The organism is Nonomuraea sp. NPDC003727, assembly GCF_053586935.1.
Map to the genome: position 1 here is coordinate 570,371 of NZ_JBSFNE010000003.1, position 50,550 is coordinate 620,920.

Genomic DNA, 50,550 nt, shown 5'->3' on the forward strand with positions numbered 1-50,550 from the left:
TGAGCGTTGGGCGCCGCATGGCCGACATCGCCGTGTGGACGGTGAGGGTGGTCTCGCGGACGGCCGCCCTCATTTGCGTTCTCGCGATCGTTTTCGCGATCTTTCCCGCCAATCCCGCCAACGCGCTCGTCCGGTTCGTCGAGTCCTTCGCCACGTCGCTGTCGCTCGGCCTGCACGACCTGTTCAGGCTGCCGGACGCGCACTGGCAGGTCCTGGTCAACTACGGCCTGGCCGCTCTGGTCTGGCTGGTCATCGGGTCGGCCGCGGCGAGCCTGATCCGGCGCGTCACGCCGTAGCGACGCCGATCGGACCACCACAGGGTCCCTAGACTGGCACGAAGGTGGTGCGACGGTCTGATGAGGACGTTTCTCATTGGGTGGAGGTACTAGGAACGACATGACCAGATCGACGCGCGAGCGGATCGTCGACGAGGCCCTGCGGCTGTTCGCCGAGCGGGGCTACTCCGCCACCTCGGTGGCCGAGATCGAGGCCGCCGCCGGGCTCTCCCCTGGCGCGGGAGGCCTCTACCGCCACTTCAAGTCCAAGTACGAGGTGCTCGCCGCCGCGATGCACGAGCACGCCGCGCGCACGCGCACCCAGGTGGCCGACAGCCTGGCCACGCTCAACAGCATGGAGTCCTCGGCCGACCTGGAGCAGCGCCTGTCCCACCTGTGCCGGGCGGGCCTGGCGAAGGTGCGCGAGGAGAGCGAGCTGACCAGGGTGTTCTTCCGCGACCTGAGCCAGTTCCCCGAGCTGGTCGCGGTCGTGCGCGAGGGGCTGCTGCAGCCGATGTTCGACGCGATCACCTCGTGGTTCCGCGCGCAGCCGGAGTACGCGGAGGTCGAGGTCGACTGGACCGGCATCGGCGCGGTGCTCGGCGGCGCGGTCGTCCACTACCGGCTCTTCCAGGAGACGGTGGGCGAGTCGCCGGGTCACGCGGAGAAGGACCAGTTCGTCGCCGCCTGGGTACGGCTGGCCGTGGGCCTGCTGCCCGCGCCCGCACCGGTCAGCTGACGCCCCACAGCCGGACGGCGAGCCACACCACGCCCAGCCCCGCGAAGACCATGAACATGGTCCCGCTGACCGCGAAGAACTGCTCGAGGAAGGCGTTGAAGCCGCCGGCGCCGTCGGCCCGCAGGGCGCCGATCACCACCCCGCCCACCGCGTAACCGAAGATCGGCGCGCCGAGCCCGATCATCCGGTCCTTGAAGGAGAGGTTGTCGCTCGCCAGCACGGCCACCGCGCCCGCCGCCCACACGATCGCGGGCACCTGGAAGATCGCGATCGCGGGCAGGCCGAACGGCACGAGCAGCGCGGCGAGCACGAGCAGTCCCATGCCGAGCAGCTCGCGCGGGTGTTCCTTGACGAGGGTCCCGGCGTCCCCGCCGCCGGCCCCGGTCGCCCTCGGCGACCCGGCGAACGGCAGGCCGCGTCCGGCCTTCCGGGCCGGCCGTCGCCGCGCCTGCCGCCGGAAGCGCGCGACGCCAGGCGGCACGTCGTCCAGGATCCGGGGGAAGACGGCCGTGTCCTTCCCGGCGGGCCGTACCTCTGGTCCGGCCTGGCCCGCAGCGCGCTCCCAAGATCCGGCCTGGCCCTGGAGCCCGGCCGGCCGTACCTGGGGTGCGGCCTGGATCCGGGGGGCGTCGGCCGCGCCGCTGAGGCGGCGCGCCTCCCGCTCGACGAGCGCGACCGGGTCACCGAACCTGGCCAGCACCCTGGCCACCGCCTTCGGGTCGGCGCTGCCGCCGCGCTCGGCCTCGATACGGGCCCTGAGCCGCTTGACGAAGTCGAGCCGCTGATCCTGGCGCAACACGCCGTGAGCGGCGTCGGCCGCCTTGCTGACGTAGTCCAGGACGAGCTGGTCGGCCCGTTCGATCACGCAAGCCATGCTGCCCCAAACCGCCGGAACATACCATTGCCATGATGGAGTTCACCCAGTGGATCAGGGAGCGCACCGACGAGCAGCTGGGTGCGCTCGTCGCGGCGCGCCCTGAGCTGATCACCCCGGTCCCCGCCCACCTGGAGGGGCTCGCCACGCGCGCGGGCAGCCCCTCGGCGATCGGGCGCGCGCTCGACCGGCTCGACAGGTTCGCGCTGGCGGTCGTCGAGACGCTGGCCGTGACCGACTCCGCGGACCGGGCGGCGCTGCGCCGCCTGCTGGAGCGGGCCGCGGGCGGCGAGGTCCCGTTCGACGACGCGCTCGAGCGGCTGCGCACGCTCGCCCTGGTCTACGGGCCGGACGAGGCGCCGCGGCTGGCCCCCGGCGTCCGCAAGGTGCTGGACGACCCCGCGGGTCTCGGCCCGCCCGTCGTCGAGGTGTTCCGGCATCACCCGCCCGAGCAGCTGGAGGAGATCGCCGACGACATCGCCCCCGGCACCGAGGGCACGGGCAAGGAACGTCTGGCCGCGGCGCTGGCCGAGCCGGGCAAGCTGGTCGAGGAGGTCTCTCCGCCGGCCAGGCAGGCGCTCGACGAGCTGGCGTGGGGCCCGCCCAGCGGCCGGGTGCCCAACGCCCGCCGCGCCGTCCGCGTCGCCACTGCCCGCTCCCCGATCGAGGAGCTGCTGGCCCGCGGCCTGCTGGCGGCCACCGGCGAGGAGAGCGTGTCCCTGCCCCGCGAGGTCGGCCTGTACCTGCGCGAGGGACGGGTGCACCGCGACCTGTCCCCCGTGCCGCCGCCGCTGGAGGGCGCCGAGCGCTCCCGGCAGCTCGCCGACAGGACCGCCGCCGGCCAGGCGTTCACGTTCGTCAGGGCGGTGGAGGAGCTGTGCGAGCGCTGGAGCCTCGACGCTCCCGGCGTGCTGCGCACCGGCGGCCTCGGCGTACGCGACCTCAAGCGCGCCGCGACCCAGCTCGACCTGCCCGAGTGGGCCGCCGCGCTGGTGATCGAGGTCGCCCACGCCGCCGGGCTGCTGGGCGCGGGCGGCAGCGTCGACGGCGAGTGGCTGCCCACCCCCTCCTACGACACCTGGCGCGTCAAGTCCACCGAGGACCGCTGGGCGTCGCTGGCGGCCACCTGGCTGCACACCGACCGCGTGCCCGGCATCGTGGGCGAGCGCGACGAGCGCGACCGGCTGCTCAACGCCCTCCACCCCGACCTGCGCCGCTCCTCGGCTCCCGAGGTACGGCAGGCCACGCTGCGCGTGCTCGGCGCCGCCCCCGGCCTCGCGCCGTCCCGCGAGTCCGTGCTGCGGCGCCTGGCATGGGAGCAGCCAAGGCGCCGGGGGCCGCTGCGGGAGCAGCTGACCGACTTCACGCTGCGCGAGGCCGAGCAGATCGGCTTCACCGGTCTCGGCGCCCTGTCCACGCACGGCCGGGCCGTGCTCACGGGCTCGCCGGAGGCGGCCGCCCTCCTCGCCCCGCTGCTGCCCGAACCGGTCGACCACGTCCTGCTCCAGGCCGACCTGACGGCCGTCGCCCCCGGCCCGCTCACCAGCGAGCTGGCGCGCTGGCTGACGCTCGCCGCCGACGTGGAGTCGACGGGCGGGGCGACCGTCTACCGGTTCGGCGAGTCGTCCATCAGGCGCGCGCTCGACGCGGGGCAGGGGGCCGACGAGCTGCTGTCCATGCTGACCCGCCACTCGGCCACGCCCGTGCCGCAGCCGCTGACCTACCTGGTGACCGACGTGGCGCGGCGGCACGGCCGGATGCGCGTCGGCACGGCCAGCGCCTACATCCGCAGCGACGACCCGTCCATGCTCGACCAGCTCATCGCCGACCGGCGGTCGGCGCCGCTGCGGCTGCGGCGGCTGGCGCCCACGGTCATCGCCTCGCGCACCTCCAGGGCCGCGCTGGTCGACTCGCTGCGGGCGATGGGGTTCGCGCCCGTCGCCGAGTCCCTGGAGGGCGACGTCATCGTCACCCAGCTCGAGGCCAGGCGCACAGAGGGGCTGCCGGTCGCCAGGGCGCACTCGTCGTTCAACGGGCTCGACCCCGACGTGGTGGCGGCCGCCGTCCGCGCCATGCGGGCCGGTGACGCCCGCCGCGCCCCGCTCGACGCGCCCGACGGGGCGATCCCCCGCGGGCCGGCCACCGCCACCATCTCGACGCTGCAGGACGCCATCCGCCAGGGCGTGCGGGTGTGGATCGGCTACCTCGACTCCCAGGGCAACGCGACCAGCCGCATCCTGGAGCCGGCGCGGATGGAGGGCGGGTACCTGACGGCCTACGACGAGACGCGGGCGGCGGTGCACCGCTTCGCCCTGCACCGCATCACCGGCGTCGCCCCCGTCACCTGAGGCCCGCCAGGCGCCACCGGCCGCTTGACTCCGTCTGGAGGGCGGATCACCGTGTTAGGCGTGACCAACCACACGCTGGGCCGCCTGGCGGAGGACTCGTGGGCCCGCTTCGACGACCACGACGCCGTCTTCTACGAGGGGTTCTGGCATCGCAGTCACACGCTCGCCGCGCGCGCCAGGCGCGTCACCGGCGGCCTGGTCGAGGCGGGCGTCCGTCCCGGTGACCGCGTGGTCGTGATGATGGCGACCAGCCCCGACGTCCCTGTCGTCTACCAGGCCGTGTGGGCGGCGGGCGCGGTGGTGACCCCCGTGGTGTTCCTGGTCGGCGCGCAGGAGCTGCGGCACATCGTCACCGACAGCGGCGCCGTGGCGATCGTGACCTCGCCCGAGCTGCTGGACACGGTGGAGGCGGCCGAGCCGGCGGTGCCGGTGTTCGTGGACGCCGAGAGGCTGGCCGGCGGCGCCGAGCACGGGCCGCTCGCCAGGGATCCGGGCGACCTGGCCGCCGTGATGTACACGGGCGGCACCACCGGCAGGGCCAAGGGCGTGATGCTCAGCCACGGCGGCCTGTGGCAGGTCGCGAAGGACGCCTTCGACCTGGCCTACCAGCCGGGCCTCACCCGGGCGATCGTGCCGGTCCCGCTGTCCCACGCCTACGGCCTGATCGTCTCGATCGCGGGCATGCACGCCAGGGAGCCGCAGCAGACGGTTCTCATGCGATGGTTCGACCCCAAGGTGTTCCTGCGGCTGGCGGCCGAGCAGCGCGTGCAGTACGGCACCGTCGTCCCCTCGATGCTGCAGATGCTGCTCGCCGAGCCGCTCGAGGACACCGCGCTGCCCGATCTGCGCCATCTCACCTGTGGCGCGGCCCCGCTGAGCCGCGCGGTGCTGGAGGAGTTCGAGCGCCGGGTGCCCCGCGTGCGGATCCTGGAGGGGTACGGCCTGACGGAGACGAGCGCCGTCACCACCTTCAACCCGCCGGGCAGGCGCAAGCCGGGCAGCGTCGGCCTGCCTCTCCCCGGCTACACGATCAGGATCAGGGACGACGACGGGGAGGAGGTGGAGGCGGGCGACATCGGCGAGATCTGCGTCGCCGGCGAGTCGCTGATGCTCGGCTACTGGGGCGGCCTCGACTCCCCGGTCGTCGACGGCGAGCTGCGCACGGGCGACGTCGGCTGCCTCGACGACGACGGCTACCTGTACGTCGTGGACCGGAAGAAGGACCTCGTCATCAGGGGCGGCTTCAACGTCTTCCCCCGCGACGTGGAGGACGCGCTGAACGCCCATCCGTCGGTCGCCATATCGGGTGTGGTGGGCCGTCCCGACCCCGTGCACGGCGAGGAGGTCGTGGCCTTCGTCCAGCTGGTGCCGGGCGCCACGGCCACCGCGGAGGAGCTGATCGCGTGGGCGAGGGAGCGCGTCGGCAGGGTGAAGTACCCCCGCGAGATCCATTTCACCGACCACGTTCCCATGACCAGTGTGCTGAAACTTGACCGGAAAGCCTTGCGTGCCCGTCTACCCTGAATGTCACTACATTTCGTGATATCTGTTGACCTTGCCGGTGAGCGAGAAGGTGACACAGTGAGCAGCGGTTACGACAGTTCGGGCGAGCAGGGTCCCTACGGCCAGGAGCAGCCCTACGGCCAGCAGCAGCCGTACGGCTCGCCCTACAACAGCCAGCAGAACCCCTACGGCCCGCCGTACGGCCAGCAGCCCGGCTACGGTTACGGCTACCCGCCGCCCCAGCAGGGCCCGCGCACGCACGCGATCGTGGCGCTCGTCATCAGCATCGTGCTCGCGCTCAGCTGCTACATCACCCCCGGCGGCATCGCCGGCGCGATCATGTCGGGCATCGCGCTCGGACAGGTCGACACCATGCCCGACAAGGCACGCAACCTGCTCAAATGGACATGGATCAGCATCGGCATCAACGTCGCGCTGGTCGTCGTGGGATTCGGCGTGATCATCGCGCTGGGAGTATCCGGGAACCTGGACTAACCGCCGGTCTCCGGGTGTTGGATATGCGGTAGCCGTACCGACCCCGGAGAGATGCCTGTGAACGACGGCCCACTGATCGTGCAATCCGACAAGACCCTGCTGCTCGAGGTCGACCACGAGCGGGCCGACGAGTGTCGCAAGGCCATCGCGCCGTTCGCCGAGTTGGAGCGCGCGCCCGAGCACGTCCACACCTACCGCGTCACCCCGCTGGCCCTGTGGAACGCGCGGGCCGCCGGCCACGACGCCGAGCAGGTCGTCGACGCCCTCATCGGGTTCAGCCGCTATCCGGTGCCCCACGCGCTGCTGGTCGACGTGGCCGAGACGATGGCCCGCTACGGCAGGCTGCGCCTGGAGAAGGACCCCGCCCACGGCCTGGTGCTGGCCTCGACCGACCGCGCGGTCCTCGAGGAGGTGCTGCGCTCGAAGAAGATCCAGCCGATGCTGGGCGAGCGCATCGGCCAGGACTCGGTCGCCGTCCACCCGAGCGAGCGCGGCAACATCAAGCAGGCGCTGCTCAAGCTCGGCTGGCCGGCCGAGGACCTGGCCGGCTACGTCGACGGCGAGAGCCACCCGATCAAGCTGCGGCAGGACGGCTGGGCGCTGCGCCCCTACCAGCAGGAGGCCGCCGACGCGTTCTGGCACGGCGGCTCGGGCGTGGTCGTGCTGCCCTGCGGCGCCGGCAAGACGATCGTCGGCGCGGCCGCGATGGCCCACGCCGAGGCCACGACGCTGATCCTGGTCACCAACACCGTCTCGGCCCACCAGTGGAAGCAGGAGCTGCTGCGGCGCACCTCGCTGACCGAGGACGAGATCGGCGAGTACTCCGGCAGCAAGAAGGAGATCCGCCCGGTCACCATCGCCACCTACCAGGTGATGACGACCAGGCGGAAGGGCGTCTACGCCCACCTGGAGCTGTTCGACGCGCGCGACTGGGGCCTGATCGTCTACGACGAGGTGCACCTGCTGCCGGCGCCGATCTTCAGGATGACCGCCGACCTTCAGGCCCGGCGCCGCGTCGGGCTCACCGCGACGCTGGTGCGCGAGGACGGCAGGGAGGGCGACGTGTTCTCCCTCATCGGCCCCAAGCGCTACGACGCGCCGTGGAAGGAGATGGAGAACCAGGGCTGGATCGCGCCCGCCGACTGCGTCGAGGTCCGGGTCACACTGTCGGACGAGGAACGCCTGGCCTACGCGATGGCGGAGGCCGAGGAGCGTTACCGGTTCGCCGCGACCACGCCGTCCAAGACGCGGGTGACCGAGGCGCTGGTCCGCCGCCACCTCGGCGAGCAGGTGCTGGTCATCGGCCAGTACATCGACCAGCTCGACGAGCTCGCCGAGCACCTCGGCGCGCCGGTCATCAAGGGCGAGACGCCGATCAAGGAGCGGGAGCGGCTGTTCCAGGCCTTCCGCGACAAGGAGCTCCAGGTGCTGGTGGTCTCCAAGGTGGCCAACTTCTCCATCGACCTGCCGGAGGCGGCCGTCGCCATCCAGGTGTCGGGCACCTTCGGGTCACGGCAGGAGGAGGCGCAGCGGCTCGGCAGGGTGCTGCGGCCGAAGGCCGACGGCGGCGGCGCGCGCTTCTACACGGTGGTCAGCCGCGACACGGTCGACCAGGAGTTCGCCGCGCATCGCCAGCGCTTCCTGGCCGAGCAGGGCTACGCCTACCAGATCATCGACGCCGACGACGTCCACCAGTAAAGGTCTCCACCAGTGAAAAGGCTCGCGCGATGACCGTCGCGCGAGCCGTCCACACCTGGAGCTAGGTCCACGAAACCCCGCGGGCCTTCAACATCGGGCCACCCCCTCACCGGCGACTGCTATCGCGATGCGACATACCCCCATGATCCGTCGAATCCACCGCAGATGCCCGGATTTTTCGGTTTTTGGGGAGGGATTACCGGGCCAGCATCCCGCCGACGAAGAGCACACCCTCGGCGACCACCCAGGCGAGCAGCGCGCCGCCGATCAGTACGGCGAAACGCGCGGGGAACAGCCACGCGCCGACGGTCATGACCGCCGCGACCACCGCGAACAGCCCCGACAGCATCGAGGCGCTGTCGAGACGGTCGGCACACGCCGCGGAGGTCTCACCGTCGGTGCAGAACGCCTCCAGCCCCCACCCGGCATACACCGACAATCCCCACAACGCCGCCAGCAGGAGGCTGGCGACCGTCGGAATGACTGGGGAGATCCTCACGCTGCCTCCTGATTAATCGATTGGAAGCTCCCGAGCCCGGGGGTAAGCTCAACGGTTCGCTGCCTTGTCTACCACCTCCGTTATCGAATGGGGAGGCGCTTTCGCATGCCCGGAAACCAGTTGGCTCCCGACATACCCACCGACGTGCTCGCCGCCGAGCGCGCCCATCTGGCCGAGTCCCGCGCGGCGCTGCGAGCGATGCGCGAGCACGCCCAGTCGCTGTCCGCCGACGCGGCGGGCGACTGGGTCTCGCAGCAGATCCTGCAGTCCCTGCTCGACCAGCGCGTCGCGGCGCTCGCCGACCATCCGGACACCCCCCTGTTCTTCGGCAGGCTCGACCGGGAGGACCACGACGACCTCCCCGGCGTCATCTACGTCGGCCGCCGCCACGTCCACGACGGCACCAGCCGCCCCCTGGTGATCGACTGGCGCGCCCCCGTCTCGGGCGCCTTCTACCAGGCCAGCCCCGCCGACCCGATGGGCGTCGTACGGCGCCGCCGCTTCGGCTACCACGGCGGCGACCTGACCGCCTTCGAGGACGAGCACCTCGAAGACGGCGCCGAGCTCGGCACCTCGAAGATCCTCACCGAGGAGATCGAGCGCCCGCGCACCGGCCCCATGCGCGACATCGTGGCCACCATCCAGCCCGACCAGGACGAGATCGTCCGCGCCGCGCTGACCCAGACCGTCTGCGTCCAGGGTGCCCCCGGCACCGGCAAGACCGCCGTCGGCCTGCACCGGGCCGCCTACCTGCTGTTCACCCACCGCGAGAAGCTCGGCAGGGCCGGCGTCATGATCGTCGGCCCGAACAAGGCCTTCCTGTCCTACATCTCCTCGGTGCTGCCCGCCCTCGGCGAGGTCAAGGTCGACCAGACCACGGTCGCCGAGCTCCTCGGCGACCACGACACCCCCGAAGACCCGCTCGTGGCCGCCGTCAAGGGCGACGCCCGCATGGCCAAGGTGCTCGAGCGCGCGCTCTGGCTGCACATCGTCAAGCCCACCGAGGGCCTCGTCTACACCAGGGGCGCCTACCGCTTCCGCGTCGCCGACCACGAGGTGCGCGAGATGGTGGCCTCGCTGCGCGGCACCACCAGGTACGGCCCCGGCCGCGCCGCCCTCGCCCAGCGGCTGGCACACCAGGTGCTGGTGCGCATGGAGCAGCGCGGCGACTCCCCCGACGACAGGGTCCAGGACGCGGTGGCCCGCTCCAAGCCGGTCAAGCAGCTGGTCGAGGCGGTATGGCCCAAGGTGACGCCCGCCCAGGTGCTCTTCCGCCTGCTCTCGGACGCCGACTTCCTGGCCGCCGCCGCGCGCTCCGACCTGACGGCCGAGGAGCAGCGGACACTGCTGTGGGGCAAGCCGTACCGGTCGTGGAAGTCGGCCAGGTGGTCGGCCGCCGACGCCGCGCTGCTCGACGAGCTCGCCGACCTCGTCGAACGCACCCCCTCCCTCGGCCATCTGGTCGTCGACGAGGCGCAGGACCTGTCGGAGATGCAGCTGCGGGCGCTCGGGCGGCGCTGCCGTACGGGATCGGCCACGGTCCTCGGCGACCTCGCCCAGGGCACCACGCCGTGGTCGACCCGTTCGTGGAGCACCGTGCTGCGACACCTCGGCCAGGACTCCGGCGAGGTCACCGAGCTCACCCTCGGCTTCCGCGTGCCCCGCGAGGTGCTCGACTACGCCGCCCGGTTGCTGCCCTCCATCGCCCCCGACCTGGCCGCCCCCCGCTCCCTCCGCCCCGGCCAGGGCTCGCTGACGGTACGGCAGAGCGGCGAGGTGGTCGAAGCCGTCCGTGACGCGCTCGCCAAGGAGGGCTCGATCGGCGTCATCGTCCCGGACGCCATGGCCGAGGCGGTGTCGCGCTCCCTCGACGGCGTCCCGCACGCCCTGCTCGGGCCCGACTCGACCGAGGAGCACCGGCTCCTGGTCATCCCCGCCACGCTGGCCAAGGGCCTGGAGTACGACCACGTCATCGTCGTGGAGCCGGCGGACATCGTCGAGGCCGAGCCACGCGGTCTGGCCCGGCTGTACGTGGTGCTCACCCGCGCGGTCACCTCGCTGACGGTGCTGCACGCCAAGCCGCTCCCGGCGCAGCTCGCCACCGCCTGACGCGCCACCCGACCAGCCCCGGCCGCCCTCACGCCCTCTCCGCCACGTCCCGGAGAGGGCACCCTGAGGACTCGCGGAACGCCTCAGCAGGCGATGAGCCGCACCCGGTCACCACACAGGCGTCGACATGATCGGGCATCTGGCGGGCCACCGCTTCGGCCACATAGCCGGAGACGTTGTCGGTGAGCTTCTTCAGTTCGGCCATCTGCTCCGACGGCAGGGTGACGGTGATACGAGTCATGTCGTCCACGTAGTCAGCATGCTGAAAAGCATGCACCTACGCATGCGAAAAGGGGCGCCACCCGCGAACGGGTGCCGCCCCTTTCAGCTTGGGCAGGACTTAGAAGTCCATGTCCCCGCCGCCGGGCATGCCCGCCGGAGCAGCCGGGGTCTTCTCCGGCTTCTCGGCGATGACCGCCTCGGTGGTCAGGAACAGCGCCGCGATGGAAGCGGCGTTCTGCAGCGCCGACCGCGTCACCTTGGCCGGGTCGAGGATGCCCGCCTCGAACATGTTGACGTACTCGCCGGACGCGGCGTTGAGGCCCTCACCCGGGGTGAGGTTGCGCACGCGCTCGACCACGACGCCGCCCTCGAGGCCGGCGTTGACCGCGATCTGCTTCAGCGGCTCCTCCAGCGCCTTGCGGACGATCGCCGCACCGGTGGCCTCGTCACCCTGGAGCTCGAGCTTGTCGAACGCCTTGGTGCCGGCCTGCAGCAGGGCCACGCCACCGCCGGGGACGATGCCCTCCTCGACGGCCGCCTTCGCGTTGCGGACGGCGTCCTCGATGCGGTGCTTGCGCTCCTTGAGCTCGACCTCGGTCGCGGCACCGGCCTTGATGACGGCGACACCACCGGCGAGCTTGGCCAGGCGCTCCTGGAGCTTCTCGCGGTCGTAGTCGGAGTCGGTGCGCTCGATCTCGGCGCGGATCTCGTTGACCCGGCCGGCGATCTGCTCGGGGTCACCGGCGCCGTCGACGATGGTGGTCTCGTCCTTGGTGACGACGACCTTGCGGGCGCGGCCGAGCAGGTCGAGGGTGGCGGACTCGAGCTTGAGGCCGACCTCCTCGGAGACGACCTGGCCACCGGTCAGGGTGGCGATGTCGCCCAGCATGGCCTTGCGGCGGTCACCGAAGCCGGGAGCCTTGACGGCGACCGACTTGAACAGGCCGCGGATCTTGTTGACGACCAGGGTGGCCAGGGCCTCGCCCTCGATGTCCTCAGCGATGATCAGCAGCGGCTTGCCGGCCTGCACGACCTTGTCGAGCAGCGGCAGCAGGTCCTTGTTGGCCGAGACCTTGGAGTTGACGATGAGGATGTAGGGGTCCTCGAGGACCGCCTCCATGCGCTCGGGGTCGGTCACGAAGTAACCGGAGACGTAGCCCTTGTCGAAGCGCATACCCTCGGTGAGCTCGAGCTCGAGGCCGAAGGTGTTGCTCTCCTCGACGGTGATGACGCCTTCCTTGCCGACCTTGTCCATCGCCTCGGCGATGAGGTTGCCGATCTCGGCGTCGCCGGCGGAGATGGAGGCGGTGGAGGCGATCTGCTCCTTGGTCTCCACGTCCTTGGCCAGCTTGGAGAGCTCCTCGCTGACGCGCTCGACGGCGGCCTCGATGCCCTTCTTCAGGGACATCGGGTTGGCGCCGGCGGCGACGTTGCGCAGGCCCTCGCGTACCAGCGCCTGGGCGAGCACGGTGGCGGTGGTGGTGCCGTCACCCGCGACGTCGTCCGTCTTCTTGGCGACTTCCTTGACCAGCTCGGCGCCGATCTTCTCCCACGGGTCCTCGAGCTCGATCTCCTTGGCGATGGAGACACCATCGTTGGTGATCGTGGGAGCGCCCCACTTCTTCTCCAGCACGACGTTGCGGCCCTTGGGGCCGAGGGTCACCTTGACGGCGTCGGCGAGCTGGTTCATACCGCGCTCGAGACCGCGCCGGGCGTCCTCGTCAAACGCGATCATCTTGGCTGCCATAAGGCTAGACCTCCCAGATGCAGGGTGGCTTGCAGCGGACCGAGCCGACGCCCGCGACGGCATGGGCCCGACTCCATTCGGCGGACCCCATCGTCTCGATCCCAGTGTCTGGCACTCTCATAACCAGAGTGCCAACGAACTGTTTAGCACTCTACCCTGCCGAGTGCAAGCGAGGCGCGCTTTCGCCCAGGTCAACCCCGCACGCGGGTCGTCGCGGAGAACGCTTCGCGATCATCGCCGCTTTCGTCACGCGGCCACGCGGAGCCGTCCGCCCCCTGCCCCATGGCTCCAGAGTACGACGGGCAGGCCCGATCGGCTGACGCGGACCGGACCTGCCCGGATCGACGAAAAGGACATGACAGATCCGCACGGACTGCGCCGCCGTGTGAGCTGCCGGTGCCTTGATGGTTCTGGTTCAGACAGTCCTGACGGATTCCGCCTGGGGACCCTTCTGGCCCTGGGTTATCTCGAACTCGACCCGCTGGCCCTGCTCGAGTGCCCGATAGCCGTCCATCAAGATCGCTGAGTAATGGACGAATACATCCTTACCACCGTCTACCGCGATGAAGCCGTAGCCCTTGTCCGCGTTGAACCACTTGACGGTGCCCTGCGCCACTTCCGACTCCTCTTACTGGGCTCCGGACCCCGCCCATTCACTCGCGGGATCCGCGATCGCCACGACTTATGGGGAAATCAGCCGGACGATCGCCCTCGACCATACCTGTGGCATGCCGTAGAACAACAGAGTCAATCGCCAAACTCGTTCTCGGTGTTCGTGACGGGCATTCTTGTAGTGGCCTAAAGGTTAGTCAAATATTCCATCTTCCGATGAAGAAACCCTCTCACCTGGCATGGACAACCTGCGACTTTCGGCCAGGACACCGCCACGGAAGGGTGTCCGCGCCGCCACACCGGGCCACTCCCGAGTCAGGGCCCGCGATTGCCGCCACACCACTCAGAAAACGGTCAAAAGTCACGAAAACGCCCGCGAGGCAATCCTCGCGGGCGTCCGTGAAGCCGGAATACGGTCAGCCGCCGGCCACGGCCGGGATGATGGAGATCTGCACTCCCTCGGGAGTGGCGCTCTCGAGGCCGTCGACAAAACGGACGTCCTCTTCGCCGACATAAACGTTGACAAAACGGCGAATCTTGCCCGATTCATCCAAAATGCGCGCGCCGATACCCGGGTAGTCGGCGTCGAGCTTCTGCAGCACCTCGCGAAGGGTGGCACCCTCGCCGCTCACCTCGGAGCTGCCGCCGGTGTACGTGCGCAGAATGGTGGGGATCCGCACCGAAACGCTCATGACTAGTACCTTTCCTTTCAGACAGCCCAGACAGCCCAGACAGCCCAGACAGACAGCTCAGACAGCCGCGCGGAACGCGTCGAGGGACGGCCTGATCACGGCCGTGGGCGTGGCGTCGTCCGCGATCGCGTCGAGCGTCTTGAGCCCGTCACCGGTGTTGAGCACCACGGTGGTCAGCGCGGGGTCGAGCTGACCCGTCTCGACGAGCTTCTTCAGCACGCCCACCGTCACGCCGCCCGCGGTCTCGGCGAAGACGCCCTCCGTGGAGGCCAGCAGCTTGATGGCCGACACCACCTCGGCGTCGGTGACGTCCTCGACGGCCCCGCCGGTACGGCGCGCGATGTCGAGCACGTACGGCCCGTCGGCCGGGTTGCCGATGGCCAGCGACTTGGCGATGGTGTCCGGCTTGACCGGCTGGACCACGTCGTGGCCCGCCTTGAAGGCCGTGGACACCGGCGAGCAGCCGAGCGCCTGGGCCCCGAAGATCTTGTAAGGGGTGTCCTCGACCAGGCCGAGGGCGATCAGCTCCTTGAAGCCCTTGTCGATCTTGGTGAGCTGCGACCCGGAGGCCACCGGGATGACGATCTGGTCGGGCAGCCGCCACCCGAGCTGCTCGGCGATCTCGTAGGCCAGGGTCTTGGAGCCCTCGGCGTAGTAGGGCCGCAGGTTGACGTTGACGAAGCCCCACTTGTCGCCGAGCGGGTCGCCGATGAGCTCGGAGCAGAAGCGGTTGACCTCGTCGTAGGTGCCCTGGATGCCGACCAGCTTGCCGCCGAAGACCCGGGCCATGGCGATCTTCGCCTGCTCCAGGTCCGCGGGGATGAAGACGCACGCCTCGAACCCGGCCCTGGCGGCGGCCGCGGTCACCGCGCCCGCCAGGTTGCCGGTGGAGGAGCACGACAGCGTGTGGAAGCCGAAGTTGCGCGCCGCCTCGACGGCGATGGCGACCACCCGGTCCTTGAAGGAGTGGGTGGGGTTGCCCGAGTCGTCCTTCACGTACAGGTCGCGCAGGCCCAGGACCTTGCCGAGGTTGGTGGCCTGGACGAGCTTCGTCCAGCCGGGGTTCATGTTCTGCTTGCCGGCCACGTCGACGGGGACCGGCAGCAGCGAGCGGTAGCGCCAGATGTTCGCGGGTCCTGCCTCGATGTCGGCGCGGGAGACCGACCCGAAGGAGTAGGCCACCTCGAGCGGGCCGAAACACTCCAGACACGCGAAGCTGGGGCCGAGGTCGTAGCGTGCGCCGCACTCGCGGCAGGACAGAGCGACAGCAGGACCGAAGTCAAGCGACATGAAGCGAGGCCTTCCCTCATCTTCGTCTGCGACCACCCTGGCCACAGACCGGAATTGGCACCTGTCCCGGCCGGCCTCGTCACTTCACGAGCTCAGTCCGGGAGGGTTGCCGGGGCTTCGCAGGGCCGGTCCCTCCACCCCTCTGGATGAGCAATATGGAGTTATGCGAATCACCATACCCGGCCATGCTCACGACATGACCGACCGTCTCACTAACTGAGACGATACGTATCACCCAGGGCGGCCTGGACGTACTTGCGCGCCTGGTGGATCCGCGACTTGGCGGTGCCGAGCGGGATGCCGAGCTGCTCGGCCACCTCGTTGTAGTCGAGCTGGACGATGTCGCGCAGCACCAGCGCCTGCGCCAGGTCGGGCTTGTCGGCCTCCAGCGCCTCCATGGCGTCGAGCAGGTCGAGCCGCGAACCCGCGATGACGCTCACCCGGCGCACGTCGGGCTTCTGGACGGGCAGTTCGTCCGAGGTCTGCTCGGCGGCCCTGCGCTTCAGCGACCGGTAGGTGGTGCGCGCGCAGTTGGCCGTCACGATGTGCAGCCAGGTGCTGAACCTGGCCCTGCCCTCGAAACGCCCGATGTTGCGGGCCACCGCGAGCAGGGTGTCCTGGCACGCCTCCTCGGCGTCCTGGTGGTAGGGCAGGATGCGGGCGCAGTGGCGCAGCACGTCGGGCTCGATCCGCTTCAGGAGCTCGCCAAGCGCGCGATGGTCGCCGCCCGCGGCGGAACGGGCCAGTTCCTCGGTTAGCTCATCTAGGGCCATAGCGAGATCCTATGTTCGGGGTCATGGTGGATGTTGTGAACAGCGTTCTTGTGGCTTCCAACCGTGGGCCTGTCTCCTTCACCCTCTCCGACGACGGCGAGCTGACCATGAAGCGTGGCGGCGGCGGCCTGGTGTCGGGGCTTTCCGGAGCCGTCAGGGACGAGGGCGTGCTCTGGGTGTGCGCCGCGCTGTCCGACGGCGACCGCAGCGCCGTACGGCTGGCTCCCGGCGGCCGACTCGACCATGCCGGCTATGACACCGGCAAGCTGCGCATGCTGGACATCCCGCCCGCCACCTTCCACCGCGCGTACAACGCGGTGGCCAACTCGACCCTCTGGTTCGTCAACCACCTGCTGTACGACACCCCCAACGCCCCCCACTTCGGCACGAGGTTCACCCGGGAGTGGGACTCCTACCGCGACTACAACGGCGCGTTCGCGATGGCGCTGGCCGAGGAGGCGAGTCACGGGGCCAAGGTGATGGTGCAGGACTACCACCTGACGCTCACCCCCGCGATGCTCCGCGCCGAGCGGCCCGACCTGCGCATCGCCCATTTCAGCCACACGCCGTGGGCGCCGCCGGAGTACTTCTCGCTGCTGCCCGACGACGTCGGGCGCGAGGTGCTCGAGGGCATCCTCGGCGCCGACCACGCCGGATTCCTGACCGAGCGATGGGCCGAGGCGTTCATGGACTGCTGCAGGAGCCTGCTGGGCGCCAAGGTCACCGACCGGTCGGTCACCCACGACGGCCGCACCACCCGCATCGGCGTGCACGGTCTCGGCGTCGACGGCGAGTCGCTGTGGAGGCGGGCCTGCGAGCCCGACGTCGAGTCGCACATGGCCGCGCTGCGCGAGCAGGTCGGCGACCGGCGGCTGATCGTCCGCATCGACCGCACGGAGCTGTCGAAGAACATCGTCCGCGGCCTGCTGGCCTACAGGGAGTTCCTGGACGCCCACCCCGAGTGGCACGGACGGGTGGTGCATCTCGCCTTCGCCTACCCATCCCGCCACGACCTGCCTGAATACCGCGAATACACTGCCGCTGTGCAACGCTGCGCCAAGGAGATCGAGGACGAGTACGCCACCGAGGACTGGGACCCCCTGATCCTCAACGTCAACGACGACTACCCCCGCTCGCTGGCCGCCTACCGGCTCGCCGACGTGCTGCTGGTCAACCCCATCCGCGACGGCATGAACCTGGTCGCCAAGGAGGGCCCCATCCTGTCCCCGCGCTGCGCGCTGGTGCTCTCACGCGAGGCGGGCGCCGCCGCCGAGCTCGGCGCGCACGCGCTCGTGATCAACCCCTACGACGTCTGCGAGACCGCCGAGGCACTGCGCGCGGGCCTGGAGATGCCGGAGGAGGAGCGGGTACGGCGCGGCGCGCGGCTCAAGGCCGCCGCCACCGCGCTGCCACCGCGACGATGGCTCGGCGAACAACTTGCCTGCCTCTGACCGCTTGACCAGAGACCGGATCACCTGGCTCGTCTACCTCCAGCTCGCCGTCTTCGCGACGTTCATGTACGGCCTCAGCGCCGCCCTGCCCCTGCTGCGCGCCGACCTCGGTGTCTACGCCACGGTCGGCGCCCTGCACGGCACCGCCATGGCCGCCGCCACCATCGCGGCGGGGGCGGCGATCCCCCTCCTCACCCGCAGGTACGGCAGGCGCACCACGGTCTGGATCGGCCTGGCGGGCATGAACGCGGGCGTCGTCACCGTCGTGGCGGTCCCCGCGCTACCCGGCACCCTCACGGGCTTCGCGCTGGCGGGCGGCTTCGGCTCGGTCATGCTCTACACCGCGATGGCCGTCCTCAGCGACCATCAGGGGCCGACCGGCCCGGCGGCCATCAGCGAGGCCAACGCGATCGCCGTCGTCGTCGGCATGGCGGCCACCCTGCTGGTCAGCCTGGCGGCGCAGTCGGTCCTCGGCTGGCGGGCGGCCCTGCTGCTCACCCCGCTCCTGTCCGGGCTGCTGGCGCTCACCATGGGCGGGACCAGGCTGGGGGCGGCGCAGGAGCGCACGGCCAGGGTCACCGGCCGGCCCAACTGGCGCTTCCACGTGGCCTGCGCGGTGCTGTTCTGCTGCGTGGCCATCGAGTTCTCCTTCAACCTGTTCGGCGCCGAGCTGCTGGCCGGCCGTACGGGGCTGAGCGCGGCGACCGCGGCCACGGGGCTGACCGCCTTCATCGGCGGCCTCGCGGCCGGCAGGTTCGCGGGCGCGCGGCTGGCGCTGCTGCTGCCGTCCGCGACCCTGCTGGTGTGCGCGCTGGCCGTGACCGGAGCCGGCTGGCTGCTGTTCTGGCTCGGCACCAGGCCGCTCGTGGCCTACACCGGCCTGGTGATCAGCGGTCTGGGCGCCGCCATGCACTTCCCGCTGGCGATGGCCGGGGTGATCGCCGCCTCCGGCGACCGCCCCGGTCTGGCCGCGGCGGCCGCCCCCGTCTGGGCGGGGCTGGCCATGGGCGCCGGGCCCTTCGCGCTCGGCGCCCTCGCCGACGGGTACGGCACGCACACCGCGTTCCTCATGGTGCCCGTACTGGCCGCTCTGGCCGCGGCCGGCGTGCTCAGCGCCAGACGGCCCGCGTGAGAGCGGCGTTCAGCCCCGGCGTCGACCACTGGTCCACGACGAGGATCTTCGACGCGGGCAGGTACCAGATCCGCTGCGGGTAGGTCACGCTGGTCGGCTTGCCGCTCGGGGTGTGGCAGGTGATCTTCCACTGCCGGTAGTACGCCTTGTGCCCGGCACCGACCGGCCTGAGCTCCGACACCTGCGGCTTGACCGGCATGGGCGAGGAGTAGTAGCGCCTGTCGCGCACGCACTCCATCACGCCGCTGCTCGGGTGGTACGGCTCGTCGACCCGGAACGGGTTTCCCTCGGTGGCGTACCGGATGTACTGCGGGCCCATCAGCCAGAACCCCTGGCACTCGGTGGCGCGCCTGGAGCAGGACCCGGTGATCACGTGGACGGCGCCGGAGTCGGCCTTCTCGACCTTCCACGAGGCGGGCAGCGTGATCGTGGCGCCCCGGTAGGTCACCGACTGCGTGGCGCCGGCGGGGGCTCCGGCGAGGGCGCCGGCAGGGGCTCCGGCAGAGGCTCCGGCGGGGGCTCCGGACAGGGCGAGGGAGGCCGTCACGGCCAGTGTCATCAGCATGATCGCGAAGCTAGTCCGCCCCGGTTGCAGCGGAATGGCGGATGGCTTTCACCAGGTCGGCCAGCAGCGCGACGACGCCGTCGGGCCCGTCGACGACCAGGTCGGCGCGCTCGGCGAGCTCGGTCACCTCGGCCGAGCCGCTGCACACCGTCACCCCCGGCAGGCCGGAGGCCCGCACCGCGCCGAACGCCGCCAGGTCGCCCAGGTCGTCGCCGGCGAACAGCACCGCACGCGCCACCCGCTCGGCCAGGAACAGGTCGAGCGCGTGGCCCTTGTCCATGCCGGGTGGCCGCAGCTCGAGCACCATCCGGCCGGGCTCGACCACGAGGGAGTGCGCCGCCGCCAGCTTCGCGAGCGGGTCGCGCAGCAGCTCCAGCGCCTTGGCCGGATCGGGGGCGCGCCTGGTGTGCACGGCCACCGCCCGCTGCTTGTCCTCGATCGTGACGCCCTCGACGCGGTCGACGATGCGGGGCAGCTCCGCCTTCGCCCGCATGACACCGGGCGGTGGCGGCGGGGCGCTCACCCTGCCGCCCTCCCACCGCTCGAACCCGTAGTGACCGAGCACGACCAGCCCTGGGACCTTCTCCAGCCCCGGGCCGTACTCGAGGACGGTGGCGGCGGGCCGGCCGGTCACGATGACCACCGCCCCCACCAGACCGCCCAGCTCGACCAGGACGGCCGGAGCGTCGGGATGGATCCTGGCGTCACGGGGGTCGGGCACGATCGGCGCGAGGGTGCCGTCGAAGTCGAGCCCGATCACCGCGCCGTCCGGATCACGCACAATGGCTTGGATTCCTGGATTGCTCATCACGCGGCTCGCCGTACCCAGGCAGTCAGGGGCGCATTCCAAGCCGGCGGGCCGCGCGCTCCCTCTGGCGGGCGGCGCGCAGCCGCCTCAGGCGCTTGACCAGCATCGGGTCGTGCTCCATGGCCTCCGGCCTGTCGATGAGATCGCCCAGCAATTGGTAGTAGCGGGTGGCGGAGAAGCCGAAGGAGTCGCGGATCGCGTGCTCCTTGGCACCCGCGTGGCGCCACCACTGGCGCTCGAAGGCCAGGATCTGCAGGTCGCGCTCGGACAGGGGGCGTGGCGGTTTCCTGGCAGCACCGTCGCCGGCGACCGGTGCAGTGTCCATGGTCTCCTCCTCGGTCGGCGCGGCCCGTGGCCCATCGTAATGTGCGGAGTGCGGCTGTTCACGGCGGTTGGGGAGACGTACAGTCGCGAAGTGTGAGCCCAGTCATCACGCTTCTCACCGACTACGGACTCGAGGACGGATACGTGGCCGCCTGTCACGGGGTGATAGCGGGGATCGCTCCGCAGGCCCGCGTGATCGACGTGTGCCACCTCGTGCCTTCGGGGGACGTCCGCAGAGGTGCCGCGATCCTCGCCCAGACCATCCCGTACCTGCCCACTGGCATCCACGTCGGGACCGTCGATCCCGGCACGGGCGGCGCGCGCCGCGCCGTGGCCGTCGAGGCGGGCGCGCGCGTCTTCGTCGGCCCTGACAACGGGCTGCTGTCCTGGGCGATCACCGCCAGCGGAGGTGCCACGGCCGCCTACGAGGTCGCCAACGCCGAGCTGTTCCTCAGCCCCGTCTCGCCGACCTTCCACGGGCGCGACGTGTACTCGCCCGTGTCGGCGCACCTGTGCGCGGGACGCAAGCTGCCGGAGGTCGGCCCCGAGCTCCCGCTGGACCGGCTGGTGTCGCTGCCGTCGCCCGTCACGTACGTCCGCGAGGGCGCGGTGGAGGGCGAGGTCGTCTCCGTGGACAGGTTCGGCAACACCCAGCTGTCGATCGCGGCCGACGACCTGGCGGCGGTCGGGGTGCTGGTGGGCGACACGCTGTCGGTGTGGCTGGGGCGGCGGCAGGTGTCGCTGCCCTACCGGGAGTCGTTCGCGGCGGTGCCGCCGGGAGAGCTGGTGGCGTTCACGGACTCGGCGGGGTTGATCGCGCTCGCCGTCAACTCGGGTGACGCGGCGCAGCGGCTCGGACTCCCGCCGGGGGCCCATGTCCGGCTGTGCGCGCTCCACTGACTCCTGCGACAAAACCGGTCTCATGTGGTTGAAGAGTAAGAAGAGGTAGTTACACCGCGTATCGGGCTGTTTACCGAACCGTCGGATTGCACCATCGTGCGCGTGCCAGAATGCACGGCACCGAAGCGTCCCCCTCCTCCCGGTTCGAGGCCGACGTGATCCGACTGTCCATCGCCCTCATCCCCATCATCGCCATGACCTGGGCGCCGGCGGAGCCGCCGGTGGCCGAGCGATGGCGGGCATGGCCGGCCTCCGAGGTCTTCCCCGCGAGGCTGCCCGGCACCACCCCCTCAGGCGCCCGCACCGCCTACGTCCTGGCCGGCATCGCGCCCGAAGCCCCGTGCGCCCGCGCCTTCCATCCCGGCGCCCGACCGCGCGGCTGCCTCACCGCCCTTCGCGCCACCTACGTCGACACCACCCAGACCTTCGTCGCCACCGCCGGCGTCGCCGTGCTCACCGGCGCTCCCGCGCCGCCCGCCGAGCGGGGAGATCCCCGGCCCGCGACCGTCATGCCGTACACGGTGCCCGGCGGGCCCGCCGAACTGTTCGGGACCCGCCAGTACATCACCGGCGCCCGGATCGTCTCAGGCCCGCGCTACGTGGTCATGACCGCCGCCGGATACACCGACGGCCGGCCGTACACGAAGGGCCAGGGCGCGCCGCCGCGGCTGCGCGGCATGGCGCGGGAACTGGCGACGGCGCTCCACCGGCGGCTCACCGGATGAGGCGGGCCTTCGCCGCCGCCCTGCTGGCGGCCCTGCTCACCATCGGCACGCCCACGGTCGCCGACGAGGTCGGCGCCACGGCGCGCGAACGGCAGTGGCAGCTCGCGCCGCTGCGCATGGCGGAGGCCTGGCGTGTCACCAGGGGTGGCGGCGTCACGGTGGCCGTGCTGGACACCGGCGTCGACGCCCGCCATCCCGACCTCGCGGGCGCGGTGATCAAGGGCCCGGACCTCACCGGACAGGCCGCGAGCGGGGCCCGCTGGGGCCACCACGGGACCGCGATGGCCAGCCTCATCGCCGGCCGCGGCCACGGCGAGGGCCGGGACGCCGGGGTGATCGGCATCGCGCCCGAGGCGACCGTGCTGTCGGTGCGGGTCACGCTGGAGAACGACGATCCGCGCCGCGAGTTCCAGCGCACCAGGGCCCGCGGCCAGGACGCGCTGGCCAGAGGCATCCGCTACGCGGCCGACCAGGGCGCGCAGGTGATCAGCATGTCGCTCGGCGGGGGCAGCGGCACGTGGGAGGGTTCGGCCGCCGAGGAGGAGGCCGTGCAGTACGCGCTGGCGCGTGGCGCGGTGCTCGTCGCGTCGGCCGGCAACGACGGCGACGGCCCCAACAGGAAGAACTTCCCCGCCGCCTACCCCGGGGTGATCGCGGTCGGCGCGGTCGACAGGAAGCTGCGGGTGACGCCCTTCTCCAACCGCCGGCCCTACCTGTCGGTGGTCGCGCCCGGCAAGCAGATCGTCAGCGCCGACGGCCCCCGCTCCTACGTGATCGGCGACGGCACCAGCTCGGCCGCCGCGATGGTGGCGGGCATCGCGGCGCTGATCAGATCCGCCTACCCGCGGCTCACGCCGCTGCAGGTACGGCGGGCCATCGAGAGCGGCGCGGGCGGGCGGGGGCACAGCAGCGCCTACGGCCACGGCGTGGTCGACGCGGCACGGGCGCTGGCCGAGGCGCGCCGCCTGAGCGATCGGGAGCCGCCGGCCGCACCCAGGGCGCTGCCCTACTTCGGCGGCGGCCCCCCGGCTCCCGTCCCCGACTCCAGGCCGCTGGTGATCGCCGCGCTCGTGCTGGCGGCCGCCGCGATGGCGGTCAGGACAGTGGCGCGCAGCAGGCGGCGGCACCGCTAGTACCGAGCAAGCGCTTGTGTGATACTGCTCCACATGACGTGGTTCGACGGCACCGCCCTGCTCGGCACCCGGTGCACGACCTGCCAGGCCGTCTTCTTCCCCCCGCACCACGGCTTCTGCCGCGATCCGTGGTGCGAGGGCGAGGAGCTCGTGGAGCATCGGCTGTCCCGGCGCGGCACCGTGTGGTCCTACACCAACGCCTGCTACCCGCCGCCGCCGCCGTTCGTGACGGCCGAGCCGTACGAGCCGGTGACGCTCGCGGCGGTGGAGCTCGACGAGGAGCGCATCGTCGTCCTCGGCCAGGTGAAGGACCTGACGGTCGACGACCTCAGCGTCGGCATGGCGCTGGAGCTGACCGCGGGCACGCTCGCCGACGGCGCCCCGGTGTGGATGTGGGGGTCGCCTCGATGAGCGTCGTCGTGATCGGCGCGGGCATGCACCCGTGGGGCAAGCAGGGCAGGCCCTTCCACGAGTACGGCGTGGCCGCCGCCAGAGCCGCCCTGGCCGACGCCGGTGTCGCGTGGCGCGACGTGCAGTACGTCGTGGGCGCGGACACCATCAGGAACGGCTACCCCGGCTTCGTCGCGGGCGCCACCTACGCCCGCGCGCTCGGCTGGTCGGGCGCCCGCATCGCCTCCTGCTACGCCGCCTGCGCCTCCGGCGCCCAGGCGCTCGACCTGGCCCGCACCGCCATCCTGGCGGGCCGCTGCGAGGTCGCCATGGTCATCGGCGCCGACGCCGCCCCCAAGGGCTTCTTCACCCCCGTCGGCGGCGACCGCCCCGACGACCCCGACTGGCTGCGCTTCCGGCTCCTCGGCGCCACCAATCCCGCCTACTTCGCCCTGTCCGCCCGCCGCCGCATGGCCCTGTACGGCTCGACGCCGGCCGACTTCGCCGCGGTGAAGGTCAAGAACGCCCTGGCCGGCTCGCTGAACCCGTACGCCCGCTACCGCAAGCAGGTCACGGCCGAAGAGGTCCTCGCCTCCCCCATGGTCGCCGACCCGCTGCGGCTGATGGACATCTGCGCCACCTCCGACGGCGGCGCGGCGCTCGTGCTCGCCTCAGCCGCCTACGCGCGCAGGATCGGCGCCGCGCGTCCGGTGACGCTGGCCGCGGTCTCGACCGTCACGCCCACCTACCCCAAGACCGTCCTGGACCTGCCCGACTTCGCCACCGACCCGCCCGTCCGCGACAGCGTCCCGTTCCGCGCCGCTCTCGCAGGGGCCGCCTACGAGGAGGCCGGAATCGGCCCGCGCGACCTGTCCTTCGCCGAGGTCTACGACCTGTCCACCGCGCTCGAACTCGACTGGATGGAGGACCTCGGCCTGTGCGCCCCCGGCGAGGCCGACAAGCTGCTGCGCGCGGGCGACACCGCGCTCGGCGGCCGCGTCCCGGTGAACCCTTCGGGGGGGTTGGCCTCCTTCGGCGAGGCGATCCCCGCGCAGGCCATCGCCCAGGTCTGCGAGCTGACCTGGCAGCTGCGCCGTACGGCGGGCCCGCGGCAGGTCGAGGACGCCCAGGTGGGCATGGCGGTGAACCAAGGACTGTTTGGTCATGGTTCAGCGGTTATCGCTATGAGGTGACCCGGATTGAACCCTTCGCCCCTGGCATGTTCTACTTGAACACGGAAAGTAACAACGTGACTACGGAGCGTCACGGATCCGGCGCTCTGGCACCTTGCTTCAGGGGGAAATACCAATGATCCGTTCCATTATCGTCGCTGCCGCTCTGGCTGGACTCGCGGTGACCGGGCCTGTGTGCTCCGCTTCGGCGGAGGTCTTCTACGGACCCGATCCCGCCAGCGACAGCGTCAGCAGCGAGAGCACCGAAACCACCAGCACCTCCAGCAACACCTCGACCGACAGCAACAGCGACAGCAGCACCGACGCCGACACCGCCGGCGTCACGGATGCCGACACCGACAGGGACGCCGCCACCGACGCCGACACCAACACCGACGCCGCCACCGACGCCGACACCAACACCGACGCCGCCACCGACGCCGAAACCGATTCCGCCTCGGGCGCCGGTTCCTCGTCGGGCGCCGGTTCCTCCTCGGGCGCCGATGCCGGCACCGACGCCGACGCCGCCACGGCCACCGACGCCGACGCCGATGCCGCCACCGATGCCGACAGCGACGCCGAGACCGACGTGACAGAAGCCGAGACCGACGCCTGAACCGACACGGACACCGCGGCACCCGCCGCCATGAAGTAGGCGGGAGCAGCAGAAGCCCCCCACCCGAAGACGGGTGGGGGGCTTCTCACGCGCGGCTCAGCTCGCGTGCACCACGTCGTGCGTCTCGGCGAAGTGGCACGCGCTCTCGTGGCTCGTGCCCGGCCAGATCTGCAGCGGCGGCTCCTGCTCGGCGCAGATCTCCTGCGCCTTCCAGCAGCGGGTGCGGAAGCGGCAGCCCGACGGCGGGTTGGCCGGCGAGGGCGGGTCACCCTGCAGGATGATCCGCTCGCGCTGCTCCCTGCCCTCGGGGTCGGGCACCGGCACGGCCGACAGCAGCGCCTGCGTGTAGGGGTGCGCGGGCCGGTCGTAGATCTCGCTGTCCTTGCCGAGCTCGACGAACTTGCCCAGGTACATCACCCCGACCCGGTCGGAGATGTGGCGCACCACCGACAGGTCGTGGGCGATGAAGATGTAGGCCAGGTCGAACTCGTTCTGCAGCCGCTCCAGCAGGTTGATGACCTGCGCCTGGATCGACACGTCCAGCGCCGACACCGGCTCGTCGCAGACGATGACCTCCGGCTGGAGCGCCAGGCCCCGGGCGATGCCGATGCGCTGCCGCTGGCCGCCGGAGAACTGGTGCGGGTAGCGGTTGACGTGGTCGGGGTTGAGGCCGACCACCTCGAGCAGTTCCTGCACCTTCCTGCGGCGGTCACCCTTCGGCGCGACCTCGGTGTGGATGTCGAACGGCTCGCCGATGATGTCGCCGACGGTCATCCGGGGGTTCAGCGAGGTGTACGGGTCCTGCATCACCATCTGGATGTTGCGGCGCATCCGCTTGAGCTCGGCGCCCCTGGCGGTGGCGATGTCCCTGCCGTTCACCCTGACCGAGCCCGACGTCGGCCGCTCCAGCGCCATCAGGAGCTTGGCCAGCGTCGACTTGCCGCAGCCCGACTCGCCGACGATGCCGAGGGTCTCGCCCTTGTGCAGGTCGAAGGAGACGCCGTCGACGGCCTTGATCGCGCCGATCTGCCGCTTGAGGACGATGCCCTGGGTCAGCGGGAAGTGCTTGACCAGGTCGCGGACCTCGAGGATCGGCTCACCCACGGCTGCCATCGAGGACCTCCCTCCAGTAGTGGCAGGCGCTACCGCGCACGCCGCTGATCTCGTAGAGCGGGGGGGCGTCGGTCACGCAGTTGTCCTGCCGGTAGGGGCACCGGGGGTGGAACGCGCAGCCCGACGGCATGTCGAGCAGGTTGGGCGGCAGGCCCTTGATCGCGTACAGCTCCTGGCCCTTCATGTCGACCCTGGGGATCGAGTCGAGCAGGCCCTTGGAGTAGGGGTGCGCGGGAGCCTTGTAGATGTCGTAGACCGGGGCGTTCTCGACGATCCGCCCGCCGTACATGACCGAGATCTTGTCCGCGACGTCGGCGACCACGCCGAGGTCGTGGGTGATCAGGATCAGGCCCATGTTGCTCTCGCGCTGGAGCTCCGCCAGGAGTTCCATGATCTGGGCCTGCACGGTGACGTCGAGCGCGGTGGTCGGCTCGTCGGCGATCAGCACCTCGGGGTCGAGCGCGATCGACATCGCGATCATGATGCGCTGGCGCATACCGCCGGAGAACTGGTGCGGGTAGTCGTTCACCCGCTGCCTCGCCGCCGGGATGCGCACCCGGTCCATCAGCTCGACGGCCTTCTTCATGCCGTCGCGCTTGCTCATCCCGCGGTGCACGCGGAACATCTCGCTGATCTGCCAGCCCACGGTGAAGACCGGGTTGAGCGCCGAGAGCGCGTCCTGGAAGATCATGGCGATGCGCTCGCCGCGGATCTGGCTCCTGGCCTCCTCCGACAGCTTCAGCAGGTCGGTGCCGTGGAAGCGGATCTCCCCCTGGGGGATCTTCGCCGGCGGCATGTCGAGGATGCCCATGATCGCCTGTGCGGTCACGGACTTGCCCGACCCCGACTCTCCGAGGACGGCCAGCGTCTCGCCGGCGCTCAGCGAGTAGCTGACGCCGTTGACCGCCCTGACGACGCCCGCCCTGGTGTGGAACTCCACGTGGAGGTTGTCCACAGCCAGCAGCGGCTCGTTGCCCAGCCCTCCCTCGGCTGGCAACACGTCGATTGCCGACTTCTTCTTCATCGCGAATCCCCCCTCTCTATCGCAGCTTCGGGTCGAGTGCGTCGCGTACGGCGTCGCCGATCATGACGAAGCTCAGGACCGTGATGCTCAGGAAGACCGCCGGGAAGATCAGCGGCTCCGGAGCCATGAGGAACCTGTTGCGCGCGTCGGCGATCATCAGACCCCACGAGATGTTGGGCGACTGGATGCCGACCCCGAGGAACGACAGCGCCGCCTCGCCCGCGATGAACACGCCCAGGTTCATCGTGCAGACCACGATGACCGGTGCCAGCGCGTTGGGCAGGATGTGCCGGACCGAGATGCGCCACGGGCTCGCGCCCAGCGCCCGCGCCGCGGTGACGTAGTCCTGGTTCTTGGCGGTGATGACGGCCGCGCGCATGATGCGCAGCACCATCGGCCAGGCCAGGATCGCCAGCGCGATCACGACGGTCCAGACGCCCGCCTTGTCCCTGCCGACGACCGACAGCAGCAGCAGCGCGCCGAGGATCGAGGGGATGGCGAAGAAGATCTCGGCCACGCGGGAGAGGATCACGTCCACGTAGCGGCCGTAGAACCCGGCGATCAGGCCGAGCGTGCCGCCCACCAGGCCGGTCACGAGCGAGGTCAGCACACCGACGAGGATCGAGACCCTCGCGCCGTGGATGACGCGCGCGTAGGTGTCGCACCCCTGGTTGTCGAGGCCGAACCAGTGGGCCGAGCTGATGCCCTGGCGTGCGTCGGCCAGGTTGCAGGCGCTGGGGTTCTGCGGCGCGAAGACGCTGGGGAAGAGCGCCATCAGGACCAGCACGATCGCGATGAGCGAGCCGGCCACGAAGACCTTGTTCCTGCGCAGGTCGTACCAGGCGTCCGACCAGAGACTGGCCGGCTTCCTCTCCTTCGGCTTCCTGCGCGAGGGCGCCTTGGGCGCCGTGACGGTGTTCGTGTCACTCATAGCGGATCCTGGGGTCTAGGACGGCGTACAGCAGGTCGACGATGAGGTTCGCGAGCAGGTACACGAGAACGAGAACCGTGACGATGCCGACGACGACGGCGTTCTCGCGCCTTGCGACCGACTGGAAGAGCTGCTGCCCGATCCCGTTCAGGTTGAAGATGGCCTCGGTGATGACCGCGCCGCCCATCAGCGAGCCGAGGTCGGCGCCCAGATAGGTGATCAACGGGATGAGCGAGTTGCGCAGCGCGTGCCTGCCGAGAACCCTCCGGCGGGGCATGCCCTTGGCGACCGCCGTACGGATGTAGTCGGCCCTCAGGGTCTCCATGAGACTGGTCCTGGTGAGCCGGACCAGGTAGGCGATCGACGTGCCGGCCAGCACGAAGCCCGGCACGAGGAAGCTGCGCCACCCCGCGTCGGTGCCGGAGATGGGGAAGAAGTCGATGCCCGCCGAGGTCTTGAGCTTGACGCCCAGGATGAGCTGCAGGACGAAGCCGCTCACCAGCGTGGGGACCGACACCAGCAGCAGCGTGAGGGCCAGGATGGCGTGGTCCTCCCAGCGGCCGCGGCGGAGGGCGGCGAGCAGGCCCAGACCCAGGCCGACGATCGCCTCGATGACGAGGGCGGTGACCGCGAGCTGGATGGTGACCTGGAACTTTCCGGCGAACAGGTCGGAGACCTGCACGCCCTGGAACGTCTCGCCGAAGTCGCCGACGAAGATTCCCGAGATGTAGTGCCAGTACTGGACGATCAGCGGATCGTTGAGCCCGTACTGCTCACGCAGCTGCGCCGCGAGCACGGGGTCGATGCGGCGTTCACCGCCCAGGATGGCCACGGGATCGCCGGGCAGGGCGTAGACGGTGCAGAAGATGAGGAATGTGGAACCCAGTAGAACAGGGATCGCCTGGAGCAGGCGCCTGATCACGTAGCGGCCCATGATGTCTCCCGATCATTGCGAAGGGCAGCCCGGCAACCTCCGGGCTGCCCTTCAGTTGTTCAGGGCCCCTCGGAACGGCATCTGGTGGACGCCCGCCCGAGAGTGCGGGTCATGGTCAGGAGGCCCGCTCGACCTTGGCCAGGTCGATCCGCTCGAACGGGTCGATGGTCACGTTCTTGACGTTCTGCGAGTAACCAGCGTTGGTCTGGTAGAAGTACACCGGCACGTACGGCATGTCCTTCACCAGCAGGTCGGCCGCCTGCTGGTAGAACGTGATGCCCTCCTGGTCGGTCTTGGCGGAGTCGCCCTTGACCAGCAGGTCGTCGAAGTCCTTGTTCGAGTAGCGGCCGTGGTTGGAGCTGCCGCCGGTGCCGTAGATCGGACGCAGGTAGTTCTCCATGGACGGGTAGTCCATGATCCAGGCCATGCGGAAGGCGCCGCCGACCTTGCCCTTGTCCAGCTCGTCGAGGATGGAGGCGAAGGACTCGTAGGACTCGGCCTTCACGTCGACGCCCAGGTTCTGGCGCAGGTTGTTGGCAGCGGCCTCGATCCACTCCTTGTGGCCGCCGTCACCGTTGTAGGCCAGGGTGACGGGGCCCTTGCCGCCACCGTTCTTGTCCCACAGCTCCTTGGCCTTGGCGGGGTCGTAGACGCACGCGGTGCAGGCGCCCTTGCGGTAGCCGGCCACGATGGGGCTGACGAAGTCGTCGGCGGGCACGCGGGTGCCGGAGAAGACCTGCTCGGTGATGGTCTTCCGGTCGATCGCCATCGAGAGGGCCTTGCGCAGCTCGACGTTCTTGGCCCACGCCTCGCCGTTTTTGGTGTTGAAGCCGAAGTAGCCCACACCGGAGGACGGCTGCTCGATGTAGCGGTCGCCCAGCTCCTGCTTGGCGGTGGCGATGGCCTCGGGCGGCAGCTGGTCCATGATGTCCAGGTTGCCGGCCCGCAGCTCGTTCCACGCGGTGCCGAGGTCGCTGAAGATCTTGAAGTCGACCGCGTCGACCTTCGCCTTGCCCTCGACGAACTCGTCGTAGCGCACGAGCGAGATGGTGGTGTCGGTCGCGGGCTTGAACGGCTTGGCCATCTTGAAGGGACCGTTGCCGATCGGGTTCTCGCCGAACTCCTTCTTGATGCCGCCGTTGCCGTCGAAGGCCACGCTCGGCATCGGCATGAAGGTGGTGTAGCCCAGCATCGTCTTGAAGCCCGAGTAGGGGTGGGCCAGCGTGACGGTGAAGGTCTTGTCGTCGACGAGCTTGAGGCCCGCGAGGGTCTTGGCCTTGGGCTCGGGGGCCTTCTGCGGGCCCTCCTCGCCGTCCGGGTCGAGGGGGGCGACGTCGTCGTAGCCCTCGACGGCGGAGAAGAAGTGGCCGCCTTCCTGGACGTTGGGGCCGTAGGCGGCGGCGTTCCAGGCGTCGACGTAGCTCTTGGCGGTGACGGCCTCGCCGTTGTGGAACTTGTAGCCGTCCTTCAGCTTGATCGTCCAGACCTTGGACTCGGCGTCAGGCTCGATCGACTCCGCGCCACGGAGGACGACGTTCTTGTCCTTGTCGTAGTCGACAAGGCCGACGAACAGCGCGTTCAGCACCTCGGCACCACTGGTGTCGTTGGTGTTGGTGGGGCTCAGCTCGTGCTGCGGCTTGGCGATCTCGACCCTGACCGGCTGGGCGGCGGACCCTCCGCTGGAGTTGCCGGTCGTCCCACCGCCGCCCCCGCCGCACGCGGCGACCGCGACGGCCAGAAGCGCGGTACCGGCGACGATCTGTGCGCCCTTAGTAACACGCATTAGTAGATTTTCCTCCCTCTACAGGTGGGCGTAAGCGCTGAGCTGCGAAGTCCTAGGCAGCCTGACGGAGGAGCCTTGTCTGTCCCCCGGGTTTGGCTGACATGGTCAAACCAGCTGACGCCCTGCCAGTCGATCGCGACTATCCCTCACTACTTGCCACCAGCGAGTCTCTGGCACATTGCAGTTCGGTCACACGTCTGCGAGTCCGGCGTCACACTCATCCGCCCACCGGTCGTGGGGGACCCTTCATGAGGACAAACCGGTCATTATGGGATGAGCAAGGCACCTGAATCGTCGAGTCAAAATACACCTCATCGGACAGTGCTCTCACCACAGGCACACCGCGAGCGCTCCTGGGCTACCGTTGACCAAGTCTTGGACCGGACATGGAACCCGACCTCCCCAAGGCGACGTCCAACTCTCTGCGGCAAACCGCCGCGCGAAGCACCCCACCTACCAGGATCCAATAGAGTCCTTGCCATGAGCCAGCCGGAATCCGCGGTCGCGGACGCCCAGGCGGGCGGCCGCAGCGGAGAACCGCTGAGCAAGCTCGCCAAGCGATACGGGCTTCGCCGTGCCATCGCACGGCCGAGGTTCCACGCCTACCTGCGCCAACTCTGGGAGCGGCGACACTTCATCAAGACGTACGCGACCTCGCGCAACGTCTCGAAGTACAGCAGCTCGGCGCTCGGCCAGCTGTGGCAGGTGCTGACGCCGCTGCTGAACGCCGGCATCTACTACCTGATGTTCGGCCTCATCCTCGGCGGCAAGGGCACCATCGAGAACTACACGGCCTTCCTCCTCACGGGAATGTTCGTCTTCACCTATACACAGCGGTCGGTGACGGCGGGCGCCAAGTCGGTCTCGGGCAACCTCTCGCTGATCAGAGCCCTGCACTTCCCGCGCGCGGCGCTGCCCCTGGCGTACACGATCCAGGAGCTCCAGCAGCTCGTCATCTCCATGGGCATCCTGCTGGCGATCGTCGTCGTCACCGGCGAGTTCCCCACCCTGTTCTGGCTGATGATCCCGGTCGCGCTGCTGCTGCAGACGATGTTCAACGTGGGCGCCAGCCTGGTCATGGCCCGCGTCGGCTCCGCCGTGCGCGACATGAACCAGCTGCTGCCCTTCATCATGCGCACCTGGCTGTACGCCTCCGGCGTCTTCTTCTCCATCCAGGAGAAGGTGGTCTCACCCGACGGCGCGGGCCTGCCGCAGTGGGTCGCGGACATCATGTACGCCAACCCCGCGGCCTCGTACATCGAGTTCATGCGCGACATCCTGATCGACGACCACAGTCCCCGTCCGTGGGTCTGGATGAGCTGCGTATTCTGGGCAGTGTTCGCACTCGCCTTCGGCTTCTGGTACTTCTGGCGCGCCGAGGAGAGGTACGGCCGTGGCTGAGTTGACGGAGGAGCTGTCCCAAGTGAAGGCTGAGGAGCCCGGCGTCCCCAACAAGGACGTCAGGGTCCACCCCAACCCGGAGCCCCCCGCTCCCACGACGGGTACTCCCACCGTCATCGTCGACGACCTCCACATCGTCTACCGCGTCTACGGCGCCACCTCCGACCACGAGAAGGGCAACGCGGTCAACGCCCTCATGCGCATGGTCAAGCGCCAGGGGCGGCCGCAGATGAAGGAGGTCCACGCGGTCAAGGGCGTCACGTTCGTGGCCTACCACGGCGACGCCATCGGCATCGTGGGCCGTAACGGCTCGGGCAAGTCCACGCTCCTGCGGGCCATCGCCGGCCTGCTGCCGCCCCACTCGGGCGCGGTCTACACCGACGGCCAGCCGTCCCTGCTCGGCGTCAACGCCGCGCTGATGCGCGAGCTGACCGGCGAGCGCAACATCGTGCTGGGCTGCTACGCCATGGGCATGACCCCCTCGCAGGTCAAGGAGAAGTACGACGAGATCGTCGACTTCTCCGGCATCGGTGACTTCGTACAGCTGCCGATGTCCACCTACTCCTCCGGCATGGGCGCCCGCCTGCGCTTCGCCATCTCCTCGGCCAAGACGCACGACGTGCTGCTGATCGACGAGGCCCTGGCCACCGGTGACCGGGAGTTCCGCAAGAAGAGCGAGAAGCGGATCAAGCAGATCCGCGAGTCGGCCGGCACGGTGTTCCTCGTGGCCCACGACCTCAAGGTGATCGAGGAGACCTGCAACAGGGTCATCTGGCTGCACAAGGGCAAGATCAGGATGGACGGTGACCCCAAGGAGGTCATCGCCGCCTACAACAAGGGCTGAGCCGGGGCCTCCCGGCAAAGACCCGCCGGGTACCGGGAAGCCGATCACCATCGCCGCCCTTCCGGGTGGAAGATGGGAGACGGTAAGCCCGCGTACTCACCGGAGGTGCATCTTGCCCGCACAGCCGCCCATTCCTTACGACTTCCTGCCCGAGGTCCCCGCCCTGACCGTCGAGAGCGACGACGTCCGCGACGGGGAGCGCCTGCCCGACGCCCACGTGTTCGACGACTGGGGCATGACAGGCCAGAACCTCTCGCCCCACCTGCGCTGGTCGGGCGCCCCCGAGGGCACCAGGAGCTTCGCGGTCACCTGCTTCGACCCCGACGCCCCCACCGGCAGCGGCTTCTGGCACTGGCTGCTGTACGACATCCCCGCCGACGTCACCGAACTGCCCACCGGCGCCGGCACCGCCGACTCCAAGACCGGCGTCCATGCGCGCAACGACTACAACACCAAGGCGTACGGCGGAGCCGCCCCGCCGCCCGGCCACCCGCACCGGTACCTGTTCGCCGTCCACGCGCTGAGCGTCGATTCGCTCGGCATCGACCCCGACAGTCCCGCCGCCGTGGTCGGCTTCAACATCACCGCGAACACGCTGGCCAGAGGCTTTATCGCACCTGTGTACGAAACCTGAGCGACGCCCCGGGAAAGGCCTGACACCGCCCTCGCCGTTCCGATATGATTCGAACGCTGTTTCGAGCTGAGGAACATGATGGAGTGGGGGCGCGCGATGCGAGAGCTGTCGACCGCGATTGACCACCTGGCCATCGAGGATCCGTCCGAGATCCCCAGGGCCGAGCTCGCCGAGCAACTGATCGAGCTGCACTGGCAGATGGCCAGGCTCCAGGCCCAGATCGCCCGGCGTACGGGCGTCCGCATCACCTGACCCGTATCCGCCCTCTCCCGCCGCCGCGACCGCCCTGAAGCGCTGTCGCGGCCGCTGAGGACGACCCGCCGTCCTGCCGTCCAGCCCCGCCGGTCTCTCGGTCGCCGCGACCGGCGCGGCTCACCGCCGTCCACGCGCCACGGCCACCTCCCGCGGGTGGCCGGGCCGTACGCCCGGCCACCACCACGGCGACCTGGCCCACAAACGACCCGCACCGGCATTCCCGCCCGCTCACCGGAGCGGGAGTCCCAGAGACCGGTCTGCGCCCCCTCGGCTCCTGCCGGAAGTCGGGGTTGCGCCGCTCACCCACCGCTTGCCGGAAGGCCACGGTCCGTCGAAAGCCGCGGTTCCTGATGCCGCTCCACCCCGTCCGAAGGGGCGGGGTTCCTGATACTGCTCCGCCCCCGTCCGGACGGGCGGGATTCCTGATACTGCTCCGCCCCCATTCGGACGGGCGCGGTTCCTGATACTGCTCCGCCCCCATTCGGACGGGCGCGGTTCCTGATGCCGACCCGCCCGCCGGACGGCAAGGGTTTCTGATGCCGCTTCATCGCCCGCCGGACGGCGAGGTTTCCTGATGTCGCTCGGCTGCCGGCTGGACGGGCGGGCTCGCCCGCCGCTCCGTCGGCGCGCGGGTGGTGGCGTGGCGGACATGGCGAAACCGGTGGCCTGACCCAGGGCCACCGGTTTCGTGGAGCCAGCCGTGCCGGCCCGCGTCATGGAGGAGGAGTGGCGGTCGACCTGTGAGCCGACCGGCGGGCGGTCCGTCCCGTGAGCCCGTGGCTCACGCCCGCCGGCCGAGTCGGCGCCAGGTGCCGCCGGCTCTCCCTCCGGCTCCCGATCACCGCCGCCCGTTCGACGTTCCGTCCCAACGTCGTCGAACGGTCGTGGTTCACGGGCGCCGTCGCGGCGCGTAAGGAGCGCTCCCGGGAGCGGCCCTCCGGCTGGCCCCGGCCATGCGCCTGCGCAAACGCGCTCGGCCGGGCTTGCCGTACGGTGTCACGCCCGCCAGCACCGGTGATGACGCGCGGTTGCGGCCCTACCGGCACCTGGGAGGACGTGCCCGCGGTCAAGAAGTGTGTGCTGGGGTGCGACCCCCGTCAGGTGAGGTGTCGCGCGGCCGTGAGGCCGCCGCGTGTCCTCGGCTCAGTTCTCGGCGTGGAGGTCGGTCGTCTGGGCGACCGACTCGGCGACCCCACCCTGGGTCTCGCCGGCCGAGCTGACGACCCTGTTGGTGTTGTTGTCGACGACGTCGGTGGAGGCATCGACGAGCGGGGCGATCTCGTCGAGCGAAACGGCGTTCACCAGGCCGGGCAGCGTGTCGGCGATCGGCGCGGCCTCGACGGGCGCCACCTCGCGGACCACGGGCGCCAGCCTGGGACCCGTGCGGCCCTCCTCGGCGGCGTCCTTGCGGCTCCTCATCCCCTCGCGGGAGGCCTCGGCCGTGTCGCTGTCGCTGTCGGCGTCGATGAGGTCGGCCACGTCGATGATCGGGTTGTCGGTGGGGTACTCCTCGCCCGTGGTGGCCTCGTAGACCTCCTTGGGGGAGATCCCCAGCACCCACTTGACGAAGCGGTCGACCTCCTCGTAGGGGCCGCCGGCCTCGGTGGACTGCGTCACCGTCGCGAGGTCCTGGCCGTTGAGCAGGGAGCCGCCCGTGGCCGAGGCGGCCGGGCCCAGCGTCCTGTCGGCGAGCTCGTTGTCCGTCCGCAGCGAGACGCGCTCGGCGAACGGCGGGAGGTTGTTCAGGCCTGCCGCCTGCTTGACGCCGAAGGACTCGACGATGCCGCTCCCGTCGACGCGGACGGAGGTGTCGGCCTGCGCGGGCACCGCCACAGCCGCGGCGAGCCCGCAGACGGCGACGGCTACCGCTGCCTTGATAATTCGCTTCATGATTGCCTTCCCGGCTCTTTTTCGATTCGCGTCGTTCGATATTCGAATCGCGATTCGAAGTCCCCGAAAGCCGGCGTGCACGCTATGGGCGCCACAGGGAGCGCGCGCCGTCCGGCTGAGCTACCGACGCAGTTCTATCACCACCGCGAACGGCCGGGAGCCCCGGGAAACACGGGCCCCACCGCAGTTGGAGCCCCAGCATGGGATCAAGAGGGAGGTCGACAAGTCCGGACATAGGGAGGGTGGATTTCGGATATTCCCCCGACGCCCAACCAGTCGATCAAGGGAGTGCCACCGGCCCGTTACAACGGCACGGGAAACAAATGCCACGGGCCGGGGGCTCAGATTTTTCCGTAGCGGGATATCCGCTTGACCGCTCAGGCCGGCAGGAGAGCTTCCTCCGTGACCGCCTCCCACGGGAATCGATCGGCGAAGGCGGGCCGCAGGTCAGTCAGCCACACGGCCGTCGGGTCGTAGCGGGCGAAGAACGGCCTGGCGACCAAGGAGGGGTCGCGCGACTGGATGAGATGGAGGACGAAGACCTTCTGCCCCGCGATCTCGGTGACGCCGTCGACGCAGACCTTTCCCGGCGTCGCCGACATCGAAGGCCCCCGCACCGTACGGCAGAGCCCCGACACCGACGCGTACGCGTCCCTGAAGACCTCGTAGGCCCTGGCGAGGGGCACGGCGAAGTAGTCCTGCGGTCCCGTGTCCCGCTCGACGAACATGTAGTAGGGGATCATCCCCATCCCGAGCTGCCGGCGCCACATCGACGACCACACCTCGGGATCGTCGTTGATGGACCTGATCAGCGGCGCCTGCGTGCGGATGGTCGCCCCCGAGGCGAGGATGCGCGAGACCGCCTGCCCCACCAGGGGCGAGTCCAGCTCGCGCGGATGGGAGAAGTGGGCCATGAACGCGAGGTTCTTGCCCGCCGCGGTGACGCTCTCGAACAGGCGCAGCGTGTCGTCGGCGTCGGGGTCGGTGGTGAAGCGCTGCGGCCAGTAGGCCAGGGACTTGGTGCCGATGCGGATCGACTCCAGCTGCTCGATCTCCAGCAGCGGCTCGACGTAGCGCCTGAGCACGGGCTCGCCCATGATCATGGGGTCGCCACCCGTCAGCAGCACGCTGGTGACCTCGGGGTGCGCGCCGAGGTAGGACACGAGCTGGTCGACGTCGTCGGAGGCGAACTTGAGGTCCGCGTCGCCGACGAACTGCGCCCACCTGAAGCAGTAGGTGCAGTAGGCGTGACACGTCTGCCCCTGTTTGGGGAAGAAGAGCACCGTCTCCGGATACTTGTGCTGCATGCCGGGCACGGGTTCCGTGCCGATGCGCGGCACGTTGAGCGAGAGCTGCCCCGCCGGGTGCGGGTTGAGTTTCATCCGGACCCTGTTGGCCTCCGCCTGGATCTCCGCGTTCGGCGCCTCGGCCTTCAGGAGGTCGGCGAGCCTGTCCACATCGGGGCTCGGCAGCATGTCCGCCTGGGGGAAGACCAGGCGGTAGAGGGGATCGTCGGGTGCGGCCGACCAGTCGACGAGTTCGTCGACGACGTACGCGTTCGTCCGAAACGGCAGAACTGTGGCCACTGCCCTGACCTTCAGGCGCTCCGTCTCGTCGAGGCCCGCTCGCAGAAGGAGCTCGTCGAGATGCTTGGAGGTGTAGGCCTTGAAGCGTCGCGTTCCCGCTTGATTCAAGATCACTAGGCCTTTCCCATCTTTTTTGTTCGATCGGAGGTAAACCTGTGAGCCCCCTCGCGCGTCTAGGGGCTCTTATTACCGGACGCGGCGGCGGCGCCTTCTGGTTCCACTGAAACCCAAGTTTCCGGCGAGCTTTGACCACTCGCGACATATCGCGAATGGACATACACTGGCGGACTGTGACCGACGACGCAGCAATGCGAGCCTCCGACGCCGACCGCGACCGCGTCGCGGCAGTCCTCGGGGAGGCCCTCGCCACCGGCAGACTCACCAGCGTCGAGCACGCCGACCGGCTCGAGGCCGCCTACACGGCCAAGACCGTCGGCGAGCTCGTCCCCATCACCCGCGACCTGCCCGACATCGCGGCCGGCGCCAGGCCCGCGCTGGTCGAGCAGCAGACCGTGAACGCGGTCTTCAGCAAGGTCATCCGCAAGGGCCGCTGGGTCGCCTCCCGGCACACCAGGCTGAGCGCCACCTTCGGCGCGCTGATCATGGATCTGTCCGACGCCGTCCTGCCCGGAAGGGAGATCACGATCCAGGCCGACGCCCGCTTCAGCAAGATGATCATCCGGGTTCCCGAGAACGCCCACGTCATCGACGAGGGCGCATCGATGTTCGGCAAGCGCAACGTGTCGGGCGGCTCGGGCGGTGACGGGCCGCTGATCCGCGTCACGGGGCGATCGATGTTCGCCAAGCTCATCGTGGCCCGCGGGGTCACTGACTGGAACCTGGCATAACAACCATACGATTCGAACTGTGCCAGAGTCCGAACCGCCGATCGCGCTCGACGCCATGGGCGGCGACCACGCGCCGCACGAGATCGTGGCCGGCGCCGTGCACGCGGTCAGGACGCGCGGCCTGCCGATCGTGCTGGTCGGCTCGCCGCGGGTGCTCTACGAGTCGCTGGCCGACCACGACGCCACCTCCGAGATCCCGATCGTGCGGGCGGAAGAGGCGCTCGCCATGGACGAGGGCGCGCTCGCCAGCCTGCGCCGCCCTCGCTCCAGCATCGCCGTCGCCTGCCACCTGCTCAGGCGGGGCGACGCCTCGGCCGTGGTGTCCGCGGGCTCGACCGGCGGCATCGTCGCCACCGGCAAGCTCCGGCTGAAGGCGCAGCAGTCGGTCATCAGGCCCGCCCTCGCCGTCACCCTGCCCACCAGGCCCACGCCCACGATCCTGCTCGACGCCGGCGCCAACGCCGAGGTCAAGCCGGAGATGCTGGTGCAGTTCGCACACCTGGGCTCCGCCTACGCCGAGACCGCGCACGACATCCGCAACGCCCGCGTCGGCCTGCTCACGATCGGCTCCGAACCCGAGAAGGGCGACAAGCTCGTCAGACGCGCGCACGAGCTGCTGCGGGCCGTACCCGGCATCCACTTCCTGGGCAACGTCGAGGGCCACGAGCTGCTGACGGGCGCGGTCGACGTCATCGTGACCGACGGCTTCACCGGCAACGTCGCGCTCAAGACCATGGAGGGCGCGGTCCGCTACGCCCTCACCGAGCTGCGGGCGTCGGTCAACGAGAGCACGCTGGCCAGGATGGGCGCGCTCATGCAGCGGGCCCGCCTCAGGGACCTGTCGGCCAGGCTCGACTCCGAGGCGTACGGCGGCGCCGCCCTCCTCGGCCTGAACGGCACGGTCGTCATCGCCCACGGCGCCGCCAAGGCCGCCGGCGTCAGCGCCGCCTGCCAGCTCGCCGCGACGCTCTCCCGCAGGGGCATCGTCACGCGCATCGGCGAGCGTCTCGGGACCGGCCATCGCCCCCACCGGCTATGGTGATCGATACCGCGATTTCGGGGGAATTCGGGGGGAACGCGTGGAAGGTCTGACATCTGCCCAGGTGGCGGTCGCCAAGAAGAACACCGTCCCACGCCGGACGAGCAGGTCGCTGTCGGCGATCATCCGGGCCAACGTCCTCACGCTCTTCAACCTGGTCATCGGCGTCCTGTTCGCTCTCATCCTCATCTTCGGCGCCTGGCAGGACAGCCTGTTCGGCCTGGTGATCGTGGCCAACGCGATGATCGGCATCGTCCAGGAACTGCGCGCCAAACGCACGCTCGACCGCCTCGCCGTGGTCAACGAGGCACCCGTCACCGTCCGGAGAGACGGCGCCGACCAGCGCATCCACCCCGGCCAGATCGTGCTGGGCGACCTGGTCCTGCTCGGCCCCGGCGACCGGGTGCTGGTCGACGGGGAGGTCGTCGCGGCCGAAGGGCTGGAGATCGACGAGTCGCTGCTCACCGGCGAGGCCGACCCCGTCCACAAGCGGCCCGGCGACGAGGTCCTGTCCGGCAGCTTCGTCGTCGCCGGCTCGGGCGCCTTCACCGCGACGAAGGTCGGCGAGGACGCCTACGCCGCCAGGCTCACCGAGCAGGCCAGCAGGTTCCACCTGGCCCACTCCGAGCTGCGCGACGGCGTCGCCCGGTTCATCAGGTACATCACCTGGCTGGTCATCCCGATCGGCGCCCTGCTCATCTACAGCCAGGTGCGCAACCACGAGGACTTCGGGTCGGCCATCACCGGCGCGGTCGCCGGCATCGTCACCATGATCCCCGAGGGCCTGGTGCTCATGACCAGCATCGCCTTCGCCGTCGGCGTCGTCCGGCTCGGCCAGCGCGACGCCCTGGTCCAGGAGCTGCCCGCCATCGAGGGCCTCGCGCGGACGGACATCCTGTGCCTCGACAAGACCGGCACCCTCACGGCAGGCGGCATGGACCTCGACGAGGTCATCCCGCTCAAGGAGGACGCCCCCGTCGACGCCGCCCTCGCCGCCCTGGCACACGTCGACCCGCGCCCCAACGCCACCGCCCAGGCCATCCAGGCCGGCTACCCCGAGGCGCCCGGCTGGACCAGCACCGACATCGTGCCGTTCTCGTCGGCCCGCAAGTGGAGCGCCGCCACCTTCGACGGGCACGGCACCTGGTCGCTCGGCGCCCCCGACGTGCTGCTGACCCCCGGCACCACCGCGTACGGCACCGCCGCCGAGCTGGCCGCGACCGGCGCCCGCGTCGTGGCGCTCTGCCGTACCGACGGCAGGGAGCCCGTCGCGCTGGTGACGTTCAAGCAGCGGATCAGGCCCGACGCCCGCCAGACGCTGCGGTACTTCGCCGAGCAGGGCGTCGCCGTCAAGGTCATCTCCGGCGACCACCCCGACGCGGTCGCGGCCATCGCCACCGCGCTCGACATCCCCGGCGGCGACCGCGCCGTCGACGCCAGGACGCTCCCCGACGACGAGGACAAGCTCGCCGAGATCCTGGAGGGCAACACCGTCTTCGGCAGGGTCAGCCCGCAGCAGAAGCGGCAGTTCGTCACCGCGCTGCAGTCGCGCGGCCACACGGTGGCGATGACCGGCGACGGCGTCAACGACGTGCTCGCGCTCAAGGACGCCGACCTCGGCATCGCGATGGGCGCGGGCAGCCCCGCCACCAAGGCGGTCGCGCAGGTCGTGCTGCTGGACAACAGGTTCGCCTCGCTCCCGGAGGTGGTGGCCGAGGGGCGCAAGGTGCTGGCCAACATCGAACGCGTCTCCAACCTGTTCCTCACCAAGACCTTCTACGCGCTCGCGCTGTCGCTCGTGGTCGGCCTGCTCGGCGTCATGTTCCCGTTCGCGCCCCGGCACTCGACCCTGGTCAACGCGCTGACCATCGGCGTGCCCGCCTTCTTCCTCGCGCTCGCGCCGACGGCCGAGCGGTCCCTGCCGGGGTTCGTGCCGCGCGTGCTCCGCTTCGCCGTACCGGCCGGGCTGATCACCGGGGCCGCGGTGATGCTCTCCTTCACGCTCGCCGGCGGCGACCGCACGCCCGCGGTCATCACGCTCTTCCTGGTCACCTGGTGGGTGCTGGTGCTCGTCGCCCGGCCGCTCAACGCCTGGAAGGCCGTGCTCGTCGGGGCGATGGCGGTGCTGTTCGCCGTCGCGCTCGCCGTCCCCGCCACCCGCGTGTTCTTCGAGCTCGGCACGGGTGGCTGGGAGGCCGTCGCCATCTCCGTCGTGGGCGCGGCGTGCATCAGCGTCTCGGTCAGGCTCACCGGTACCCTTGGAACATGACCGACCCGCAGATAGTGCTCACCGAGCGCGTCCAGCGTGCGCTGGCCACCGCGTTCGGCCCCGAGTACGCCGACGCAGACCCGCTGATCCGGCCCTCCCAGTTCGCCGACTTCCAGGCGAACGTCGCGATGAGCCTGGCCAAGCGCCTGCGACGAGCCCCGCGGGAGGTCGCCCAGGAGATCGCTGACCAGCTCTCCGACTTCCCCGGCACGATCGAGGTCAGCGGTCCCGGTTTCCTCAACATCGCCCTGTCCGACGGCTGGGTCACCGGCCAGGCCAACGAGATGCTCGCCGACCCGCGCGCCGGCGTCGGCACGGCCATGCCGCCGCAGCGCATCGTGATCGACTACTCCGCGCCCAACGCGGCCAAGGAGATGCACGTCGGCCACCTGCGCACCACGATCGTGGGCGACGCGATGGCCCGCGTCTACGAGCACCTCGGCAGCACCGTCGTGCGGCAGAACCACCTCGGCGACTGGGGCACGCCGTTCGGCATGCTCATCGAGCACCTGCTCGACATCGGCGAGGCGGCCGCCGTCGCCCAGCTCGAGGCCGGCCAGGGCACCGAGTACTACCAGGCCGCCCGCGTCAAGTTCGACAGCGACGAGTCGTTCAAGGCCCGCTCCCGCCGGCGGGTCACCACGCTCCAGTCGGGCGACCCCGAGACCATGCGGCTCTGGCACGTCTTCATGGACGCCACCATCCGCTACTTCGACAAGGTCTACGACATGCTCGGCGTCACGCTCACCGACGCCGACATCGCCGGCGAGAGCATGTACAACCCGATGCTCGAGAAGACCTGCGACGACCTCCAGGCCATGGGCGTGGCGACCATGAGCGAAGGCGCGCTCTGCCTGTTCCCGCCCGGGTTCACCGGCTCCGACGACAAGCCGCTCCCGCTGATCATCCGCAAGAGCGACGGCGGTTACGGCTACGCCTCCACCGACATGGCCGCGATCCGCTACCGGGTCGAGGACCTCAAGGCCGACCGCGTCCTCTACGTCGTCGGCGCGGACCAGGCGCTCCACTTCCGCATGGTCTTCGCCGCCGCCAAGCAGGCCGGTTGGCTGCCCGACACCGTCTCCGCCGAGCACGTCCAGATCGGCATGATGCTCGGCAAGGACGGCCGCCGCTTCAAGACCCGCTCCGGCGAGTCGGTCAAGCTCACCGACCTGCTCCAGGAAGCCGTCGACCGCGCGTCGGCGGCCATCGCCGAGCGCGGCTACGACGAGGAGACCAAGGCCGAGATCGCCCACGCCGTCGGCATGGGCGCGGTCAAGTACGCCGACCTGTCGATCAGCCACGACAGCGAGTACGTCTTCGACTTCGACCGGATGCTGAGCTTCTCCGGCAACACCGGCCCGTACATGCAGTACGCCACGGCCCGGATCCGCTCCATCTTCCGCAAGGCCGGGGTCGATCCGGCCGACGCGCGCGGCCCGATCGTCCTCGGCGTACCGGCCGAGCGCGCCCTGGCCCTGCACCTGCTCGGCTTCGGCGCGGTCGTCGACCAGGTCGCCACCCTGGTCGAGCCGCACCGGCTCGGTTCGTTCCTGTTCGAGACGGCCAGCCTCTTCAGCACCTTCTACGAGGAGTGCCCCGTCCTGCGCGACGACGTCGACGCCGACACCCGCGCCTCCCGGCTCGCCCTGTGCGCGCTGACCCTGCGGGTGCTCGAAACCGGCCTCGACCTCCTGGGCGTCCCCGTACCCGAGCGCATGTGAGTCGTGGGCGCGCCTCCGCAAGGTTGGCGCGCCCCCCGGCTAGGCTTTACGCGGTCATGGAATGAGGCCGATATTGGGGGAGTTCTCTGCCTTGGCAACGGATCTGACCGCGAGCCCCCAGGCCACCACGGAGCTCCACCGATACGTCGAAGCCCTGCTGGCCAGCCTCGCCGCCGACAGCTCCACGCCACCGGCCGCGCCCACCTTCCAGGACGACCCGGGCTCCTGGCTGCCGCCCGCCGTACAGGCGCTGGCCGCCATCCTCGCTGGCGACGACCCGCTCGAACCGCTGACCAGGGCGGCGGGCCGCGACCAGCAGAACACCGCGCTCTTCCTCTGCCTCGCCCTGGCGGTGGCCGGCCACGGCGACCGCATCCACGCCTCGTGGCTCGGCACCGCCTTCGGCGAGCTGTCCCTCGACCTGCCCCTCCCCCACGGCCAGCGCGCGCTGTGGCTGGCCGCCGCCAGAGGCGCGTACGGCCCGGCCGGCAAGATCTTCGTCCTCCGCAGGCTCGACGCGCTCGCCATCCCCGGCCACACCGAGGCGAACGCGTGGGTGCAGGCCCTGGCCCCGGGCGAGCCCGCGGTCGTCATACCGGCCGCGCTCGTCGACTTCCCCGAGCTGGCCGAGATCCCCGAACTGGCCACGCCCGTCCAGGCCGCGGCCAGGCTGGCCAGGCTCCGCGCCCGCTGCACCGAGATCACCTCGACCCGGCAGGCCGACTCCGAGTCGCGCACCTCGCTCACGAACGCGACCGCCGCCCCCGCCACCGCGTGGGCGGAGGAGGAGCCGCTCGCCGTCCTCCGCACGATGGCCGGGCTCGGCGGCCCTCCCGGACCGATGGGCTCGCTCGTCAGCCACCTGCTCGACGACCTTCGCCCCGGCGCCGACCCCTTCCTGTCCGCCATCGCGCTGCACGTGGCCGCGCCGATCCTGCGCGACGTCGCCGCGAAGCTGGCCGCCGACACCGAACTCCCGCCTCCCGACGCGATCACCGTGCCCGTGCTCGGCCACCGCCTGGAGCTCCGCCCCGAAGGCCCCGACGCGACCTCCATGGCCGCCGCCGAACGCGAGATCGTCGCGGACGGCATGCCCGACCGCGGGCTGCCGTGGCTGCCGTACCTGGCGCTGGCGCTGGCCGTCACGCTCTTCGTCGCCGCCGGGGTCGTGTGGTGGCCGCTCGCGCTGCTCGGCGCCGTCCTGGTCGGCGTGGGTGGATGGCGGCTCTGGCGGCTGCGGCAGGCCCGGCTGTCCGACGCCGCCTACGTCGAAAGGCGCCTGGCCGAGCTCAAGGACCTCGCCGACGGCGCGGTCTGGGCACTGCACGCGTATGCCCGCGAGGCGGAGGAGCGCGCCAAGCAGGCGGCCGAGGACGCCGCCGAGCTCACCCGCCTCCTGCGCCGCGGCCCCCGCGCCGCCTAGCACCGAGCCGCTCGCTCCCGCGCCGCCTGGCACCCAGCCGCTTCCCCCCTCGCGCCGCCCCTCGCCCCCTCGCGCCGCCTGGCACCCAGCCGTTCGCCCCTGCCCCTTTCCTCGGGCCGGCGTGCCGACGCTCCCGCACCGCCGCCGCCCCCCGGGTCCGGTTCTTGCAGGTCGAGGCCCGCTTACCACTACTCGGCGCGCGTCCGGCGAGAGGAGTATGCCGGGCAGTGGTTCCCCGAGCCGCTGCTGGCCGACCCGTACGAGGATCCGGTGCGCTCGGCGGAGCTGGCCGACTCGGTGTCGATGGCGGCGCTGTTGCTGCTGGAACGGCTCAGCCCGCTCGAGCGGGCGGTGTTCGTGCTGCGGGCGGTGTTCGGGTTCGGCTTCGGGGAGGTCGCCTCGCGTTCGTCGCGCCGTTCGTCCGGATCGGCGGTGTCGTGGAGCCGCATGAGGTGAACGGCCAGCCGGGCGCGATCTTCCGCGACCGGGACGGCAAGGTCGTCAACACCCTGGCGCTCGACATCCTCGACGGACAGATCCAGGCGATCCGCGCGGTGATCAACCCCGACAAGCTGCGGCACCTGGGCCCGGTGGCTGACGCCTGGGCGGTCGTTCGCGAGACGAACCAGGCCCGCCGTCCCAAGGACTGACCGCAAGAGCCGGCCACGCTCCGGGTACGCCAACGAGCCGTACGCCGGCCGGCACCGCTACACCCTGGCCGCCTCGACCAGGCGAACGGCAGATCCAACCGGCCGTTGAACGCCATCGACGTGCGGTCCGACGCCGACACGCGGGCAGCCGCCGCACGGAGCAGCGGGCCGGGATGCACGGACCAACGGCCGATCGTGGGCATACGGAAAGGACATGTGCCACCTGACGTGGACATCTGCGCCAGACCAGCCTCCCCAGGACCGGCCCGGCGCACAGTCACACGTCAGGTGCTCTCGATCTCCACATGCGCGGGCGCGAGCAGGAACACCCGGTCCGCGATGCGCTCGATCCGACCGTCGCACCCGTAGGCCAGCCCGGCCGCGAAGTCGACCATCCTGGTGGCCTCCGGCATAGGCATGCCGGTGACGTCCATGATGACCGTCTGCCCCTCGCGGAAATGCTGCCCGATCAACGGTGCGTCGTTGTATTTCAGCGGCTGGACCATCACGATCCGTGACGACTCGACGGTGGACCGCCACCGCTTCGCGGCACGCTCCGACGCCGGCATGTACTCGTCTTCGTACTGCTCGTCGTCGTATCCGTCATCGTATTGGTCGATCCCGCCCAGGCCAAGGTAGCTCACCACCTTGCGCACTGCCCCCATCGGCTTGTCCTTTCCTCAGGAACTCACCGTAATCGGCACGTCCCTACACATTGGACGGTAACCGACGATTCGACGTTCGCCATGCGACACGCCCAACACATATTCCATTTTGTACGGCAAGCGTCCCGGTTTCGACTGGATATCGGCCACCTATAGCATCGAGCTCATGCGCCTGTTCACCGTCGACGCCTTCACTGACACAGCATTCCACGGTAATCCTGCCGCTGTCTGCCTCCTGGAGTCAGCCGCTTCCGACACTTGGATGCAGTCCGTGGCCGCCGAGATGCGGCTCTCCGAGACGGCGTTCCTGCTGGGTAATTCGTTGCGGTGGTTCACTCCGGCGGTCGAGGTATCGCTGTGCGGTCACGCGACGCTGGCCACCGCCCATGTGCTCTATTCCACAGGAGCGGCCAACGGAGAGATCCAATTCGCGACGAAGGGTGGAATCCTCACCGTCAATCGCTCCACCGACGGACTGATCTCGATGGATTTCCCTGCCAAAGAAGTGACGCCGGCCACTGTTCCCGACGGGCTGGAAAAGGCGCTCGGAGCTGCGGTAGCAGGTGTCGGACGCAGCGAGCTCGACCTCCTCGTCGAGCTGGAGTCGGAAGAAGCGGTCCGCTCGCTCGACCCCGACATCACCGCCCTCGAGACCGTCGGCGCGCGCGGCATCATCGTCACCGCCCAGGCCGCCGTTCCAGCCACTGGATCGCCTGCGGCACCAGCCGACGCCACCTCCGCCGCTCCGGACACCGTCCGCTACGACTACGTGTCGCGATTCTTCGCCCCACGCGTCGGCGTCCCCGAGGATCCGGTCACGGGCTCGGCTCATTGTGCCCTCGCCCCCTTCTGGGCGGCTCGCCTCGGCCGGGCCTCGCTGGTCGGCGCCCAGTTGTCGGCCCGCGGCGGCCTCGTCCGTACGACCGCGCGGGGCGACCGGGTGGACCTGGCAGGCCGAGCGGTCACCGTCGTCTCCGGAGAGCTCCTGGTCAACCCGTAAGCACCTCGCCGGCGGCCGGTGACAGGCACGCACCCACGCACGCCCGCCGCCGGCGCAGACACCCTCACGCCACCCACCGTCAGGACCCGCACCCACACGCCCCCACCGTCCGGCCGGGCACCACGCGCCGCCGACCGCCCGGACCGACACCCACACGCCACCACCGTCAGGACCTGCACCCACACGCCCCCCTCCGTCCGGACGGGCACCACGCGCTGCCAACCGTCGGAACGAACGAACACCCGCGCGCCGCGGGCCATCGGGACGGGCGCCCAGGCGCCGCAGGTCACCATCACTTCCGCACACGTCGACCACTTCCGCACACGTCGACCACTTCCGCACACGTCGACCAACCGATCAGGCGGTCAGCGGACCGGTCAGGACGCGCCGCCCCGCTGACCGATCCCCCGCCCAGCCGAACACCGCGTCGTCACTCGGCATGCGGCCCCACACCATCAACACCAGGTCCTCAGCCCTGCCGGACAGCTCGGCCACCGGGGCGCCCGGCCCGTACGTCCACGAACGGCCGATGTCAGAGGCAACCAGCCGCAGCGCGTGATCGGGCGCTTGAGCGCGCCCCCGCACGATCTGGCGCGGCGCCATCACCTCGAACACCTCGGCCACCCCTTCACCCGCCAACTCCGGATCGAGGGGACGGGCCGTACCCGTCGCCCGCTCGGCGTCCCACCGGTGCAGCAGAGCCTCCACACACCGGCGCCGCTGCCAGAACCCGACCGTCGCCGGCGGGTGGAACGTCCACGCCTCGGCCGCCGGGTCGACGTCCAGCGCCGCCAGCAACGTTTGCGACGCGGCGTCGAACCACTCCCTCAACCCGGCGGGATCCCGCGGCGCGGCCGGTGGCACGAAGTCGCCCCGCTTCTCCGTCACTGCCTTGGCGGCCCAGAGGTTCGATCCGCCGAGGTGTTCGGCGAGGTCGCGCAACGTCCAGTCGCCGCAGGACTCGATGGGCGCGGACAGATCACCGTCAAGGCAGGCGCGGAAGGCGTCCAGCTCACGCCGGAGGTGGGGGAGAAAGTCCATGCCAGGCACCGTAGCGGCCGTCTCCGACAATCCGGCGGAGCCAACCACGCGATACGTAGGGGCACCGCCCATGGCATGCGTCGCAGTACTGCAATCTTCCCTATCACTCCCTCAATCCCATAAGTTAGGGACTGATGAAGGAAGAACTGTACTCCGTTGAGCAGGTGGCTCACCGGCTCGGACTGCATGTGCGCACCGTACGCGCCTACATCCGAACCGGCCGCCTCAAAGCGGTACGGATCGGCAAGCAGTATCGGATCGCCCGTGCCGACCTCGAGGCGCTGATCGGGCGGCCGCAGCCGGACCTGGACCAGCCCGCCCACGTCGCGTCGGCGGAGGTGTCGAGCATCGTACAGATCGACGGCGTCGACCGGGCCGCGGCCGACCGGTTGAGCACGCTCGTGCAGGCCGCGGCGAACACCGGTCACGACCCCGCGCACCCTCTACGCGTCCAGACCGTCCACGACGAGGAACAGGACCGGATGAAGCTCGTGATCCTGGGCGGCACCGCCGCCACCGCCGAGATGCTGCGCCTGCTCGACACCGTCCTCTACGGCGACAGCAGCCTGCTCGGCAGGGAGGACGACCGTGCCTGAGTGGATGGCGAGGCAGTAACAGTAAGGAGTCGCATCGAATCAGTGGCACCGACCACCCACCGGATGGACACCCAGTACCTCAAGCCTGGCCCCGATCGCCGGATAGGCATCCAGCACCTCAAGTCTGGCCCCGATCGAAGGCCGGCGTCTCGACATGTACCGACCGTGTGCGGAGGATCCGCGATGATCACTGAACCCAAGCCGCCCCAGGCGATCGCCGCGAACCTGGTGGAGATTCCCGCCGGCGAGATCGTCCTGCGGGACGAGGGCACGAAGACGCACTGGACGGTCGAGGTCGGAGCCTTCCGCATGGCGCCGTATCCCGTGACCTGTGAGGAGTACCACGCCGTCATCGGCGGGGCGACCACCAGCCCGTCGAGGTCGCGAACGCCGGTGACCGAAGTCTCCTGGATGGACGCCGTTCGGTTCTGCAACCGGCTGTCGGCGGCGACGGGGCTCCAACCGTGCTACTCGATGGGGGAAGACCCCGACGGGCAGGACACGGTCTGCGACTGGGAAGCTGACGGCTACCGCCTCCCGTCCGAGGCGGAGTGGGAGTACGCGTGCCGGGCCGGCACATCCGCCGTCCGCTACGGAGAACTGGACGAGATCGCCTGGTATCGCGGGAACTCCGGCGGCGAGGTGCACGATGTCGGGACCAAGGCGCCGAACGCGTGGGGCCTGCACGACATGATCGGCAACGTGTGGGAGTGGTGCTGGGATGTCTACGATCCCAGCGTCTACGGCCCGTATCGCGTCTTCCGCGGCGGTGGCGCGCATGATCGCCCTCGTGGCTGCCGAGCGTCGTGCCGCCGCAAGAGCCACCCGAGCTTCCGCATCGACGACCTGGGCTTCCGCCTCGCCCGCGCACGGTGACGGCAACAGGTTGCGGCTTACCCGGCCCCCGCCATACAGCATTCCGTTGGCTGAGGCCCGCCCACCTTCGGCGACGCAGGGTTCTTTGGCTCGGCCTGCCCGCCCTCTCGCGACGCAGGCTTCTGCCCGCTGCGGCTTGCCCGCCCTCTCGCGACGCAGGGTTCTGTCGGCTGCGGCTTGCCAGTCGCGGCGCAGGGTTGATTGTTCTGCCGACTGAAACTGGCGCCTTCCATGACGCAGGTTTCCATCCCGCAGGCGCATCGTGACCGCCGGGAGCCGCCCCGCTGCCAGGCCGCCGGCGATGGCAGCGCCTCCAAGCTCGCCCACTCGACGGGGCAGGAGCGCCGCCAGTCGTCAAGACCCCCGGACGACACCTGGTGCCCGTTACGGTAGCTCCACAAGCCTGGCGCCGACGTCCCTGCTCATGGGAGCGTCCACGCGCCTGGCCACCGGCGCCCCATGAGGGGAGTCCACGAGACTGCCGCGGACGCACTGGCCCATTACCGTCGCCGGATGCCCATCCTGTCAACCGGGCCCCGGCACCCTGCCACCGCCAACGGGGGCATCGGCACCATGTCGAAGACCGAGCACACCCAGCAAGCCCCGGCCACAACACCACCGGAAAAGCAGAAAGGGCCACCCCAACCGGGATGGCCCTTACTGTAAAGATTGCGCGGCGGCGACCTACTCTCCCACACCCCTTCGAGTGCAGTACCATCGGCGCAGAGAAGCTTAACTTCCGGGTTCGGAATGTAACCGGGTGTTTCCTTCCCGCCATAACCGCCGCAACCCTGAGAGACCGTTTGCTGTCTCAGAATTGCGTAGTGGACGCGAGCAAAAAGCTTTGAGGTCAAGTCCTCGGCCTATTAGTACCGGTCAGCTCCACACGTTACCGCGCTTCCACCTCCGGCCTATCAACCCCATCGTCTATA

At 70.2% G+C, this 50,550-nt stretch carries 49 protein-coding genes, 2 rRNA genes and 1 riboswitch; of the genes, 29 read left to right on the plus strand and 22 right to left on the minus strand.

Annotation, left to right across the window (positions count from 1 at the left end):
• Window positions 1-17: 17 nt before the first annotated feature.
• Both ACWDLG_RS11385 and ACWDLG_RS11390 read left to right on the plus strand, forming a co-directional pair.
• Window positions 18-296: a hypothetical protein gene (locus ACWDLG_RS11385; RefSeq protein WP_449918542.1), complete on the plus strand. Its 279-nt coding sequence runs from the start codon at window positions 18-20 to the stop codon at window positions 294-296.
• 100 nt (window positions 297-396) lie between these two features.
• Window positions 397-1,014: a TetR/AcrR family transcriptional regulator gene (locus ACWDLG_RS11390; RefSeq protein WP_354914284.1), complete on the plus strand. Its 618-nt coding sequence runs from the start codon at window positions 397-399 to the stop codon at window positions 1,012-1,014.
• On the opposite strand, the gene ACWDLG_RS11395 is transcribed toward ACWDLG_RS11390, so the two are convergent.
• Window positions 1,007-1,879 (minus strand): hypothetical protein, encoded by an 873-nt coding sequence (locus ACWDLG_RS11395; RefSeq protein ID WP_449918545.1) that lies wholly within the window; start codon window positions 1,877-1,879, stop codon window positions 1,007-1,009. The two genes, ACWDLG_RS11390 and ACWDLG_RS11395, sit on opposite strands and share 8 nt — an antisense overlap.
• Window positions 1,880-1,923: 44 nt before the next feature.
• Between ACWDLG_RS11395 and ACWDLG_RS11400 the strand changes: the two genes are divergently transcribed.
• From ACWDLG_RS11400 to ACWDLG_RS11415, 4 genes are read left to right on the plus strand one after another with little or no spacing between them, the layout of a single operon-like run.
• A complete protein-coding gene (locus tag ACWDLG_RS11400) occupies window positions 1,924-4,236 on the plus strand; it encodes a helicase-associated domain-containing protein (protein WP_449918663.1) in 2,313 nt (770 codons plus the stop codon).
• A gap of 60 nt (window positions 4,237-4,296) precedes the next feature.
• Window positions 4,297-5,760 (plus strand): AMP-binding protein, encoded by a 1,464-nt coding sequence (locus ACWDLG_RS11405; RefSeq protein WP_449918547.1) that lies wholly within the window; start codon window positions 4,297-4,299, stop codon window positions 5,758-5,760.
• Between the two features lie 57 nt (window positions 5,761-5,817).
• On the plus strand, window positions 5,818-6,234 hold the full coding sequence (locus tag ACWDLG_RS11410) for a hypothetical protein (protein ID WP_449918549.1): 417 nt from the start codon (window positions 5,818-5,820) through the stop codon (window positions 6,232-6,234).
• Window positions 6,235-6,285: 51 nt separating this feature from the next.
• Entirely contained in the window at window positions 6,286-7,932 is a 1,647-nt protein-coding gene (locus tag ACWDLG_RS11415; RefSeq protein WP_449918552.1) for a DNA repair helicase XPB, read from the plus strand.
• A gap of 196 nt (window positions 7,933-8,128) precedes the next feature.
• On the opposite strand, the gene ACWDLG_RS11420 is transcribed toward ACWDLG_RS11415, so the two are convergent.
• Window positions 8,129-8,431, minus strand: coding sequence for a hypothetical protein (locus ACWDLG_RS11420; RefSeq protein ID WP_354914272.1), 303 nt, complete (start codon window positions 8,429-8,431; stop codon window positions 8,129-8,131).
• A gap of 105 nt (window positions 8,432-8,536) precedes the next feature.
• Between ACWDLG_RS11420 and ACWDLG_RS11425 the strand changes: the two genes are divergently transcribed.
• Window positions 8,537-10,540 carry a HelD family protein gene (locus tag ACWDLG_RS11425; protein WP_449918556.1) on the plus strand — a complete coding sequence of 668 codons (2,004 nt, stop codon included), beginning with the start codon at window positions 8,537-8,539 and terminating at the stop codon, window positions 10,538-10,540.
• A 28-nt stretch (window positions 10,541-10,568) separates the two neighbouring features.
• Here the strand turns inward: ACWDLG_RS11425 and ACWDLG_RS11430 are convergent, their stop codons facing one another.
• From ACWDLG_RS11430 to ACWDLG_RS11455, 6 genes are all read right to left on the minus strand, one after another.
• Window positions 10,569-10,781: a hypothetical protein gene (locus ACWDLG_RS11430; RefSeq protein WP_449918665.1), complete on the minus strand. Its 213-nt coding sequence runs from the start codon at window positions 10,779-10,781 to the stop codon at window positions 10,569-10,571.
• 99 nt (window positions 10,782-10,880) lie between these two features.
• Window positions 10,881-12,509, minus strand: coding sequence for a chaperonin GroEL (groL, locus tag ACWDLG_RS11435; protein WP_354914264.1), 1,629 nt, complete (start codon window positions 12,507-12,509; stop codon window positions 10,881-10,883).
• 415 nt (window positions 12,510-12,924) lie between these two features.
• Window positions 12,925-13,125 carry a cold-shock protein gene (locus tag ACWDLG_RS11440; RefSeq protein WP_055507665.1) on the minus strand — a complete coding sequence of 67 codons (201 nt, stop codon included), beginning with the start codon at window positions 13,123-13,125 and terminating at the stop codon, window positions 12,925-12,927.
• Between the two features lie 412 nt (window positions 13,126-13,537).
• Window positions 13,538-13,813: a MoaD/ThiS family protein gene (locus tag ACWDLG_RS11445; RefSeq protein WP_354914261.1), complete on the minus strand. Its 276-nt coding sequence runs from the start codon at window positions 13,811-13,813 to the stop codon at window positions 13,538-13,540.
• Between the two features lie 57 nt (window positions 13,814-13,870).
• Entirely contained in the window at window positions 13,871-15,103 is a 1,233-nt protein-coding gene (thrC, locus tag ACWDLG_RS11450) for a threonine synthase (protein WP_449918562.1), read from the minus strand.
• Window positions 15,104-15,116: 13 nt separating this feature from the next.
• Window positions 15,117-15,256: riboswitch (SAM riboswitch) on the minus strand.
• 59 nt (window positions 15,257-15,315) lie between these two features.
• Window positions 15,316-15,876 carry an RNA polymerase sigma factor gene (locus tag ACWDLG_RS11455; RefSeq protein ID WP_354914257.1) on the minus strand — a complete coding sequence of 187 codons (561 nt, stop codon included), beginning with the start codon at window positions 15,874-15,876 and terminating at the stop codon, window positions 15,316-15,318.
• Between the two features lie 23 nt (window positions 15,877-15,899).
• Here ACWDLG_RS11455 and ACWDLG_RS11460 point away from each other — a divergent pair, with 23 nt between their 5' ends.
• A complete protein-coding gene (locus tag ACWDLG_RS11460; RefSeq protein ID WP_449918566.1) occupies window positions 15,900-17,327 on the plus strand; it encodes an alpha,alpha-trehalose-phosphate synthase (UDP-forming) in 1,428 nt (475 codons plus the stop codon).
• 4 nt (window positions 17,328-17,331) lie between these two features.
• Window positions 17,332-18,459, plus strand: coding sequence for an MFS transporter (locus ACWDLG_RS11465; protein ID WP_449918569.1), 1,128 nt, complete (start codon window positions 17,332-17,334; stop codon window positions 18,457-18,459).
• Here ACWDLG_RS11465 and ACWDLG_RS11470 read toward each other — a convergent pair.
• Genes ACWDLG_RS11470 through ACWDLG_RS11480 form a run of 3 tightly spaced genes read right to left on the minus strand, consistent with a single transcriptional unit; the run spans window position 18,437 to window position 20,157 of the window.
• A complete protein-coding gene (locus ACWDLG_RS11470) occupies window positions 18,437-19,024 on the minus strand; it encodes a hypothetical protein (protein WP_449918571.1) in 588 nt (195 codons plus the stop codon). The genes ACWDLG_RS11465 and ACWDLG_RS11470 overlap by 23 nt on opposite strands.
• Before the next feature lie 10 nt (window positions 19,025-19,034).
• Window positions 19,035-19,832: a trehalose-phosphatase gene (otsB, locus tag ACWDLG_RS11475; RefSeq protein ID WP_449918574.1), complete on the minus strand. Its 798-nt coding sequence runs from the start codon at window positions 19,830-19,832 to the stop codon at window positions 19,035-19,037.
• A gap of 25 nt (window positions 19,833-19,857) precedes the next feature.
• Entirely contained in the window at window positions 19,858-20,157 is a 300-nt protein-coding gene (locus ACWDLG_RS11480) for a DUF3263 domain-containing protein (protein WP_449918577.1), read from the minus strand.
• 92 nt (window positions 20,158-20,249) lie between these two features.
• Here ACWDLG_RS11480 and ACWDLG_RS11485 point away from each other — a divergent pair, with 92 nt between their 5' ends.
• The 6 genes from ACWDLG_RS11485 to ACWDLG_RS11510 all read left to right on the plus strand — a co-directional run bounded on the left by ACWDLG_RS11485 (window position 20,250) and on the right by ACWDLG_RS11510 (window position 25,092).
• Window positions 20,250-21,056 (plus strand): SAM hydrolase/SAM-dependent halogenase family protein, encoded by an 807-nt coding sequence (locus ACWDLG_RS11485; protein ID WP_354914245.1) that lies wholly within the window; start codon window positions 20,250-20,252, stop codon window positions 21,054-21,056.
• Window positions 21,057-21,166: 110 nt separating this feature from the next.
• A complete protein-coding gene (locus tag ACWDLG_RS11490) occupies window positions 21,167-21,781 on the plus strand; it encodes a hypothetical protein (protein ID WP_449918580.1) in 615 nt (204 codons plus the stop codon).
• The gene (locus tag ACWDLG_RS11495; protein WP_449918582.1) at window positions 21,778-22,914 is read left to right on the plus strand and encodes a S8 family serine peptidase; all 1,137 of its coding nucleotides are present in this window, start codon (window positions 21,778-21,780) and stop codon (window positions 22,912-22,914) included. Before ACWDLG_RS11490 ends, ACWDLG_RS11495 begins: the two co-directional genes overlap by 4 nt.
• A 33-nt stretch (window positions 22,915-22,947) precedes the next feature.
• Window positions 22,948-23,325 carry a Zn-ribbon domain-containing OB-fold protein gene (locus ACWDLG_RS11500; RefSeq protein WP_354914239.1) on the plus strand — a complete coding sequence of 126 codons (378 nt, stop codon included), beginning with the start codon at window positions 22,948-22,950 and terminating at the stop codon, window positions 23,323-23,325.
• Window positions 23,322-24,497 carry a lipid-transfer protein gene (locus ACWDLG_RS11505; protein WP_449918585.1) on the plus strand — a complete coding sequence of 392 codons (1,176 nt, stop codon included), beginning with the start codon at window positions 23,322-23,324 and terminating at the stop codon, window positions 24,495-24,497. Before ACWDLG_RS11500 ends, ACWDLG_RS11505 begins: the two co-directional genes overlap by 4 nt.
• Before the next feature lie 94 nt (window positions 24,498-24,591).
• Window positions 24,592-25,092, plus strand: a complete 501-nt coding sequence (locus tag ACWDLG_RS11510; RefSeq protein WP_449918588.1) for a hypothetical protein — start codon at window positions 24,592-24,594, stop codon at window positions 25,090-25,092.
• Window positions 25,093-25,188: 96 nt separating this feature from the next.
• Here the strand turns inward: ACWDLG_RS11510 and ACWDLG_RS11515 are convergent, their stop codons facing one another.
• The 5 genes from ACWDLG_RS11515 to ACWDLG_RS11535 form a co-directional block, all read right to left on the minus strand.
• A complete protein-coding gene (locus tag ACWDLG_RS11515; RefSeq protein ID WP_449918590.1) occupies window positions 25,189-26,205 on the minus strand; it encodes an ABC transporter ATP-binding protein in 1,017 nt (338 codons plus the stop codon).
• Window positions 26,189-27,229 carry an ABC transporter ATP-binding protein gene (locus ACWDLG_RS11520; RefSeq protein ID WP_354914231.1) on the minus strand — a complete coding sequence of 347 codons (1,041 nt, stop codon included), beginning with the start codon at window positions 27,227-27,229 and terminating at the stop codon, window positions 26,189-26,191. Before ACWDLG_RS11520 ends, ACWDLG_RS11515 begins: the two co-directional genes overlap by 17 nt.
• Window positions 27,230-27,245: 16 nt before the next feature.
• Window positions 27,246-28,160, minus strand: a complete 915-nt coding sequence (locus ACWDLG_RS11525; RefSeq protein WP_449918594.1) for an ABC transporter permease — start codon at window positions 28,158-28,160, stop codon at window positions 27,246-27,248.
• Window positions 28,153-29,094, minus strand: coding sequence for an ABC transporter permease (locus ACWDLG_RS11530; protein ID WP_449918596.1), 942 nt, complete (start codon window positions 29,092-29,094; stop codon window positions 28,153-28,155). Before ACWDLG_RS11530 ends, ACWDLG_RS11525 begins: the two co-directional genes overlap by 8 nt.
• Before the next feature lie 115 nt (window positions 29,095-29,209).
• On the minus strand, window positions 29,210-30,877 hold the full coding sequence (locus ACWDLG_RS11535; RefSeq protein ID WP_449918597.1) for a peptide ABC transporter substrate-binding protein: 1,668 nt from the start codon (window positions 30,875-30,877) through the stop codon (window positions 29,210-29,212).
• Window positions 30,878-31,357: 480 nt separating this feature from the next.
• Between ACWDLG_RS11535 and ACWDLG_RS11540 the strand changes: the two genes are divergently transcribed.
• The 4 genes from ACWDLG_RS11540 to ACWDLG_RS11555 all read left to right on the plus strand — a co-directional run bounded on the left by ACWDLG_RS11540 (window position 31,358) and on the right by ACWDLG_RS11555 (window position 34,008).
• Window positions 31,358-32,278 carry an ABC transporter permease gene (locus ACWDLG_RS11540; protein WP_449918600.1) on the plus strand — a complete coding sequence of 307 codons (921 nt, stop codon included), beginning with the start codon at window positions 31,358-31,360 and terminating at the stop codon, window positions 32,276-32,278.
• Window positions 32,271-33,122, plus strand: coding sequence for an ABC transporter ATP-binding protein (locus tag ACWDLG_RS11545; protein ID WP_354914221.1), 852 nt, complete (start codon window positions 32,271-32,273; stop codon window positions 33,120-33,122). The genes ACWDLG_RS11540 and ACWDLG_RS11545 overlap by 8 nt, the downstream gene beginning before the upstream one ends.
• Window positions 33,123-33,234: 112 nt before the next feature.
• Entirely contained in the window at window positions 33,235-33,756 is a 522-nt protein-coding gene (locus ACWDLG_RS11550) for a YbhB/YbcL family Raf kinase inhibitor-like protein (RefSeq protein ID WP_354914219.1), read from the plus strand.
• Window positions 33,757-33,852: 96 nt separating this feature from the next.
• A complete protein-coding gene (locus ACWDLG_RS11555; RefSeq protein WP_192781480.1) occupies window positions 33,853-34,008 on the plus strand; it encodes a hypothetical protein in 156 nt (51 codons plus the stop codon).
• A 1,146-nt stretch (window positions 34,009-35,154) separates the two neighbouring features.
• Here the strand turns inward: ACWDLG_RS11555 and ACWDLG_RS11560 are convergent.
• Both ACWDLG_RS11560 and ACWDLG_RS11565 read right to left on the minus strand, forming a co-directional pair.
• On the minus strand, window positions 35,155-35,901 hold the full coding sequence (locus tag ACWDLG_RS11560) for a hypothetical protein (protein WP_449918604.1): 747 nt from the start codon (window positions 35,899-35,901) through the stop codon (window positions 35,155-35,157).
• A gap of 377 nt (window positions 35,902-36,278) precedes the next feature.
• Complete coding sequence (locus tag ACWDLG_RS11565) at window positions 36,279-37,601, minus strand: KamA family radical SAM protein (protein ID WP_449918606.1); 1,323 nt, start codon at window positions 37,599-37,601, stop codon at window positions 36,279-36,281.
• Between the two features lie 176 nt (window positions 37,602-37,777).
• On the opposite strand from ACWDLG_RS11565, the gene ACWDLG_RS11570 reads away from it, so the two are divergent.
• From ACWDLG_RS11570 to ACWDLG_RS11600, 7 genes are all read left to right on the plus strand, one after another.
• Complete coding sequence (locus ACWDLG_RS11570; protein WP_449918608.1) at window positions 37,778-38,335, plus strand: DUF1707 SHOCT-like domain-containing protein; 558 nt, start codon at window positions 37,778-37,780, stop codon at window positions 38,333-38,335.
• The gene (gene plsX, locus ACWDLG_RS11575) at window positions 38,316-39,377 is read left to right on the plus strand and encodes a phosphate acyltransferase PlsX (RefSeq protein ID WP_449918668.1); all 1,062 of its coding nucleotides are present in this window, start codon (window positions 38,316-38,318) and stop codon (window positions 39,375-39,377) included. Before ACWDLG_RS11570 ends, plsX begins: the two co-directional genes overlap by 20 nt.
• Before the next feature lie 37 nt (window positions 39,378-39,414).
• A complete protein-coding gene (locus ACWDLG_RS11580) occupies window positions 39,415-41,643 on the plus strand; it encodes an HAD-IC family P-type ATPase (RefSeq protein ID WP_449918610.1) in 2,229 nt (742 codons plus the stop codon).
• The gene (gene argS / locus ACWDLG_RS11585; protein ID WP_449918612.1) at window positions 41,640-43,367 is read left to right on the plus strand and encodes an arginine--tRNA ligase; all 1,728 of its coding nucleotides are present in this window, start codon (window positions 41,640-41,642) and stop codon (window positions 43,365-43,367) included. The genes ACWDLG_RS11580 and argS overlap by 4 nt, the downstream gene beginning before the upstream one ends.
• Window positions 43,368-43,458: 91 nt before the next feature.
• Window positions 43,459-44,790 (plus strand): hypothetical protein, encoded by a 1,332-nt coding sequence (locus tag ACWDLG_RS11590; protein ID WP_449918615.1) that lies wholly within the window; start codon window positions 43,459-43,461, stop codon window positions 44,788-44,790.
• 270 nt (window positions 44,791-45,060) lie between these two features.
• A complete protein-coding gene (locus ACWDLG_RS11595; protein WP_449918617.1) occupies window positions 45,061-45,246 on the plus strand; it encodes a sigma factor-like helix-turn-helix DNA-binding protein in 186 nt (61 codons plus the stop codon).
• Window positions 45,243-45,440 carry a hypothetical protein gene (locus ACWDLG_RS11600; RefSeq protein ID WP_449918620.1) on the plus strand — a complete coding sequence of 66 codons (198 nt, stop codon included), beginning with the start codon at window positions 45,243-45,245 and terminating at the stop codon, window positions 45,438-45,440. Before ACWDLG_RS11595 ends, ACWDLG_RS11600 begins: the two co-directional genes overlap by 4 nt.
• Before the next feature lie 284 nt (window positions 45,441-45,724).
• Here ACWDLG_RS11600 and ACWDLG_RS11605 read toward each other — a convergent pair whose 3' ends face one another.
• Window positions 45,725-46,105, minus strand: coding sequence for a cell division protein SepF (locus tag ACWDLG_RS11605; protein WP_354914201.1), 381 nt, complete (start codon window positions 46,103-46,105; stop codon window positions 45,725-45,727).
• A 166-nt stretch (window positions 46,106-46,271) separates the two neighbouring features.
• On the opposite strand from ACWDLG_RS11605, the gene ACWDLG_RS11610 reads away from it, so the two are divergent.
• Window positions 46,272-47,105, plus strand: coding sequence for a PhzF family phenazine biosynthesis protein (locus ACWDLG_RS11610; protein WP_449918623.1), 834 nt, complete (start codon window positions 46,272-46,274; stop codon window positions 47,103-47,105).
• Between the two features lie 357 nt (window positions 47,106-47,462).
• Here ACWDLG_RS11610 and ACWDLG_RS11615 read toward each other — a convergent pair whose 3' ends face one another.
• Window positions 47,463-48,146, minus strand: a complete 684-nt coding sequence (locus ACWDLG_RS11615; RefSeq protein WP_449918626.1) for a maleylpyruvate isomerase family mycothiol-dependent enzyme — start codon at window positions 48,144-48,146, stop codon at window positions 47,463-47,465.
• 134 nt (window positions 48,147-48,280) lie between these two features.
• On the opposite strand from ACWDLG_RS11615, the gene ACWDLG_RS11620 reads away from it, so the two are divergent.
• Window positions 48,281-48,742, plus strand: coding sequence for a helix-turn-helix domain-containing protein (locus ACWDLG_RS11620; RefSeq protein ID WP_449918628.1), 462 nt, complete (start codon window positions 48,281-48,283; stop codon window positions 48,740-48,742).
• Between the two features lie 183 nt (window positions 48,743-48,925).
• Window positions 48,926-49,618 (plus strand): formylglycine-generating enzyme family protein, encoded by a 693-nt coding sequence (locus ACWDLG_RS11625; protein ID WP_449918630.1) that lies wholly within the window; start codon window positions 48,926-48,928, stop codon window positions 49,616-49,618.
• Between the two features lie 671 nt (window positions 49,619-50,289).
• Here ACWDLG_RS11625 and rrf read toward each other — a convergent pair.
• A 5S ribosomal RNA gene (rrf, locus tag ACWDLG_RS11630) occupies window positions 50,290-50,406 on the minus strand.
• 58 nt (window positions 50,407-50,464) lie between these two features.
• A 23S ribosomal RNA gene (locus ACWDLG_RS11635) occupies window positions 50,465-50,550 on the minus strand; the annotation flags it as partial.

Bases quoted from the DNA above. Each gene is read 5' to 3' on its own strand.
- ACWDLG_RS11385 (WP_449918542.1), top strand. From the start codon at position 18: ATGGCCGACATCGCCGTGTGGACGGTGAGGGTGGTCTCGCGGACGGCC.
- ACWDLG_RS11390 (WP_354914284.1), top strand. From the start codon at position 397: ATGACCAGATCGACGCGCGAGCGGATCGTCGACGAGGCCCTGCGGCTG.
- ACWDLG_RS11400 (WP_449918663.1), top strand. From the start codon at position 1,924: ATGGAGTTCACCCAGTGGATCAGGGAGCGCACCGACGAGCAGCTGGGT.
- ACWDLG_RS11415 (WP_449918552.1), top strand. From the start codon at position 6,286: ATGCCTGTGAACGACGGCCCACTGATCGTGCAATCCGACAAGACCCTG.
- ACWDLG_RS11425 (WP_449918556.1), top strand. From the start codon at position 8,537: ATGCCCGGAAACCAGTTGGCTCCCGACATACCCACCGACGTGCTCGCC.
- ACWDLG_RS11430 (WP_449918665.1), bottom strand. From the start codon at position 10,781: ATGACTCGTATCACCGTCACCCTGCCGTCGGAGCAGATGGCCGAACTG.
- groL (WP_354914264.1), bottom strand. From the start codon at position 12,509: ATGGCAGCCAAGATGATCGCGTTTGACGAGGACGCCCGGCGCGGTCTC.
- ACWDLG_RS11445 (WP_354914261.1), bottom strand. From the start codon at position 13,813: ATGAGCGTTTCGGTGCGGATCCCCACCATTCTGCGCACGTACACCGGC.
- thrC (WP_449918562.1), bottom strand. From the start codon at position 15,103: ATGTCGCTTGACTTCGGTCCTGCTGTCGCTCTGTCCTGCCGCGAGTGC.
- ACWDLG_RS11455 (WP_354914257.1), bottom strand. From the start codon at position 15,876: ATGGCCCTAGATGAGCTAACCGAGGAACTGGCCCGTTCCGCCGCGGGC.
- ACWDLG_RS11460 (WP_449918566.1), top strand. From the start codon at position 15,900: ATGGTGGATGTTGTGAACAGCGTTCTTGTGGCTTCCAACCGTGGGCCT.
- ACWDLG_RS11470 (WP_449918571.1), bottom strand. From the start codon at position 19,024: ATGCTGATGACACTGGCCGTGACGGCCTCCCTCGCCCTGTCCGGAGCC.
- otsB (WP_449918574.1), bottom strand. From the start codon at position 19,832: ATGAGCAATCCAGGAATCCAAGCCATTGTGCGTGATCCGGACGGCGCG.
- ACWDLG_RS11480 (WP_449918577.1), bottom strand. From the start codon at position 20,157: ATGGACACTGCACCGGTCGCCGGCGACGGTGCTGCCAGGAAACCGCCA.
- ACWDLG_RS11490 (WP_449918580.1), top strand. From the start codon at position 21,167: ATGCACGGCACCGAAGCGTCCCCCTCCTCCCGGTTCGAGGCCGACGTG.
- ACWDLG_RS11495 (WP_449918582.1), top strand. From the start codon at position 21,778: ATGAGGCGGGCCTTCGCCGCCGCCCTGCTGGCGGCCCTGCTCACCATC.
- ACWDLG_RS11500 (WP_354914239.1), top strand. From the start codon at position 22,948: ATGACGTGGTTCGACGGCACCGCCCTGCTCGGCACCCGGTGCACGACC.
- ACWDLG_RS11505 (WP_449918585.1), top strand. From the start codon at position 23,322: ATGAGCGTCGTCGTGATCGGCGCGGGCATGCACCCGTGGGGCAAGCAG.
- ACWDLG_RS11515 (WP_449918590.1), bottom strand. From the start codon at position 26,205: ATGGCAGCCGTGGGTGAGCCGATCCTCGAGGTCCGCGACCTGGTCAAG.
- ACWDLG_RS11520 (WP_354914231.1), bottom strand. From the start codon at position 27,229: ATGAAGAAGAAGTCGGCAATCGACGTGTTGCCAGCCGAGGGAGGGCTG.
- ACWDLG_RS11525 (WP_449918594.1), bottom strand. From the start codon at position 28,160: ATGAGTGACACGAACACCGTCACGGCGCCCAAGGCGCCCTCGCGCAGG.
- ACWDLG_RS11530 (WP_449918596.1), bottom strand. From the start codon at position 29,094: ATGGGCCGCTACGTGATCAGGCGCCTGCTCCAGGCGATCCCTGTTCTA.
- ACWDLG_RS11535 (WP_449918597.1), bottom strand. From the start codon at position 30,877: ATGCGTGTTACTAAGGGCGCACAGATCGTCGCCGGTACCGCGCTTCTG.
- ACWDLG_RS11540 (WP_449918600.1), top strand. From the start codon at position 31,358: ATGAGCCAGCCGGAATCCGCGGTCGCGGACGCCCAGGCGGGCGGCCGC.
- ACWDLG_RS11555 (WP_192781480.1), top strand. From the start codon at position 33,853: ATGCGAGAGCTGTCGACCGCGATTGACCACCTGGCCATCGAGGATCCG.
- ACWDLG_RS11560 (WP_449918604.1), bottom strand. From the start codon at position 35,901: ATGAAGCGAATTATCAAGGCAGCGGTAGCCGTCGCCGTCTGCGGGCTC.
- argS (WP_449918612.1), top strand. From the start codon at position 41,640: ATGACCGACCCGCAGATAGTGCTCACCGAGCGCGTCCAGCGTGCGCTG.
- ACWDLG_RS11605 (WP_354914201.1), bottom strand. From the start codon at position 46,105: ATGGGGGCAGTGCGCAAGGTGGTGAGCTACCTTGGCCTGGGCGGGATC.
- ACWDLG_RS11610 (WP_449918623.1), top strand. From the start codon at position 46,272: ATGCGCCTGTTCACCGTCGACGCCTTCACTGACACAGCATTCCACGGT.
- ACWDLG_RS11615 (WP_449918626.1), bottom strand. From the start codon at position 48,146: ATGGACTTTCTCCCCCACCTCCGGCGTGAGCTGGACGCCTTCCGCGCC.
- ACWDLG_RS11620 (WP_449918628.1), top strand. From the start codon at position 48,281: ATGAAGGAAGAACTGTACTCCGTTGAGCAGGTGGCTCACCGGCTCGGA.
- ACWDLG_RS11625 (WP_449918630.1), top strand. From the start codon at position 48,926: ATGATCACTGAACCCAAGCCGCCCCAGGCGATCGCCGCGAACCTGGTG.